51 protein-coding genes (2 of these 51 running past the window's edge) are annotated in these 57,671 nt (G+C 61.3%); 14 read left to right on the forward strand and 37 right to left on the reverse strand.

What is annotated here, in order from left to right:
* On the reverse strand, nt 1–655 hold the start of the coding sequence (locus J5289_RS02535; RefSeq protein WP_209206854.1) for an FUSC family protein. It extends 1,427 nt beyond the left edge of the window; 655 of the gene's 2,082 nt are visible here — the first part of the coding sequence; the start codon lies at nt 653–655; its stop codon lies off the left edge, out of view.
* Nucleotides 645–1,100 (reverse strand): MarR family winged helix-turn-helix transcriptional regulator, encoded by a 456-nt coding sequence (locus J5289_RS02540; RefSeq protein WP_202617167.1) that lies wholly within the window; start codon nt 1,098–1,100, stop codon nt 645–647. The genes J5289_RS02535 and J5289_RS02540 overlap by 11 nt, the downstream gene beginning before the upstream one ends.
* A 231-nt stretch (nt 1,101–1,331) precedes the next feature.
* Here J5289_RS02540 and J5289_RS02545 point away from each other — a divergent pair, with 231 nt between their 5' ends.
* The 3 genes from J5289_RS02545 (at nt 1,332) to J5289_RS02555 (ending at nt 5,120) form a co-directional block, all read left to right on the forward strand.
* Nucleotides 1,332–2,351, forward strand: coding sequence for an iron ABC transporter substrate-binding protein (locus tag J5289_RS02545; RefSeq protein ID WP_142830039.1), 1,020 nt, complete (start codon nt 1,332–1,334; stop codon nt 2,349–2,351).
* Nucleotides 2,352–2,469: 118 nt separating this feature from the next.
* Entirely contained in the window at nt 2,470–4,068 is a 1,599-nt protein-coding gene (locus J5289_RS02550; RefSeq protein ID WP_209182339.1) for an iron ABC transporter permease, read from the forward strand.
* Nucleotides 4,065–5,120 (forward strand): ABC transporter ATP-binding protein, encoded by a 1,056-nt coding sequence (locus tag J5289_RS02555; RefSeq protein WP_209182346.1) that lies wholly within the window; start codon nt 4,065–4,067, stop codon nt 5,118–5,120. The genes J5289_RS02550 and J5289_RS02555 overlap by 4 nt, the downstream gene beginning before the upstream one ends.
* Before the next feature lie 29 nt (nt 5,121–5,149).
* On the opposite strand, the gene J5289_RS02560 is transcribed toward J5289_RS02555, so the two are convergent.
* The 9 genes from J5289_RS02560 to J5289_RS02600 form a co-directional block, all read right to left on the reverse strand.
* Nucleotides 5,150–6,928: an adenine deaminase gene (locus J5289_RS02560; protein WP_209206853.1), complete on the reverse strand. Its 1,779-nt coding sequence runs from the start codon at nt 6,926–6,928 to the stop codon at nt 5,150–5,152.
* A complete protein-coding gene (locus tag J5289_RS02565) occupies nt 6,925–7,848 on the reverse strand; it encodes a nucleoside hydrolase (RefSeq protein ID WP_209182350.1) in 924 nt (307 codons plus the stop codon). Before J5289_RS02565 ends, J5289_RS02560 begins: the two co-directional genes overlap by 4 nt.
* 3 nt (nt 7,849–7,851) lie before the next feature.
* Nucleotides 7,852–8,880 carry an ABC transporter ATP-binding protein gene (locus J5289_RS02570; RefSeq protein WP_209182352.1) on the reverse strand — a complete coding sequence of 343 codons (1,029 nt, stop codon included), beginning with the start codon at nt 8,878–8,880 and terminating at the stop codon, nt 7,852–7,854.
* Nucleotides 8,873–9,652 (reverse strand): ABC transporter permease, encoded by a 780-nt coding sequence (locus tag J5289_RS02575; protein WP_209182355.1) that lies wholly within the window; start codon nt 9,650–9,652, stop codon nt 8,873–8,875. The genes J5289_RS02570 and J5289_RS02575 overlap by 8 nt, the downstream gene beginning before the upstream one ends.
* Nucleotides 9,649–10,479: an ABC transporter permease gene (locus tag J5289_RS02580; protein WP_209182357.1), complete on the reverse strand. Its 831-nt coding sequence runs from the start codon at nt 10,477–10,479 to the stop codon at nt 9,649–9,651. Before J5289_RS02580 ends, J5289_RS02575 begins: the two co-directional genes overlap by 4 nt.
* Before the next feature lie 74 nt (nt 10,480–10,553).
* On the reverse strand, nt 10,554–11,576 hold the full coding sequence (locus J5289_RS02585; protein ID WP_142830054.1) for an ABC transporter substrate-binding protein: 1,023 nt from the start codon (nt 11,574–11,576) through the stop codon (nt 10,554–10,556).
* A complete protein-coding gene (locus tag J5289_RS02590) occupies nt 11,573–12,640 on the reverse strand; it encodes a LacI family DNA-binding transcriptional regulator (protein WP_202617172.1) in 1,068 nt (355 codons plus the stop codon). The genes J5289_RS02585 and J5289_RS02590 overlap by 4 nt, the downstream gene beginning before the upstream one ends.
* Nucleotides 12,641–12,799: 159 nt before the next feature.
* Nucleotides 12,800–14,188: a M20/M25/M40 family metallo-hydrolase gene (locus J5289_RS02595; protein WP_209182360.1), complete on the reverse strand. Its 1,389-nt coding sequence runs from the start codon at nt 14,186–14,188 to the stop codon at nt 12,800–12,802.
* A 119-nt stretch (nt 14,189–14,307) separates the two neighbouring features.
* Nucleotides 14,308–14,739: a MarR family winged helix-turn-helix transcriptional regulator gene (locus J5289_RS02600; RefSeq protein WP_209182362.1), complete on the reverse strand. Its 432-nt coding sequence runs from the start codon at nt 14,737–14,739 to the stop codon at nt 14,308–14,310.
* Between the two features lie 400 nt (nt 14,740–15,139).
* Between J5289_RS02600 and polA the strand changes: the two genes are divergently transcribed.
* On the forward strand, nt 15,140–18,133 hold the full coding sequence (gene polA, locus J5289_RS02605; RefSeq protein ID WP_209182448.1) for a DNA polymerase I: 2,994 nt from the start codon (nt 15,140–15,142) through the stop codon (nt 18,131–18,133).
* Between the two features lie 17 nt (nt 18,134–18,150).
* Here the strand turns inward: polA and phnN are convergent, their stop codons facing one another.
* The 14 genes from phnN to phnG form a co-directional block, all read right to left on the reverse strand.
* A complete protein-coding gene (gene phnN / locus J5289_RS02610) occupies nt 18,151–18,753 on the reverse strand; it encodes a phosphonate metabolism protein/1,5-bisphosphokinase (PRPP-forming) PhnN (protein ID WP_247748939.1) in 603 nt (200 codons plus the stop codon).
* Nucleotides 18,753–19,892 carry an alpha-D-ribose 1-methylphosphonate 5-triphosphate diphosphatase gene (locus J5289_RS02615; protein WP_142830062.1) on the reverse strand — a complete coding sequence of 380 codons (1,140 nt, stop codon included), beginning with the start codon at nt 19,890–19,892 and terminating at the stop codon, nt 18,753–18,755. Before J5289_RS02615 ends, phnN begins: the two co-directional genes overlap by 1 nt.
* Nucleotides 19,893–19,905: 13 nt before the next feature.
* Nucleotides 19,906–20,601: a DUF1045 domain-containing protein gene (locus tag J5289_RS02620; RefSeq protein WP_209182364.1), complete on the reverse strand. Its 696-nt coding sequence runs from the start codon at nt 20,599–20,601 to the stop codon at nt 19,906–19,908.
* A gap of 122 nt (nt 20,602–20,723) precedes the next feature.
* Nucleotides 20,724–22,067 carry a phosphonate ABC transporter, permease protein PhnE gene (phnE, locus tag J5289_RS02625; protein WP_209182366.1) on the reverse strand — a complete coding sequence of 448 codons (1,344 nt, stop codon included), beginning with the start codon at nt 22,065–22,067 and terminating at the stop codon, nt 20,724–20,726.
* A 7-nt stretch (nt 22,068–22,074) separates the two neighbouring features.
* A complete protein-coding gene (gene phnE / locus J5289_RS02630) occupies nt 22,075–23,040 on the reverse strand; it encodes a phosphonate ABC transporter, permease protein PhnE (protein WP_209182369.1) in 966 nt (321 codons plus the stop codon).
* Nucleotides 23,041–23,118: 78 nt separating this feature from the next.
* Entirely contained in the window at nt 23,119–24,027 is a 909-nt protein-coding gene (gene phnD / locus J5289_RS02635; protein ID WP_111215945.1) for a phosphonate ABC transporter substrate-binding protein, read from the reverse strand.
* 89 nt (nt 24,028–24,116) lie between these two features.
* Nucleotides 24,117–24,971 carry a phosphonate ABC transporter ATP-binding protein gene (gene phnC / locus J5289_RS02640; RefSeq protein WP_111215946.1) on the reverse strand — a complete coding sequence of 285 codons (855 nt, stop codon included), beginning with the start codon at nt 24,969–24,971 and terminating at the stop codon, nt 24,117–24,119.
* A 156-nt stretch (nt 24,972–25,127) separates the two neighbouring features.
* Nucleotides 25,128–25,745: a DapH/DapD/GlmU-related protein gene (locus J5289_RS02645; RefSeq protein ID WP_142830074.1), complete on the reverse strand. Its 618-nt coding sequence runs from the start codon at nt 25,743–25,745 to the stop codon at nt 25,128–25,130.
* Between the two features lie 78 nt (nt 25,746–25,823).
* A complete protein-coding gene (gene phnL / locus J5289_RS02650; RefSeq protein WP_209182371.1) occupies nt 25,824–26,543 on the reverse strand; it encodes a phosphonate C-P lyase system protein PhnL in 720 nt (239 codons plus the stop codon).
* Nucleotides 26,544–26,555: 12 nt separating this feature from the next.
* Complete coding sequence (gene phnK, locus J5289_RS02655; RefSeq protein ID WP_111215949.1) at nt 26,556–27,332, reverse strand: phosphonate C-P lyase system protein PhnK; 777 nt, start codon at nt 27,330–27,332, stop codon at nt 26,556–26,558.
* Between the two features lie 49 nt (nt 27,333–27,381).
* A complete protein-coding gene (locus J5289_RS02660; RefSeq protein WP_142830078.1) occupies nt 27,382–28,263 on the reverse strand; it encodes an alpha-D-ribose 1-methylphosphonate 5-phosphate C-P-lyase PhnJ in 882 nt (293 codons plus the stop codon).
* Nucleotides 28,260–29,369, reverse strand: coding sequence for a carbon-phosphorus lyase complex subunit PhnI (locus J5289_RS02665; RefSeq protein WP_209182373.1), 1,110 nt, complete (start codon nt 29,367–29,369; stop codon nt 28,260–28,262). Before J5289_RS02665 ends, J5289_RS02660 begins: the two co-directional genes overlap by 4 nt.
* Nucleotides 29,370–29,372: 3 nt before the next feature.
* A complete protein-coding gene (phnH, locus tag J5289_RS02670; RefSeq protein WP_209182375.1) occupies nt 29,373–29,978 on the reverse strand; it encodes a phosphonate C-P lyase system protein PhnH in 606 nt (201 codons plus the stop codon).
* Complete coding sequence (gene phnG, locus J5289_RS02675) at nt 29,975–30,454, reverse strand: phosphonate C-P lyase system protein PhnG (protein WP_209182377.1); 480 nt, start codon at nt 30,452–30,454, stop codon at nt 29,975–29,977. The genes phnH and phnG overlap by 4 nt, the downstream gene beginning before the upstream one ends.
* Nucleotides 30,455–30,550: 96 nt before the next feature.
* On the opposite strand from phnG, the gene phnF reads away from it, so the two are divergent.
* Nucleotides 30,551–31,288, forward strand: a complete 738-nt coding sequence (gene phnF / locus J5289_RS02680; RefSeq protein WP_209182378.1) for a phosphonate metabolism transcriptional regulator PhnF — start codon at nt 30,551–30,553, stop codon at nt 31,286–31,288.
* Nucleotides 31,289–31,354: 66 nt separating this feature from the next.
* Here the strand turns inward: phnF and J5289_RS02685 are convergent, their stop codons facing one another.
* The 6 genes from J5289_RS02685 to mepA all read right to left on the reverse strand — a co-directional run bounded on the left by J5289_RS02685 (nt 31,355) and on the right by mepA (nt 37,300).
* Nucleotides 31,355–31,990, reverse strand: coding sequence for a 2,3-bisphosphoglycerate-dependent phosphoglycerate mutase (locus tag J5289_RS02685; protein WP_111215955.1), 636 nt, complete (start codon nt 31,988–31,990; stop codon nt 31,355–31,357).
* Between the two features lie 22 nt (nt 31,991–32,012).
* Entirely contained in the window at nt 32,013–32,837 is an 825-nt protein-coding gene (gene dapB, locus J5289_RS02690; RefSeq protein ID WP_209182379.1) for a 4-hydroxy-tetrahydrodipicolinate reductase, read from the reverse strand.
* On the reverse strand, nt 32,834–34,660 hold the full coding sequence (locus J5289_RS02695) for an ABC transporter ATP-binding protein (protein ID WP_209182380.1): 1,827 nt from the start codon (nt 34,658–34,660) through the stop codon (nt 32,834–32,836). The genes dapB and J5289_RS02695 overlap by 4 nt, the downstream gene beginning before the upstream one ends.
* 90 nt (nt 34,661–34,750) lie before the next feature.
* Nucleotides 34,751–35,776, reverse strand: coding sequence for a glucokinase (locus tag J5289_RS02700; protein WP_209182381.1), 1,026 nt, complete (start codon nt 35,774–35,776; stop codon nt 34,751–34,753).
* A 38-nt stretch (nt 35,777–35,814) separates the two neighbouring features.
* Nucleotides 35,815–36,189, reverse strand: a complete 375-nt coding sequence (locus tag J5289_RS02705; protein WP_209182382.1) for a methylglyoxal synthase — start codon at nt 36,187–36,189, stop codon at nt 35,815–35,817.
* A gap of 106 nt (nt 36,190–36,295) precedes the next feature.
* The gene (gene mepA, locus J5289_RS02710; RefSeq protein ID WP_209182383.1) at nt 36,296–37,300 is read right to left on the reverse strand and encodes a penicillin-insensitive murein endopeptidase; all 1,005 of its coding nucleotides are present in this window, start codon (nt 37,298–37,300) and stop codon (nt 36,296–36,298) included.
* 232 nt (nt 37,301–37,532) lie between these two features.
* Between mepA and J5289_RS02715 the strand changes: the two genes are divergently transcribed.
* The 8 genes from J5289_RS02715 to pncB all read left to right on the forward strand — a co-directional run bounded on the left by J5289_RS02715 (nt 37,533) and on the right by pncB (nt 46,138).
* Nucleotides 37,533–39,371 (forward strand): extracellular solute-binding protein, encoded by a 1,839-nt coding sequence (locus J5289_RS02715; protein WP_209182384.1) that lies wholly within the window; start codon nt 37,533–37,535, stop codon nt 39,369–39,371.
* Between the two features lie 181 nt (nt 39,372–39,552).
* Nucleotides 39,553–40,644, forward strand: a complete 1,092-nt coding sequence (locus tag J5289_RS02720; protein WP_209182385.1) for a microcin C ABC transporter permease YejB — start codon at nt 39,553–39,555, stop codon at nt 40,642–40,644.
* Between the two features lies 1 nt (nt 40,645).
* Complete coding sequence (locus J5289_RS02725) at nt 40,646–41,794, forward strand: ABC transporter permease (RefSeq protein ID WP_209182386.1); 1,149 nt, start codon at nt 40,646–40,648, stop codon at nt 41,792–41,794.
* Between the two features lie 70 nt (nt 41,795–41,864).
* Entirely contained in the window at nt 41,865–42,125 is a 261-nt protein-coding gene (locus tag J5289_RS02730) for a hypothetical protein (RefSeq protein ID WP_209182387.1), read from the forward strand.
* Nucleotides 42,125–42,625: a type II toxin-antitoxin system VapC family toxin gene (locus J5289_RS02735; RefSeq protein ID WP_247750682.1), complete on the forward strand. Its 501-nt coding sequence runs from the start codon at nt 42,125–42,127 to the stop codon at nt 42,623–42,625. The genes J5289_RS02730 and J5289_RS02735 overlap by 1 nt, the downstream gene beginning before the upstream one ends.
* Nucleotides 42,622–44,250, forward strand: coding sequence for an ABC transporter ATP-binding protein (locus J5289_RS02740; RefSeq protein ID WP_209182389.1), 1,629 nt, complete (start codon nt 42,622–42,624; stop codon nt 44,248–44,250). Before J5289_RS02735 ends, J5289_RS02740 begins: the two co-directional genes overlap by 4 nt.
* A gap of 105 nt (nt 44,251–44,355) precedes the next feature.
* Nucleotides 44,356–44,613 carry a hypothetical protein gene (locus J5289_RS02745; protein WP_142830110.1) on the forward strand — a complete coding sequence of 86 codons (258 nt, stop codon included), beginning with the start codon at nt 44,356–44,358 and terminating at the stop codon, nt 44,611–44,613.
* Nucleotides 44,614–44,833: 220 nt separating this feature from the next.
* Nucleotides 44,834–46,138, forward strand: coding sequence for a nicotinate phosphoribosyltransferase (pncB, locus tag J5289_RS02750; RefSeq protein WP_111215975.1), 1,305 nt, complete (start codon nt 44,834–44,836; stop codon nt 46,136–46,138).
* A 2-nt stretch (nt 46,139–46,140) separates the two neighbouring features.
* Here pncB and J5289_RS02755 read toward each other — a convergent pair whose 3' ends face one another.
* Nucleotides 46,141–46,908, reverse strand: coding sequence for an SDR family NAD(P)-dependent oxidoreductase (locus J5289_RS02755; protein ID WP_209182390.1), 768 nt, complete (start codon nt 46,906–46,908; stop codon nt 46,141–46,143).
* Between the two features lie 393 nt (nt 46,909–47,301).
* The gene (locus tag J5289_RS02760; RefSeq protein WP_209182391.1) at nt 47,302–47,478 is read right to left on the reverse strand and encodes a hypothetical protein; all 177 of its coding nucleotides are present in this window, start codon (nt 47,476–47,478) and stop codon (nt 47,302–47,304) included.
* A gap of 231 nt (nt 47,479–47,709) precedes the next feature.
* On the opposite strand from J5289_RS02760, the gene treZ reads away from it, so the two are divergent.
* A complete protein-coding gene (gene treZ / locus J5289_RS02765; protein WP_209182392.1) occupies nt 47,710–49,518 on the forward strand; it encodes a malto-oligosyltrehalose trehalohydrolase in 1,809 nt (602 codons plus the stop codon).
* Here treZ and J5289_RS02770 read toward each other — a convergent pair.
* The 4 genes from J5289_RS02770 to J5289_RS02785 all read right to left on the reverse strand — a co-directional run.
* Nucleotides 49,515–52,634 (reverse strand): efflux RND transporter permease subunit, encoded by a 3,120-nt coding sequence (locus tag J5289_RS02770; protein WP_209206851.1) that lies wholly within the window; start codon nt 52,632–52,634, stop codon nt 49,515–49,517. The genes treZ and J5289_RS02770 overlap by 4 nt on opposite strands.
* Nucleotides 52,631–55,747, reverse strand: coding sequence for an efflux RND transporter permease subunit (locus J5289_RS02775; RefSeq protein ID WP_209206849.1), 3,117 nt, complete (start codon nt 55,745–55,747; stop codon nt 52,631–52,633). The genes J5289_RS02770 and J5289_RS02775 overlap by 4 nt, the downstream gene beginning before the upstream one ends.
* On the reverse strand, nt 55,744–57,075 hold the full coding sequence (locus J5289_RS02780; protein WP_209182395.1) for an efflux RND transporter periplasmic adaptor subunit: 1,332 nt from the start codon (nt 57,073–57,075) through the stop codon (nt 55,744–55,746). Before J5289_RS02780 ends, J5289_RS02775 begins: the two co-directional genes overlap by 4 nt.
* A 134-nt stretch (nt 57,076–57,209) precedes the next feature.
* Nucleotides 57,210–57,671 carry the 3' portion of a transporter substrate-binding domain-containing protein gene (locus J5289_RS02785; protein ID WP_209182396.1) on the reverse strand. Its footprint extends 309 nt past the window's final position, so the window shows 462 of its 771 coding nt (coding positions 310–771); its start codon lies off the right edge, out of view; its stop codon occupies nt 57,210–57,212.

A 57,671-nucleotide genomic window follows, 5' to 3' on the forward strand; every position in this document is an offset into this window, starting at 1 on the left:
CATGGGTCGTGAACGCATGCAGATCGACGGCATCGGCTGAAAGGCGTCCGACCAGCGCTGTGTTGGCGGGATCGCTGTAGCGGCCACGGAGTGTTCCGAGGGCAAGGGCCGCGCCGTCCTTCAGCCAGGCATCGATGCGCGTGGCAAGGACAGGGCCGGCGTGGCGGGGCAAAAGCACGCGGCTGACAACCGCCGCGCAGACGATAGCCACTGCAATCTCGATGACCCGGGCCGCCGCGTAGGTGAAGGCAATCTCCGGCGTTGCAACGATCGGAAATGCCGTCAGCGCCGTCGTATAGCCGGCAAGCATGAAGACATAGCTGCGCGGTGTCCGGTCGAGCAGCGCTAAGGCGAGACAGAGCCCCATCCACAAGGAGATGGCGAGCGTCAGGACTTCGGGTGAATTGACCAGATTGGGAAGCAGGATGACGGTCATTGTGCCGCCGATCGCCGTCCCGAGCAGGCGATAGACGGCCTTCGACGTGCTTGCACCCGACAGGGGATGCGAAACGATATAGACAGTGCCCACAGCCCAGTAGGGATTCTGAAGGTCGAAACAGAGGGCAATCGCCAACGCCAGCATCGCCGCGATAAAGGTCTTCAGCGAAAAGACGACGTCGCCCAGCTCCGGAAAACGGCTTGCATTACTGGTCATCGTCGGATGCCCCGGTAAAGGAAGAAGCCTTTGTGGAAATGATCCTGAGGACGTCGAGCGCCGCCAGCATCTGCTCTGGTGGAATGTCGCCGAGCATCGTTTCACGCAGCTTCGCGGCACATTTCTCACAGCGTTCGGCGACGATTTTTCCGGCTGGGGTCAGTTCCACCAGCTTGATGCGACGATCCGTATCGTCGGGTACGCGGCAGATCAGGCCGTCGCTTTCCAGTCCATCGAGCACGCGCACCAGCGTCGGGCCTTCTATTCCAACCCTGTCGGCCAGTACGCCCTGAGGAATGCGGTCGCCCAGCCGAAGAAGGGTGATCAGCGGTGCGGCAGTCGCGTCCGACAGATTGTGTTCCACCAGCATGATGTTGAGAGCCCGCCGCCAGCCGCGCCCGGAGACGAGCAGAAGCGGGGCGAACTCGGCCCATAAACTCTTCAAATTAGTTTTCATGCTTATCGGTAGCATTCAACTGATTTGAGTGCAATCGGATTTTAGGCAGGGAAGAAGGCTGCAAGTCCGGAAGATCTCAAGATCGGGGCCCAAAGCAGCATTCGGATGCCATTTTCAATATTTTGTGACCCTGCCCGCATCGTCTAAACTTGAAATGGCTACTCATGTTAAATATAGGGCTGGGGGAGAAATCTGTCCGCCCACCCAATCGAGGATGCCATGAAGTTTTCCCGCTCATTTTTTGCCGGCCTGACACTTGCCTGCGCTACCGCAGCAGGCCCGTTGGCTGTTTCCCTGGCGCACGCGCAGGATGATGGCATCGTCGTCTACAATGCCCAGCATGAGACACTGACCCAGGCATGGGCCGAAGGGTTCACCAAAGACACCGGCATCAAGGTTACGGTTCGCAATGGCAGCGACATGCAGTTCGCCAATCAGATCATCGAGGAAGGCGCAGCATCGCCAGCCGACGTGTTCCTGACCGAAAATTCCCCGGCGATGGTCCTGGTCGATGCCGCCGGCCTTTTCGCCCCGATCGACGCGGATACGCTGGCCCAGCTTCCTGAGACCTTCAAGGCGGCAGACGGCAAATGGACGGGCGTTGCCGCCCGGACCACCGTCTTTGCCTATGACAAGACGAAGCTGAAGGAAGCCGATCTGCCGAAATCCATGATGGATCTTGCCGATCCGAAGTGGAAGGGACGCTGGGGCGCCTCGCCGGGCGGCGCGGATTTCCAGGCAATCGTCAGCGCCTTTCTGGAATTGAAGGGCGAGGCGGAGACCGCCAAATGGCTGAAGGCGCTGAAAGAGAATGCAACGAGCTACAAGGGTAACAGCGTTGCGATGAAAGCCGTCAATGCCGGCGAGATCGAAGGCGCGCTGATCTATCACTATTACTGGTTCGGCGATCAGGCGAAGACCGGCGAAAACAGCAAGAATGTCGCCCTGCATTACTTCAAGAACCAGGATCCGGGCGCGTTCGTCAGCATTTCCGGCGGCGCTGTGCTTGCCTCCAGCCAGCATCAGAAAGAAGCCCAGGCCTTCATCAAGTGGATCACCGGCAAGGGTGGCCAGACGGTGCTGCGCGATGGCAATTCATTCGAGTATGCGGTTGGCAACGGTGCGCAGTCCAATCCCAAGCTGGTGCCGCTTGCCGAGTTGCAGGCCCCCAAGATCGAGCCGTCCAAGCTGAACAGCAAGAAGGTGACCGATCTGATGACGGCCGCCGGCCTCATCTGATACCTCTTGCGCAAGGCTCGCCTGCCCTGCTAGGGCCTTGGCAACAGCGTCACGCATTATCATCGGCAATCGCCCACTGGCGGTTGCCGTGCTGTATTCAGAAATGAGGGCAGCCGTCATGCTGCAAAAGAACAGCCAAGCCGCACCCGGCTATCCGGCCGATGCCCTGCGCCTGACACGGCCGGCGGCATCTCGCGGCCGCGTGCCGAACGTGCCGGTTTTCGTTGTTGCTGCCCTCGTGTCGTTGCTCAGCCTCCTGCCGCTAGGCTTCATAGTCTGGATTACTATCCAGACCGGCTGGCAGCAGGTGATCGCGCTGGTCTTTCGAAATCGCGTCGGCGAGCTGCTGATCAACACTGTGCTGCTCGAAGTCTGCACGCTGCCGCTCTGCATCATCCTTGCGGTCACGCTCGCCTGGCTTACCGAACGCACCGACATTTTCGGCGCGCGGATATGGTCGTGGCTCTCGGCAGCACCGCTCGCAGTTCCTGCCTTCGTACACAGCTACGCCTGGGTCAGCCTGGTTCCCGGTATGCGTGGCCTGTCGAGCGGCGTGCTTGTTTCGGTTCTCGCCTACTATCCATTTCTCTACCTCCCGGTCGCAGCCGCCTTGCGCCGTCTCGATCCGGCCATCGAAGATGCGGCCGCCTCTCTCGGGCTGGGCCCCTGGCGTGTCTTTTTCCGCGCCGTACTGCCGCAGCTGCGACTGGCGATTTGCGGCGGCTCTCTGTTGATCGGCCTCCATCTCCTGGCCGAATACGGCCTGTTCATCATGATCCGCTTCGATACGTTCGCGACCGCCATCGTCGACCAGTTCCAGTCTGCCTACAACAGCCCGGCCGCCAATATGCTCGGCGGCGTGCTGGTGCTGTGCTGCCTGCTGATGCTTGGCCTCGATGCGCTGATCCGCGGCAATGAACGCTACGCCCGTGTCGGCTCCGGTGCCGCCCGTCCGGCAGATTGCCGCCGTCTCGGCCGCCTCGCGCTCCCCTGCATCCTGTTGCCGGTCATCACCGCAGCGCTGGCTCTGGGCGTGCCCTTCGTGACGCTGGCGCGCTGGCTGGTGATCGGCGGCGCTGACATCTGGCGGATGGATATGCTCGGATCGGCTTTCGCGCAGACAATGGTGCTGGCAATCGCCGGCGGCATCCTGGCAACGGTCGCTGCAGCGCCGATGGCCTGGCTCTCCGTGCGTGCGCCGGGCAGGCTGCAACGGCTGCTCGAAGCCTGCCACTATTATGTGGGCTCGCTGCCGGGCGTTGTCGTGGCGCTGGCGCTCGTCTCGATCACCGTGCGAATGATCCTGCCGCTCTATCAGACATTTGCGACGCTGCTGGTTGCCTACATGCTACTGTTTCTGCCGCGTGCCATGGTCGGCCTCAGGGCCAGCATCGCCCAGGCGCCGGTCGAATTGGAGCGGGCAGCCATGGCCCTTGGCCGCACGCCAGGTCAGGCGGTCCGCCAGATTACCATGCGGCTTGCGGCCCCCGGCGCCGCGGCAAGCGTTGCACTTGTCGCGCTCGGCATCACCAACGAGCTGACTGCAACGCTGATGCTCTCGCCAAACGGCACCGTAACGCTGGCGACAAAATTCTGGTCGCTGACCAGCGAGATCGACTATGTCTCGGCTGCCCCTTATGCCCTGATGATGGTCGTCCTGTCGTTGCCGCTCACCCTTCTTCTTCACATGCAATCCAAGCGAACGGCCGGGCAATGACCTTCCTGACGATCCAAGATATCAGCAAGCGCTACGGCCCCGTCCTGGCGCTCGACAGCATCGACCTGCAGGTGGAAGTTGGCAGCCGCACCGCTATCGTCGGCCCGTCGGGCTCCGGCAAGACAACCCTGCTGCGTATCATCGCGGGGTTCGAACAGCCGGATCATGGCCGCGTCGTCTTGCAGGGCGAGACACTGGCCGATGGACCTTCCATCGTGCCGGCGCATCGTCGTGGCATTGGCATAGTCTCCCAGGACGGCGCTCTATTTCCACATCTGAGCGTTGCCGAAAACATCGGCTTCGGCATCGAGCGCAGCGTCGCTGATCGCAGCAAGATCATTCGCGACCTCGTGGATATGGTCGAGCTCGATCATGCTATGCTCGACAGACGCCCGCATCAGCTGTCCGGCGGCCAACAGCAGCGTGTCGCACTGGCCCGCGCACTTGCCCGCAAGCCGAAGCTGATGCTGCTCGACGAGCCCTTTTCGGCACTCGACACCGGGCTTCGCGAAAACATGCGCAAGGCCGTAGCGAGAGTTTTACAGACGGCCGGTATCACCGCAATTCTCGTTACCCACGATCAGGCCGAGGCCTTGTCTTTCGCAGATCAGGTTGCCGTGTTGCGCGGTGGACAACTGGTCCAGGCCGGCCCGCCCCAGTCGCTTTACCTCCGCCCTGTCGATCGTGAAACGGCAACGTTTCTCGGAGATGCATTGCTTTTGCCTGCCGATCTCGAAGGGGGCTTTGCCGATTGCGTGCTGGGCCGGATCGTAACGGACGCGCCAGCGCAAAGTGGCCGATCCGAAATCATGTTGCGCCCCGAGCAGCTTCATCTCTCCCTTGCCGAAGGCGCGCCGGACGGAACGGGATGCCGGGGAACCGTGGACGACATCGAGTTCGGCGGCGCGCTTTGCACCGTCACCCTGCGTCTCGCCGAACAGAACGGCGGCTCCACACTGATGGTCAAATGCTCCGGGATAGGCCTTCCCGCCATTGGCAGCGCGGTCGAGGTGACCGTGCGCGGTAGCGCCCATGTCTTTGCCACGCTTTAGGCATGGCAAAGGTTAGGCCGACAACTCTCTCAGAGAACCGGACTTTCCAGCAGCTGGCCGGTTGTCACGTCGGCAATGCCACGGTCGGTCTGGTGCGGCCCGATGTTGCAAGCGAGCGCCGCGCCGAAACACGCCTTGAACACCAGATAGGGCGGCTTCCAGTCGACAACCCGCGTCATGGCCTTGCGTATGGCGCCAAACCCCGCCGCGATTTCCTCCAGCCCAGCCTCGCTGACAAGGCCGGAGAGCGGTAGCGGCAAGATGGCATCGAGCCTGCCGTTCGAGGCCACCGCCATACCGCCGCCCGCAGCGATCACGGCATTTGCAGCCAGCGTCATGTCGCGCACATTGCCACCGAACACAGTCAGGTTGTGGCTGTCATGCGATACAGTCGTACAGAAAGCACCTCGCCATTCACCCCAACCGGTGAGAAAGCCGATTCGCGGCCGGTCATCGACGCGGCCATGTCGGTGCGCGATCGCGAGCAGGGTCGTCCCCGGCGGCGGAACGACGAAGCCACCTGCAACATCGGCAGTCATCTCGCCCCAGGCCGTAAATCGTGGCTGGTCTATGGTGGCGATGCGTACCCTGTCTCCGTCCGCCAATACGCGAAAATCGCCTTCGGAAAGCGGTTCCAGCTTGACGGAATGCCGCAATGGCTCCGGATCGAGCCTCGCCGCTGTAAACAGCGCTTTGCCGTTACGGGCAACGGGCTTGCCATCGGCGAGGACAAGCCTTGCCCGGAAATCCTCGAGATCGTCGAATAGCACGATGTCGGCTCGACGACCGGCGGCAATCAGGCCTAGGTCAGGCCGGTTCAAGCGCATTGCGGCGTTCAGGGTTGCTGCGCGCAAAGCCCACTCTGGACGTAGGCCATCGCGCACCAGCCGCCGCACGAAATCGTCAAGACCGCCATCCCGGTGGAGTTCGTCGGGAAAAACATCGTCGGTGCATAGCGTGATGGTCTGCGGCATATGGCCGAGATTTTTGATTTCGTTCACGAATTGCGTCAGGAGGTAATCATGTGAACCGCGCAGTTCGATCGTCATTCCGGCCGAGAGTTTTGCTAGGAAGTCGGCGCCGGAGGTGAGCTCATGGTCCGATGTCACGCCGGCTGCCATAAAGGCGTTGAGATCGGCTCCCTCAAGCCCCCGCGCGTGGCCTGCAACGATCTTGCCTGAAGCGAGACCGGCGTTGACGATGCCGGTCATGCGCGGATCGCCGTCGATGACGCCGCGCATGTTCATCACCTCGGCGACGCCACCGATCTCAGGCCAGGACAGGATCTCGGCAATCACGGCCGCGTCGAAGTCCGCGCCGGCGCATTCCAGTCCCGGTGCCGAGGGAACGCTGGAAGGCGCAAGGGTGATCACTCGCAAAGGCAGGGGCCGCGTGGCCTCCACAGCCCAGCGCACGGCTGCCAGCCCGTGGACATTGCCGAATTCATGGGGATCCCAGACAATTGTCGTAACGCCGCGCGGCATGACGCATTCCGCATAGGCCGCAGGCGTGATCATCGAGCTTTCGATGTGCATATGCGTGTCGATGAGCCCCGGCGACAGGAATGCGCCGGCCGCATCGATGATTTCGCTCGCGTCGGTTCTGCTGCCAGCCGGATGCACGCTGGCAATCAGGGCTCCCGTCAGTCCGATATCGCAGTTGTCGATTTGCCCTGTGACCATGTTGACGAGTCGACCGCCGGTAATCAGCACATCAAACGATGTATCGCCCCGCGCTGCGGAGGAGGCACGGGCCCTGAGAGCCGGATGGTTGAGGTCTGCGGGATCGCGCGCGCGAGTTTCGGTCATCGGCTTGCCTCGTCGGCAAGGGCACGCATGACGATGACGCGAGCCCTGGCTGCATCGATCCCGGCCACATAATGTGCGTTGAAAATGCCACGCGAGGCGCGCGTTTCCACGACCGTCCGTCCCCGCGTGTGGGATCCCTGCAACTCCACATCGATGCGGGCAGGTCGAAAGTCGGCGATATCTGGCGCAACGAAGATGGCAGCAGCGGTCGGATCGTAGAGCGCCATGCCGGCACGGCCGCGGCTGGTTCCAATCGTCACGTAGCCGCCAAGAAGATCGGCCAGCAACGTGGCTTTTTCGCTGGCTACCAGACGAAGAGCATCGACGTCCTCCGGGGTTGCGATCACCTTGCGACAGATATCGAGATCGACCATGCGCAGCGGCAGGCCGTGGGCAAGGACGATAGCGAGCGCCTCAGGATCGGCAAAGGCATTGAATTCGGCCGATGCCGTATGATTGCCCGATGTAACGCCACCGCCCATCCAGACCAGTTCCGTCACGCGGATTGCAAGATCGGGCCGCGCCAGCGCCAGCGCCGCGATATTGGTGAGAGGCCCGAGCGCTAGGATCCGGCAGGGACCCTGGTTGGTCTCAAGCCATTGGCAAAGCGCGGCAAAGGCATTGCCCGGAGGCAGCCGCTCTGCTGCCGGCAGCGTCCTTCCCAGCGTGGGAATTCCGCTTGAGCCAAGGATCGCCTCGGCTGTTTCCAGCTGGCATAGTACCGGCATCGCCCGCCCGCTGTGGATTTGAAAGCGCCAACCGAAAAATGCCGCCGCACTGGCTGCGTTGGCTCTCACCTGGTCGAGCGGGGTATTCCCCATGATCAGCGAGACGCCGTCGATCTCAAGCCCCGAATGCGCCACCACCAGAATGGCGGCGATGTCGTCGAAGCCCATGTCGGTATCGATCCAGACCCCCATGTTTCACCCGAACCTTTCCAGCACCGCTGCCGCATCGACCGGCAGATCGAATGCAAGCTCGCTGCCCATCGGCTGCGCAGCCAGGGCTGCTCCGACTTCGGCCTTGATGGGACCGAGCGGCGTGTCGAGCAGGTACTCGCGTGTGTTTCCGGCAAAGGACGTGCCCCGGACGATGCCTTGAAACGGACCGACGCCGAGCGTGACCGCACGCGGACGCCAGGCGAGCCCCGCAGCACCTCGTGGCACGGGTTGAGACAGCGGCACGGCGCCACCGGCCGCTTTCATCCCGGTGCTCTCGGTGGGAAAGATGTTCTCGAATCCGACGAAGTCGGCAACGAAGGCGGAGACTGGTCGGTTATAGATCTCCTCCGGCGTACCGATCTGCTCGATTGCGCCATTCCGCATGACCACGATCCTGTCGGCTAGCGCCAGCGCCTCCACTTGGTCATGGGTGACGAAAATCATCGTCACGCCGGTCTCCTTCTGGACCCGCTGCAGTTCGGTGCGCATTTCCAACCTGAGACGTGCATCGAGGTTGGAGAGCGGCTCGTCGAGCAGCAGCACTTTAGGCTCCATCACCATCGAGCGTGCCAACGCTACGCGCTGTTGCTGGCCGCCCGACAGTTCCCCTGGTTTCCGGCGCGAGAAATCGCCAAGGCCCACAGACGTCAGGCCAGCGCCTACGCGCGCATCTAGGTCGCCGCCGCGCAGGCCCTTGAGGCGCAATCCGAAGGCGATGTTCTCGTAGACGGAAAGATGCGGAAAGAGGGCATAGGACTGGAAGACCAGGCCGACTGCCCGTTTATTGGCGGAAACACGGGTGATGTCGACACCGTCTAGGCTGATCTTGCCTGAGGAGGGCGTCAGCAGTCCGGCGATTGCGCGCATCGTCGTCGTCTTGCCGCAGCCGGACGGGCCGAGCAGCGCCACCAGTTCCCCCCGACCGATCGTCAGGTCCAGATCCCTGACGGCAACGGTGCTGCCGTAGGCAAGCGTCAGCTTCTGGAGCGTGAGATAGGAGGCGTCAGACATAGCGGGAAAATCCTAGAAAGCGCTCGGCCAGAAAGACGATGCCGATCGACAGGAAGGCGAGCAGCGCCGAAAGAGCGGCCACGGAGGGATCGTAGGTCGTCTCCATGTAGCCGAGCATGTTGATCGGCAGGGTCTGGATTCCGGGGCCCGACAGAAACAGCGACACCGGCACCTGATTGAAGCTGGTAACAAACCCGAGGATAAACGCCGCCAGCACGCCACCGCGTATATTCGGCAGCACAACGCGGAAGAAGGCGCCCGGCCGCGAAGAACCGAGCAGCACTGCGGCTTCCTCGATGTCGGACCGCAGGTTGTCGAGGCTGGCCGAGACGACGCGCACGGCATAGGGCAGCACCAGCGCCGTATGGGCGCAGAACAGCGCGGCGGTAATGCTGAAGCCGAAGGGCACGACGAGATACCGTAGGATGGAGAGCCCGACGATGATGCCTGGTACGATGATGGGCGCTGACACGACCGTGCGGATGGTCTCGGCAAACGGCAGCCTGTAGCGGGAGAGCGCATAGGCGGCCGGCACGCCCAGGACCAGCGCACACAGGGTGCCGCCGACCGCAAGCAGCATGGACATGGCAAAGCTGGCGCGAAAGCTGTCAACGGTGAAGACTTTTTCCACCCAACGCAGCGAGAGGCCCTGCGGCGGAAAAGCCAGCGTCTCGCCGGCTGAAAGCGAGGCGGCAACAATGATGACGAACGGCCCGATCAGGAAGACCAGCAGCAAAGACAGGGCAATCGGTGAAAACAGCCGGCGGCTCATATGCGGCTCCTCGCGGTTGCCACGCGCTTCAGCAGCAGATTGGCGCCGAAGCTCATGACGATGAGGATGAAGGCGATGACGCTCGCCGAGACGAAATCGCTGGAAACCGTGACCCGCTGGTAGAGCAGCGTTTCCAGCATCAGCACCTTGGAGCCACCAAGGATCGCAGGCGTGATATAGGCCGTCAGCGAACCGGTGAAAACCAGCGTGCCGCCGATCACCAGTCCCTCGCGGGTGAGCGGCAGGATAACTTTCCAGAACACCTGCAGCCAGTTTGCACCGAGCACTCGCGCCGCGGCGATCGCATCTTTCGGCATGTTTTCAAGCGCACTGATCAGCGACAGGATCATCAGGGGCAGGAACAATTGCAGCAGGCCGAGAAAAACTGCGGTCTCGCTGAAGAGAATGCGGAACGGGGTGTCTATCACATGCAGCCCGATCAGCGCCTCGTTGACGATGCCGGTGCGCCCGAGGATGACGATCCAGGCATAGGTGCGGGCAACCGGTGAAATCATCAATGGCAGCACGACAAGGCCGACCATGCGACCCTTGCTCTTCGGCGGTAGGTTGACGATGGCAAATGCGCCGGCATAGCCGATGACCGCAGAAACGGCCGTGACCTCGAGCCCGAGGCGTAGCGTGCGCAGGAAGACGGTACGATTGAGCGCCTCGGAGAAAAATGCCGTGTAGGCGCCGATCGACCACGCCCCATCGGGCGCGTGAAACCCCTCAGACAAAAGCAGGATGACCGGCACCAGGAAAACCACTGCCGCAAACAGTGCTGCCGGAAGCGCCAGCGCGAGGCCCTCGGTTCTATTCTGGAACATGCAGATCTTTCCCGCAGGCAGTGTCGTCTGAACGATATCCGCGGTGCTGGATTCGGATATTCCGCACCGGCAGCTTACTGGCCAACCGTCTCGTTCCATTCCTTCACCCAGGCCTCTCGCTCGTCGAGCGCCAGAGCGGAGGGGATGAGCTTGAGGCTCCTGGCGGTGTCTTCGCCAAAGGTCAGGTTGCTGGTGATGTCAGCCGGCAGCTTGACCTCCTTGTTGGCAGGGCTGTCGACCAGCTTCTGGCCAAGCGCGGTCTGCACATCCGTCGAAAGCCAGAAATCCATGAACTGCAACGCTAGATCCCGGTTCTTCGAACCTTTGGTCAGGATCATGACATTCATGCCACCTGTTTGGCCCTCCTTGGGGTCGGCCCAGGCAACGGGGACATCGAGCTTGGTAAAGCCGGCCCAGGAAAAGCGACCGATCGGCGCTGCCCAGATTTCCTCCTGCTGCATAAGTTGCACCAGTTGCGAGGACTTTTCGTAGAAGGTAACGATGTCGTCTTTATTTTCACCGATCGCAGCAATCGGCGCTTTGAGATCCGGCGTGTTCTTGCCCATTGCCTCGCCCAGCATGTAGAGCGCTGGCGGTCCCTGGTTGGTCGTCACATTCGGGAAGGCAATATGGCCCACATATTCGGGCTTCAGGAGATCGGCCCAGGACGTGATCTTCATTTTATCGGGGCGATAGGCGATGGACGTGGCGTAGAAGGTGTAGCCGACGCTCATACTGTCGCCGTTCGGGTCCTTGGCGATGTCGTAGAGCTTGTCGAAATTGGAAAGCCTTGACGTATCGATCTTGTCTGTGAGACCTGCGCGAGACGCCTGTAGCGCATCGGCCATCGAGACGACTGCCATGTCGATCACCGGATGGGCCTTGTTCGCCTCCATTTTTGCCAGCCGCTCGACGCTGTTGCCGGTCTCCACGACCAGCTTGCAGCCGCATTTCGCTTCGAATGGATCGTAGACCAGCTTCCTGTAGTCGTCCTGGGCAAACGCATAGACGGAGATCGTCAGCGTCTTGTCCGCAGCGCCTGCTGTCAGTGGAAAAAGGCAACAAACCGCGATGGACGTGCTCAGCAGCCAATTCATGGGACGGGATCTCCACCGGGTTCCTGCATCGCCGGTCCGGGAGGACCGGAGGACTGACGTGCTATAAGCCGCATCGGTACCCGTGAAACCGCCGCGGTGACGATGCGGCTGGCGTGCGGGGTCTCTTCTGCCAAAGATTGGTCGCGGGCGCCCATTTCGATGACGTCGACGAGCGCGCCGACGGCAATTTTTGCGATAGCCGGCATGTCCATACGCATCGTCGTTATGCCGGGCGTGACAACCGAGGACCAGATCAGGTCGTCGAAGCCGGTGACGCTGACGCTATCCGGCACGGATATGCCTGCCTGCTGCAATTCCGTCAGGGCCCGCAGCGCAGCGAGATCCGAGATGGCGGCAAAGGCGGTGAACCCTTGTCTGACTTTTTCCGCAAGCCCCAGCATGCAGCCTGCGCCATGCTCGGCTTCGATCTTTTCGATCCACATGACGCCCGTGGTGACGCTCGCGTCGAATGCCGATTTCAGGCCGCCGATGCGGTCGTTCTGGACGTTGGAGGCGGGGTTGTTACCCAGCAATATGATCTTGCGATGCCCGAGTTCATACAGATGTTGCGCCACCTGTACTCCGCCCTGCCAGTGATCAGCAGAGACGGTGTTGCCCGGCGTCGATGGCGTATCGATGACGGCTACCGGACAGCCGATGTCCGCAATCCGGGTGCCGCGCCGGGGGACAATGATCATGCCATCCACGCCGCGCTCCAGCAGACGATTGATAGCGTCGGTCTGGTGGCCGATATCGCCACGTGAATCGGCGATCAGCATGCCGTAGCCGGCAACCGAGGCAGCGTATTCCATAGCCTGGGCGATTTGCGGGAAGAGCGGATTGGCGATATCGGGCAGGACAAGGCCGAGCACCGCGCTTCTGCCGGTCCGCAACGCCCGCCCTGCCTGGCTCGGCACATAACCGAGGGCCGCTGCGGTCGCCCGTATACGGTCGCCGAGTTCGGCAGACACCCGGCCTTTGCCGGAAAGAGCATTGGAGACGCTGGCGACGGAAACACCGAGCGATGCCGCGATGCGGCTGAGATTAGGTCCGGAACGGTTGATAGCCAATGACATCACAATAAATGGTTAATCGTTTAATCAATCGATATACCACCTGATTTGATTTGTCGAATCGAATCTTGGCCCTGCAGTCATTTATGATGGTCGTGACGCCGGCAAGCAAGCCGCGAAGTGGTCGCATCCTGCTTGCCGGCTTTATTGTTATGCCGCCAGGGCGTCGAGGATCCGGATCCAGGAGCGTATGCCCTTGTGATAGGAGGCGAGCTCATACTTCTCGTTCGGCGAATGAATACGGTCGTCGTTCAGGCCGAACCCGACCAGCAACGACTCCATGCCGAGCATCTTCTGGAAATCGCCGACGATGGGAATGGAGCCGCCCATGCCGATGACGACAGCAGGCTTCGGCCACTCGTCAGAGAGGGCTGCCTTCGCCTTGTTGAGCAGCGCCGATTCATAAGATAGTTGAATGCCCGGAGACCCGCCGTGACCGTGAAATTCAACGGAGCAATCGGCCGGGATCTTCGACTTTACATAAGCGCGGAAACTGTCGCGGATGGCTGCCGGGTTCTGGTCGCCGACCAGCCGGAAGGATATCTTGGCGGATGCCTTCGAGGCGATGACGGTCTTGAAGCCGTCGCCCGTATAGCCACCGGTGATGCCGTTGACCTCTGCTGTCGGACGCGCCCAGGTCAGTTCCAGAGCGGAGCGCCCCTTTTCGCCTGATGGGATCGACAGTCCGATTTCACCGAGCAGCTTTTCCGCCGAGGCGTCGAGCTTTTCCCAGCTTGCCTTGATATCGGCAGGCGTCTCGTTGACGCCGTCGTAGAAGCCCGGAAGCGTGACCCTGCCGGTTGCGTCATGCAGGCCGGCGACGATGTCGGCGAGGATATGGATCGGATTTGCGGCAAGTCCGCCGAACATGCCGGAATGCAGATCGCGGTCTGCTGCCGTTACGACGATCTCATCGCCGACCAATCCGCGAAGGCCGGCGGCAATTGCCGGCGTTTCAGCATCCCACATGCCGGTATCACAGACGAGCGCGTAGTCTGCCGTCAGTTCTGCGGCATTGGCCTCGAGGAAAGGTTTCAGCGATGGCGAGCCTGATTCCTCTTCGCCTTCGAACAGGATGGTGATGCGGCATGGAAGCGCGCCGTTGATGTCCTTGTACGCCCGGCAGGCTTCAACGAAGGTCATCAGCTGGCCTTTGTCGTCCGACGTGCCACGACCGGTGATGACCTTGCGACCATTGCCGATCTCCTTGATGGCTGGCGAGAAAGGGTCGTTCTCCCAGAGCTCGATCGGATCGACTGGCTGCACGTCGTAGTGACCGTAGAACAGCAGGTGCGGCGCATCGGCACTGGCGCCTGCATGGTGCGCGACGACCATCGGATGGCCGGGAGTATCGCGAACCGAGGCTTCGAAGCCGATCGATACCAGATAGGCCGTCAGCCACTCTGCCGCCTTGCGGCATTCCGGCTTGAAGGCAGGATCGGTGGAAATCGACTTGATCCTGAGCAGTTCGAACAGCTTGTCGAGGCTGGTGGGCAGGTTCTGGTCGGCGCGGTCGAGAATGGGGGATATGGCAGTCATGGATGGTCCTTCTTCCGATTTGGAGAGACGATAGACCAAAGCGGGGGGTGTTTCGAGCCGAAATCGGCTGTGTGTTAGATCGTGGCGGTCGGTGAAATGTTAAAGAACTGCGATCGCCGCTAGAGGCGCTTGGCATTGTCGAGGACGCGCCGAATATATTCCAGCAGCAACTCACGCTCGAAGACCCTGAAACCTTTGAAGAGATCCTGGTCTGCAGCCATGGCTGCATCGACCGCGTCTTGCTGCATGGCAGATCCCTTTTCCGTCAGGTAGACGAGCTGAGCCCGCTTGTCGGAAGGATGAGGCTTGCGCTCGATCAGTTGATCGCGCTCCATCCGCGAAAGCGTGTTTGCCATCGTGGCCTGTTCGATGTCGACGCGCTCCAGCAGTTGCTTCTGCGTCAGGCCATCCTCGGCCCACAATTCGACCAGGATTGGAAACTGTCCGGGAGAGAAGCCGATTCCTGCCGCTCGCTGTTGCAAGGAGCGACTGAAACCCTTTGCAAGCCGGCTCGCAAGGTAGGCTGCGGAGTCTGTTCGACTATATCCCATGACGTGTGCTTATGCGCTATTTCAAGCCGAAACAACGCGTAATTCGCGTGCGACGGGCCATAGACGGGCGGGTTGCTGCACTACCTGCTTTGATGGAAAAAGCCGCCATGGCCTGGAGGGAAACCATGGCGGCTAAAAATAGGGACAAAGGCCCGGAGAGGGGGTAAGGCCTTTGTCCAAGTCTGATGCGGCAGGGGACATGCCAGCGACCAGACCCGCGACGTTTGTTAAGCGCCGGTGAGAGAGAAATGCTAATTCAAATGCGGCTTTTCAAGGGAATGGTCTCGCCGGGGCCGTTACAAATCGGTAACGTTTCGGTGACGCCGGGCACTGCATCCCTTAGCGAAAAGCAGGCAACGCGGTCTGGACCTCGGGCATGCCGCAGGCTATCCATTTCGGCATGAAAAATGGTGATCATCTCTTCCTCGTCGATGGCTCGGGCTTCATTTTCCGCGCCTTCCACGCCATTCCGCCGCTCAACCGCAAATCCGATGGTTTGCCGGTGAATGCCGTGTCGGGATTTTGCAACATGCTGTGGAAGTTGCTGCGTGACGCGCGCAACACCGATGTCGGGGTAACGCCCACCCATTTTGCCGTTATCTTTGACTATTCCTCAAAGACGTTCCGCAACGATCTATACCATCTCTACAAAGCCAACCGCTCGGCGCCGCCCGAGGACCTGGTGCCGCAGTTCGGTCTGATCCGCGAGGCGACCCGCGCCTTTAATCTTCCGTGCATCGAAACTGAAGGTTTCGAAGCCGACGACATTATCGCCACCTATGCGCGGCTGGCAGAAGCCACCGGCGCCGATGTCACCATCATCTCGTCCGACAAGGACCTGATGCAGTTGGTGACGCCCAACGTGCATATGTACGATGCCATGAAGGACAAGCAGATCGGCATTCCCGATGTCGTCGAGAAATGGGGCGTCGCGCCTGAAAAGATGATCGACCTGCAGGCGCTGACCGGTGATTCCACCGACAACGTGCCGGGCATTCCGGGGATCGGTCCGAAGACCGCAGCCCAGCTTCTGGAAGAATTCGGCGATCTCGAAACGCTGCTGTCGCGGGCCGGCGAGATCAAGCAGCAGAAACGCCGCGAAAGTATCATTGCCAATGCCGATCTCGCACGGCTGTCGCGCCAGCTGGTCGAACTGCGCACCGACGTACCGCTCGACGTACCCCTCGAGGATCTGACACTCGAGCCCCAGGATGGCCCGAAACTCATCGCCTTCCTGAAGGCCATGGAATTCACCTCGCTGACCCGCCGCGTCGCCGATGCGACCGGCGCGAATGCTGCTGGCATCGAGGCGGCGGTCGTCGCGGTCGAGCTCGTTGCCGAGGCTCACGGCCCCGACATGGACACGCTCGCCTCCGCCACCGAGGGGGAGCGCTCCGAGGAGACGATCAAGTCGTCGCCGACCGATCCGCTGGCAGTCGAGGCGCCGCATCGGGGTGCAACGCCTACCGATCTTGCCAGGAGCCGGGCAGAAAGTTTCGCCGCCGCCAAACTCGATGCCTCTGCCTATGTCACCATCCGAGACCTCCCAACGCTCTCGAACAGGATTGCCGCCTGTCGCGAAACCGGCCTGGTCGCCTTCGATACCGAGACCACCTCGATCGATGTCATGCAGGCGGATCTGGTCGGTTTCTCGCTTGCCTACGCCGATCCCGCCGATGCGTCGGGCCTCACCATCCACGCCGCGTATGTGCCGCTTGCCCACAAGACCGGCAGCGAGGATCTGTTCAGCGACGGCGTCAAGCTGGCGCCGGACCAGATACCCATGGACGATGCACTGGCCCTGCTGAAGGGACTGCTGGAGGACCCGTCCGTCCTCAAGGTAGCCCAGAACCTCAAATACGATTACCTGCTGATGAAGCGCTATGGCATCATCACCCGGGGGTTTGACGACACCATGCTGATGTCCTACGTGCTCGATGCCGGTGCCACGACCCATGGCATGGACACGCTGTCCGAGCGCTGGCTCGGGCACAAGCCCATCGCCTTCAAGGATGTCGCCGGCAGCGGCAAGTCGCTCGTCACCTTCGACCGTGTCGCCATCGACAAGGCCACGGCCTATGCCGCCGAGGATGCCGATGTGACGCTGCGGCTGTGGATGGTGCTGAAGCCGCGCCTCGCCGCGCAGAAACTGACCTCGGTCTATGAGCGCCTGGAGCGGCCGCTCGTGCCGGTGCTCGCCCGCATGGAAGAGCGCGGCATCACCGTCGATCGCCAGATCCTGTCACGGCTCTCCGGCGAACTTGCCCAGAAGGCGGCAGCCTTCGAGGACGAGATCTATGAACTGGCCGGCGAGCGCTTCAACATCGGCTCGCCCAAGCAGCTCGGCGATATCCTGTTCGGGAAGATGGGCCTTGCCGGTGGCGGCAAGACCAAGACCGGACAGTGGTCCACCTCGGCAAGCGTGCTCGAGGATCTGGCCGCCGAGGGCCTGCCGCTGCCGCGCAAGATTGTCGACTGGCGCCAGTTGACCAAGCTGAAGTCGACCTACACCGACGCGCTGCCAGGCTACATCCACCCCCTGACCAAACGCGTCCACACATCCTACTCGCTGGCCGCGACCACCACCGGCCGGCTATCCTCGTCCGAGCCGAACCTGCAAAATATTCCGGTGCGCACCGTCGAAGGCCGCAAGATCCGCACGGCTTTCGTTTCGACACCCGGCCACAAGCTGCTGTCGGCCGATTACAGCCAGATCGAGCTGCGTGTGTTGGCCCATGTCGCCAACATTCCGCAGCTGACCCAGGCGTTTTCCGACGGCGTGGACATCCATGCGATGACGGCCTCGGAGATGTTCGGTGTGCCGGTCGAGGGCATGCCGTCGGACGTGCGCCGTCGCGCCAAGGCGATCAACTTCGGCATCATTTACGGCATCTCGGCCTTCGGCCTTGCCAACCAGCTTTCAATCGAGCGCTCCGAGGCCGGTGAATACATCAAGCGCTACTTCGAGCGCTTCCCCGGCATCAAGGACTATATGGAGGCCACCAAGGCCTATGCCCGTGACAAGGGCTATGTCGAGACCATCTTCGGCCGCCGCATCCATTATCCGGAAATTCGCTCGTCCAATCCTTCGATGCGCGCTTTCAACGAACGCGCCGCCATCAACGCGCCAATCCAGGGCTCGGCCGCAGACGTTATCAGGCGTGCTATGATCCAGATTGAGCCGGCATTGGCTGAAGCCGGGCTCGGCGAGCGCGTCCGCATGCTGCTGCAGGTCCATGACGAATTGATTTTCGAAGTGGAGGATGGCGATGTCGAGCGGACCCAGCCGGTCATCGTCTCCGTCATGGAAAATGCTGCCATGCCGGCTGTCGAGATGAGCGTGCCGCTTAAGGTCGATGCGCGTGCTGCCGACAACTGGGACGAAGCCCACTAGTAGAACCGGACCCGCCGTCAGCCGCGGAGTATCGCCTCGAGCGCATCGATCATCGCATGCGTCGCTGAATCCAGCGTGCCGCTGTTGTCGATGGTGACGACATCGAAGTCGCCTTGTACGGTCAGCGATCCGCGTTCCAGGCGCTTCAGGATGTCCGCACGGGTTTCACGTCCCCGCGCTTCCAGACGCTCTGCCAGTACCTCCGGCCGGGCTGTGACGTTGATGATCGTCAGTCTCGGGAAGGCCGCCTTGAAGCGATCGAGTACCGACCGCGAGCCGTTGGCGATGACGATGTTGCCCTGTGCCAGTTCCTGGCGAACGGCGGCCGGGATCCCGTATTTCAGGCCGTGTGCATCCCAGGATATGGCAAAGCTGCCGGCCCTTTCCATCGCGTCGAACCCGCCCTCGGAGACGCTGACATGGTCCTCGCCACCCGCGTCGGCGCCGCGTGTGATGACGCGTCTCGCAAAGTGCACATCCGTCCGTCCGTCAAAATATTCTGCGGCGCGGCCGATCAGCGTGTCCTTGCCGGCGCCGCTTGGGCCGACCACCACCACCATCATGCCTGTTGCGGTCGGCGCGGCATTTCCGGTCTGCGGATTGGCCTCAAGCTCGGCCATCAGGCGACCCTTCGTCCTTCGCGCCAAATCGCGCGTGTCACAGGCACGCCGGTATCGCGGCGCACTCGCACGAGGTCTGCGCGCAGTCCGACCGCGATGCGGCCCCGGTCGTCGAGGCTGACGGTGCGGGCAGGGGTTGCCGTCACCATCGCAATCGCCTTCGGCAGCGAGATCGACTCGACCTCGTCGGCCAGTATGAACGGTGCATGCAGCAGGCTGAACGGCACGTAATCCGACGACAGCACGTCGAGTACGCCGAGTTCTGCCAGGTCCCGTGCGGCGATATTGCCGGAATGCGACATGCCGCGGACGATATTCGGCGCTCCCATCAACACGCTCATGCCGGCAGCATGCGAGGCCTTGGCGGCCTCGACGCTGGTCGGAAACTCTGCCAGACGGACACCATAGGCAACGGCTTCATCGACATGCTCGAGCGTCGCATCATCATGGCTGGCAATGGTGATGCCGCGCTCGTGGCAGATCTTGGTGATGGCGTCGCGGTGCGGCGTCGAATACTTGGCCGACTCCTCGAGGCGCTTTGCAATGAACACCGCAAAGGCCTCATCGGTCAGGCCGCGCTTCTTCTGGTAGTAGAAGATGTACTTGTCCATCGTCTGGAACTGTCGCTGGCCGGGCGCATGATCCATCAGCGACACAAGGCGAACCGCGTTGTCTTGCTGGAAGTCGGCAAAATGCTCGAGTACGTTTTGCGAAGACACCTCGCAGCGCAGATGGATCAGATGGTCGGCGCGCAGCCGGCCGTCGTTCTGTGCCGCCTCGATGGCATCGGCCATGTCGCGCATCTCGCCGTGGTCGAAGCCGTCATCCTCGTCGGAGCCCATGCGCAGGCAGTCGAACACGGTGGTTATGCCCGAGGTGACGATCTGCGCATCGTGCGCCTGTATGGCCGCCGTCTTGTTCCAGCGCACGCCGGGCCGCGGCGAGTAATGGGACTCCAGATGGTCGGTATGCAGTTCCACAAGGCCTGGCATCAGATAATCGCCCTCGAAATCCTCTCCGACAGCGGACGCTCCCTCGGAGATCTCGGCGATCTTGCCGTCGCGGATGATCACTGTGCCCGACACGATCTGGTCTTCGAGAATGATGCGGGCATTGGAGAGGATGGTTTCCTGGGACATGTCAGACGGTCTTTCAGCTTGCAGCGTGGGCGAGGGGTAACCAGGCGCGGACGGTAAATGGTGCGCCGCGCGTCTCTTCGACGAAGATGGCGAGGCCGGAGATAGGAAGGGGGCGGCCGACATAATCGGCAAATTTATTCTGAAGCACGGTTCTGAACGCATCCTGGCGCTCGGGCGACACCTGGCCGGTCAGGGTCATGTGGAAACGAAACTGCTCCATGACATAGGGATAGCCCCAGCGAAGCAGATTGGCGCGGTGGGCGTCATCGAGCTGTTCAGGCGTGCGGCGGGCAATATCTGCCTCCGACAACGCGGCGCGGAAGGGCTCGAACGAGCGCACGACGTCGGCGGAGAAATCCTGCAGCGTCGGATACAGATCGCCCGGCACCAGCGCAAAGAAACGCCCAAGCTGGCCGAGAACAAGCTCCGGCAGAGTGAACGCCGGCGTTTTCGCAGCAAATTCGGCAGCCACTTCCAGAAGATCGCGCTCGGTGACAGAGCTGGCAAGCTCGAAAGGCGCCTTCAGCGTGGCATGAAAACCGTAGCGGCGCGGATCTTCCGTTATCGCCAGTCGCTCGTCCGCGTGGATATCACCGGCATCTGCTGCAGGAAACGTCTCGCCGGTAAACGCATCGCGGCCAAGCCAGCGGCTGGCAGCCGTCGTCAGCGGATCGTCATGCGGCGGCGTGAAGTAGAGGGCGTAGCGCAAGTGGCCATCCTTGGGTCATGCGGGGAGCGCACAGTGACGTGATTTCTCGACCGACGGCAAGATGGTTCTGCGCTAAAAGATTTCCGTGACAGAATGATGATCAAACGCGCGGTATGCCGTCTTTATCGCTCGTTCCGGGTTCCCATGAGCCGGCTCCGCAAGGCGTTGGAGGCGGCATCGAAGATCATGACTACGGCAAGCGTCAGAAGCACCATGTAAGCGACGTTTTCCCAGTTCTTGTTGGTGCGCATCGCCTCCCAGAGCTTGAGGCCGATACCGCCGGCACCGACCGCCCCGATGATCGTCGCACCGCGTACATTCGATTCCCACTGGTAGAGCGTCTGGCTGACGATGATCGGCACGATCTGCGGCATCACGCCGTAGCGCTGCACCAGCATTTCAGATGCGCCGGTCGACTGGATGCCTTCGCGTGGCTTGTCGTCGATGTTCTCCAGCGCTTCGGCGTAGATCTTGCCGAGCGTACCGGTCTCGGTAAAGAAGATCGCCGCGCTGCCTGCCAGCGGCCCCGGTCCGAAGGCCCGCGTGAAAAACAGCGCCCAGATCAGCATGTCCATAGACCGCAGGAAGTCGAAGAAACGCTTGAATATGTGGTTGACGATGCGGCTCGATGTGATGTTGCGCGCCGCCAGAAAAGCCAGCGGAAAGGAAACGATGGCGCCGAGCAGCGTGCCCAGGAATGCCATGACGATCGTCTGCAGCAGCTTCGTCAGCACATCGCCGTGCTGCCACTGGTTGTTGTTCCAGAAATCGTCGAATGCCAGCGACCAGTTGGACTGGCCTTTGACCAGCGGCGGACCGCTGAACAACAGGGTTGCGACTTCGGAAGGTGATTTCTCGAAAAACTTCGAGCTCGTGTCGAAGATGAAGTTCGGCCAGCCTAGAAAGCGCTTCCGGATCTTGACCCGGTCGTTGTCGATGCTGACGTCACCGGCAAAGCCGAGGTCGGCAAGCACGTTGTCGTCATAGACGGTCATCCAGGCAGGCACAGGGCCAATAACCTTCGGCTGGCCGCTTACAAGCGATACTGCGACCCGTTCGCCGTTGGCAACGACTGTCACCTCCGTCTTGGTAATCTCGATCATCTTGGCCTTGCCGGCAACCTCTACCGTCGTGCTGCCGTCGGCGTTGGCCTTTACCCAATCCGGATGCGGATCGTCGCCGAGCGGCGAAAAGCGCGGATAATGCGGCGCCACCTGATCTCCGGAGAGCCGAAACTCCGGCTGCACGTCGTAGCTGACCCACTGGCTGAGAAAGATGCCGACCCGGTCCCAGTGAGCGTCGCCGAGGATCTTCGGCAGCTGGAAGAACCAGACGGAATAGAGGGCGTAGAGCAGCAGCCCGATCACCACCAGGAGGCCGCCGAAGCGCTTGCGGAAGGGCGGGTTGAAGGCTTGCGGAAAGCGCTCTTCTATGGATGCCGCATGGCTTGCGTCGGTCAGCGTCATGGGAGCCTCAGTGATGCAGCAGGAAGGCGTGTTCGCCAACAAGCCGCTTGCGCAGCCAGGCGGAGAACTGGTCGACGGCGAGAATGGTGACGAAGAGCAGCAGGATCAGCGCCATCGTCTTGGCGCCGAAGCCGCGCGAGATGGAGAGCTTCAGCTCCTCGCCGATGCCGCCGCCGCCGACGGCGCCGATGATCGTCGAGGCCCGGACGTTAATCTCCACCCGCAGCAGGGTATAGGACATGAAGTTAGGCAGGACCTGCGGCAGGGTCGCAAACCGTACCCGCTCGCTCCAGCTGGCACCGACCGAGCGGATGCCTTCATCGGCCCGCATGTCGGCGTTTTCGATTGTCTCATAGAACAGCTTGCCCAGCGCGCCAATCGAGTGAAGGCCGACGGCGATGATGGCCGAGACCGGCCCTATCGAGATGATTGCGGCAAACAGCCCGGCAATGACAATTTCCGGAAAGGCCCTGAGCACCTCCATGACGCGCTTGACGACGATCCGCAAAGGCTTCGACGGCGTCAGGTTGCGTGATGCGATGAACGACAGTGGCAGGGCAAAGATGAAGCCGATGATCGTCGACACCAGCGCCACGTTGATGGTGATGAGCATCAGTTCGAAGTATTCGGGGATATAGAAATCGCCGAAGACATAGACGCGACCGCGCGGGAAATTGAACTCCTCGCCGCCCGTTCCCGGATCGTTGGGGCTGGCTATGTCGAAGAGGGCGCGCCAGACGTCGTTCCAGTCTTTCGGAACCAGCCAGCTGACGAAGTCGAAGAGATGCGGCAGGCGCTCGAAGAAGTGTCCGGCATTGCTGTCATTGGCAAATTGCATCGACGAGACGAAGGCCGCCAGCAGCACCAGAAGTCCGAAAATCGTGTAGACCCGCCGGCGCGCGACCTGCCTCGCCCAGCTGTCGCCGATCTGCTGCGCCGTTGGCATCTGCGAATGGGTGTCGGCTAGGGTCATGAAACGCTGCTCGTCGGACGGAGTTCAGGCACGTCAAAAAGGCGGCCGGTGGGACCGGCCGCCTTCAGTGATCTCGGATCAGCCGCCGATAGCTGCTTTGCGGACTTCAACGATTGCGTTGTAGAAGTCGGCCTTGACAGGAACGTAGCCCTTGAAGTCGCCGCCTTCGATGGCGTCGAAGCACTTCTTGTCCTTGGTCGGGAGCTGGGTGAAGAAGTCGGCCAGCTTGGTCTGCCATTCAGTGCCGAGCTTGTTGGAAACGACCAGCGGGCCGTTCGGGATCAGCGGCGAACGCCAGACTTCAACCAGCTTGTTCGGGTCGACAGCGCCCTTGTTGACTTCCTTGCGGAAGGTGCCGGAGGTGTAGCCGTCCTTGAAGTTGCCAATGCCGGAGGAATCGTCGACTGCAACATCGACCTTACCGTCATAGGCTGCGAGCAGGTTGTTCTCGTGGCCGCCGTTGAACTGCGTCGAACCGAAGAACTTGTCGTTCGGAACGCCCGTGGTCTTCGGGATCTGTGTCAGCGGAACGAGGTAGCCGGAGGTGGAGTCCGGGTCGGCGTAGCCGAGCTTCTTGCCCTTGGCGTCCATGATGGTCTTGATGCCGGAGGACTTCAGGGCCAGACCGATGGAGTAGTAGCCGGTCGCGCCGTCGGCCTGCTGAGTCGTCAGGATAGGGGTGACGGCCTTCGGATCCTTGATGAAGGTCGCGGCATAACCGGAGGCGCCGAGTTCTGCGAAATCGAGCGTGCCGCCCAGCAGGCCTTGGATAACGCCGTCATAATCGGCAGCCGGGAACAGCGAGACCTTTTCAAAACCGAAGGTTTCCTTGAGATGGTCGGCAAGGCAGGCGTAGTTGCGTAGACGGTCGGCTTCGTTCTCGCCGCCGAGAATGCCGACGCGGAATTCCTTGAGGTCGGCTGCGGATGCTGCCTGGCCGACGAGCGAAAGGATCGCCGTGGCTGCAAGAAGTGTCTTCTTCAACATGGGTTTCGTCTCCTGATTAACCGGTGTCCCCGGATGTTCGGTCTGAATGGATGCACCCGTGACGTGGGCCTTCGATCCCGGTCTCTCCCTCAGAGACCGGCCAGTGCCAGCGGCGAGGCGCCGGCAGATTGCTGAGCCACGCTTGCAGCAGGCAAGCTGGCAGTATTGATGCTCGTCGACGTCATCGTCTCGTCGATGCCCGCGCCATCCCGATCGGTGCCGTAGATGGCATTGACCGCGTCGGCGGTCAGCGCTGAAGGCGGACCGTCGAAGACGACGCGGCCGGACGCCATGCCGATGATGCGCTCACAATAATTGCGGGCTGTATCCAGCGTATGCAGGTTGGTGATGACCGTAATACCGTCGCGCTCGTTGATGTCGCGCAGCGCATCCATGACGATCTTCGCATTCAGAGGATCGAGGGAAGCGATCGGCTCGTCGGCAAGCAGCATCTTGGGCTTCTGCATCAGTGCCCGGGCAATTGCCACACGCTGCTGCTGGCCGCCGGAAAGGGTGCCTGCCATCTGCATTGCCGTCTGCTCGATACCGAGACGCTCTAGCGCCATGATGGCATCGATGCGCTCTTCGCGGGTGAAGATATTGAGCAGGCTGAGTGCCGTCGGCCGGTGGTTGAGCCGCCCGAGCATGACGTTGGTGAGTACATCGAGGCGGGGCACGAGATTGAACTGCTGGAAGATCATCGCGCAGTCGCGCTGCCAGTTGCGCAGGGCCTTGCCGCGAAATGCCGAAACCTCGGCGCCGGCGAAATGGATGGAGCCCGACGAGGGAAGTGCGAGATGGTTTATCATGCGCAGCAGCGTCGACTTGCCGGCGCCCGATCGACCGATGATGCCGACCATTTGGCCCTGCGGGATGTCCAGCGTCACGGAATCGACAGCGATCTTGTTTCCGAAAGTGCGGGTTACATCCCTGAGTTCGAACATCTGGTCTCTCTTTTCGCGACGACACACGTCATGTGTGAAGCTTTCAAAAAAGGCGCGTCTGAACGCGCCTATCGGTTGAAATGCTTACCGAAGGTTGATGAACCTCCGATGTCAGATTTGTGTAACTGCTGTCACAAATCCCGTCGGAGGCGTCCTTCAGCCACCGTAGCGGCTAAGAAAATCCTCGCCTGAAAGGGCACGGAAATCCTCCAGCGCAGTGCGCAGCCGGTTGTGGTCCCAATCCCACCAGGCCAAGGCATCCATCCGCTCGCCGACAGCCTTTGAAAATCGCTCGCGGATCAGTTTGGCGGGCACCCCACCGACGATTGTGTAGGGCGCGACGTCTTTCGAAACCACTGCTCCGGCGCCGATCACGGCACCGTTTCCGACCTTCACGCCGGGAAGCACAGTCGCGCCATGGCCGATCCAGACGTCGTTGCCGATGACGACGCGGTTCTCACGGCGCCAGGCGAAGAAGTCGGTTTCCAGGTCGGCATCCGGCCAGTAGTCCTTGGCACGGTAGGTGAAATGGTGAAGGGTGGCGCGCCATGTCGGATGGTTGGTCGCGTTGATGCGCACGGCGGCGGCGATATTGACGAATTTGCCAATGGTCGTGCACCAGACTGCACCATCCTGCATGATATAGGAATAGTCGCCCATATCGACCTCATCGAGCCGGCAGCGCTCGGACACCTCGGTATAGCGTCCGAGGGTCGACTGGCTGACGCGCGCCGTCGGATCGATAGAGGGCTGCTCGCCAATTTTCCTGGTCATCTCAATGTCTCCGGGCGCAGTTTCACCTTCACGCCGCAGGTCTGCGGCGCCATAGGTTTCTCGTTGGATTGGCAAAGTTCAGGCCTCGGCCGGAACGCGGGATATGCGTGGCGAGAACGCACTGACATCGAGGATGCGGTCGGCGACAGCAGCCCGAACCTCATCGTCATGGAAGATGCCGAGCAAGGCCACGCCGGCCTTCTTCTTGGCGGCGATCAACTCCACGACGACAGCGCGGTTGCGCGCGTCGAGCGATGCCGTCGGCTCATCGAGCAACAGGATCGCGTGATCGGTGATGAAGCCGCGGGCAACGTTGACGCGCTGTTGCTCGCCACCGGAAAATGTCGCCGGCGGCAGCTGCCATAGTTCCTCGGGCAGGTTGAGCCGCGATAGCAGTTCTGCGGCCCGTTCCCGGGCCACGATGTGGCTTTCGCCACGCGCCGTCAGCGGTTCCGCGACGACATCGATGGCGGCGACGCGTGGTACGGTGCGCAAGAACTGGCTGACATAACCCATCGTGTGGCGGCGCACGTCGATGACGGTGCGGGGATCCGCGGTCGCAAGGTCGACGATGCGGCCCTTGTGGACGACGAGGATCTGGCCACCATCGACGGCGTAGTTGCCGTAGGTCATTTTCAGCAGCGAGCTTTTGCCGATGCCCGATGGACCGCCGAGCACGACGCACTCCCCGGCGGCGACCGAGAACGAGACGTCGGCGACAACAGGCAGGCGAATGCCGTCGCGCAGATGCATGACGAAGCTTTTGAAAACTTCGGAGACGACGAGAGGGGTTGCCATGACGTTCTTTCCCTAGACTTGCAGGATCGAGGATACGAGCAGTTGCGTGTAGGGCTCCTGCGGATCGTCCAGCACGCGGTCGGTCAGGCCGTGCTCGATGACATTGCCGTCCTTCATCACCATCATCCGGTGCGAGAGCAGCCGCGCGACGGCGAGATCGTGGGTGACTACGATTGCAGAGAGGCCGAGATCCTGGACGAGGCCGCGCACGAGATCGAGCAGGCGGGCCTGCACGGAGACGTCCAGACCACCGGTCGGCTCGTCCATGAAGACCAGGCGGGGCGAGGTCACCAAGTTACGGGCAATCTGCAGGCGCTGGCGCATGCCGCCGGAAAAAGCGCGCGGCTGGTCGTCGATGCGGTCGGCATTGATCTCGACGCGTCCGAGCCAGTCAATGGCGGTCGCGCGGATATTGCCGTAGTGGCGATCGCCGACGGCCATCAGCCGCTCGCCGACATTAGCCCCGGCTGAAACCGTCATGCGAAGTCCATCGGCCGGGTTCTGGTGCACAAAACCCCAGTCGGTGCGCATCAGGAAGCGCCGCTCGGCCTCGTTCATATGGAAGAGCTCGCGGTATTGCCCGTCGCGCATGTGGTACTCGATGCTACCGGTGGTCGGCATCAGTCGGGTCGATAGGCAGTTCAGCAACGTCGTCTTGCCGGAACCGGATTCCCCGACGATGGCAAGCACTTCGCCCGGCCAGAGGTCGAACGAGACATTGCGGCAGCCGATGCGGCTCCCATAGAATTTCGAGATGTCCTTTACCCTGAGGAGTGGCGTCTCGGTCATGGCTTTACCTCCGCAGCGTCGCTTCTATGTGCAGGGAAAAGAGAGTGCCTCATTCCGCGGCCTCCTTGGCGGGTGCCAGCATCTCGCCGACATGCCCATGGGCCCGGCGATCCTCGCAATGGTCGGTGTCGGAGCAGACGAACATCCGCCCGCCCTTGTCGTCGAGGATGACCTCGTCAAGGTAAACGTCCTCCGCGCCGCACAGTGCGCAGGGCTTGTCGAAGCTCTGGATCTCGAAGGGATGATCCTCGAAGTCGAGGCTGACCACGTCGGTATAGGGCGGCACGGCATAGATCCGCTTCTCGCGACCGGCGCCGAATAGCTGCAAGGCTTCCGACTGGTGCATTTTCGGGTTGTCGAACTTCGGCGTCGGCGACGGGTCCATGACATAGCGGCCCTGAACCTTGACCGGATAGGCATAGGTCGTGGCAATCCGGCCGTTTCGGGCGATGTCCTCGTAGAGCTTGACGTGCATCAGGCCGTATTCTTCCAGCGCATGCATCTTGCGCGTCTCGGTCTCGCGCGGCTCCAGGAAGCGCAATGGCTCCGGCTGCGGCACCTGGTAGACCAGCACCTGATTGGGTCCGAGTTTCTCTTCAGGAATGCGGTGGCGGGTCTGGATGATCGTCGCTTCGCTGGTGCGGGTAGTGACGGCAACATTGGCGACCTTCTGGAAGAAGGCTCGGATCGACACGGCATTGGTCGTGTCGTCTGCGCCCTGGTCGATGACCTTGAGAACGTCGTCAGGGCCGATGATCGACGCCGTCACCTGCACGCCGCCGGTGCCCCAGCCATAGGGCATCGGCATTTCGCGCGAGGCGAACGGCACCTGGTAGCCGGGGATCGCAATCGCCTTGAGGATGGCGCGGCGGATCATCCGTTTGGTCTGTTCGTCGAGATAGGCAAAGTTGTACGTTGCAAGTGCGCTCATTCGGCAGCCTCCTGAAGGGGTTCCTGGCCGGCCTTGCGTGCCTTTTCAAAATCGCTGCGCATGCGGCGGACGAGATCGAGCTCAGCCTGGAAGTCGACATAGTGCGGCAGCTTGAGATGCTCGACGAAGCCGGTAGCCTGGACATTGTCGGAATGCGAGATGACGAATTCCTCGTCCTGCGCCGGTGCGGTCACGTCCTCGCCGAGTTCCTCGGCCCTCAGCGCCCGGTCGACCAGCGACATGGCCATCGCCTTGCGCTCGCTCTGGCCGAACACGAGGCCGTACCCGCGCGTAAACTGCGGCGGCGCCTTGGCCGATCCCTTGAACTGGTTGACCATCTGGCATTCCGTGACCTGGATGGTGCCGAGCGAGACCGCGAAGCCGAGTTCCGGCACGTCGAGTTCGACCTCGACCTCGCCGATGCGGATCTCGCCGGTGAACGGATGGTTGCGGCCATATCCACGCTGGGTGGAATAGCCGAGCGCCAGCAGAAAGCCCTCGTCGCCGCGTGCCAGGGCCTGCAGCCGAAGGTCGCGCGTCATCGGGAATTCCATGGGCTCGCGCGTCAGGTCGCCGGTCTCGTGGTCTTCCGGCATGTCGCCATCTGCTTCGATCAGGCCTTCTTCCGCAAGGATTTCCGATACCCGCATGACGCGGTCATCTTCGGCCTGGCGCTGCGCGCCTTGCTCGACTGCTTCGTCTCCCAGCAGCGAGGGATCGAGCAGGCGATGGGTGTAGTCGAAGGTAGGCCCGAGCAACTGGCCGCCCGGCAGATCCTTGTAGGTCGCCGAAATACGCCGCTCTATCTTCATCGCGGCGGTATCGATCGGCTGTGAATAGCCAAAACGCGGCAGCGTCGTGCGGTAGGCGCGCAGGATGAAGATCGCCTCGATCATGTCGCCGCGCGACTGGCGGACGGCCAGCGCTGCCAGGGTCCGGTCGTAGAGCGAGGCTTCGGCCATGACGCGATCGACGGCGAGCGAAAGCTGCGCGACGATCTGGTCTATGCCGATGGCCGGCAGCGTGCGGTCACCTCGACGGCGGTCGGCGAGCAGCCGGTGGGCATTGGCGATGGCGGCTTCGCCACCCTTGACGGCAACATACATCGGTCAGATCTCCGTTGCAGTGATTTTGGTCGTACGCGGCAGGCAGACGAAATGCTTGCCCGCTGTCAGGACGATATCGGCGCCGCGCGGGAAAATGGCGCGGTTGTCATTCCAGAGCCGCAGGAAGCTCTCGGGAAGACCGATAGGTGCAATCGTCGCGATTCCCCTGATGCCTGGCCCGGAAAGAGCGAGCGGTCGTCCGCCCTCCAGAGCCTTGACTTCCAGCACGATGGTTGCCGAGCGATCCGGATATTCCTGGCTGCCCGATGCGAACTGGCTGAAAGACGACAGCATCGTGCCGTCCTCCAGGAAGACAAAGCGCGCTTCCAGCTTGTCTCCGAGCGAAGCGCCCGTGTTGAAGGCCAGCCAGGCTGGCAGCGCAGACCGTGCGAGGGATGCCGACAGCCAGACGGGCGTCTCGTGATCGCAGAGCGTCAGCGCAATTGCGCCCGCAGCAATACCAAGCGGAGCGGGTGGGGCAATCTCCGGGCCGATCGTCTGGATCGTGCCGGGGCGCGCCATGCCGTCCATGATCGCCTTGAAGACGCTCTGGCTTTCGAAAACCGGGTTGGCAAAGCCGCCGCTGAATGTGTCGGGATTGACGCTCATTGATCTTCTCCGCGCACCATGGTGAAGAAATCGACGCGCGTTGCTGCAGTTTCCGCCGCCTTTTGGTGGTCGGCCGCTGCAATTCGCTCCGCAACAGGCGTCAGGATCGCCTGCTCGACGAAATCCCTCGTATCGGGCTCCTGCCACAAGGCGTCGAAGATCGCTGCCAGCCGCGCCCGCTCCATGTCGGTGCCGAGCGCCTGTGCATGACCGACGGTCCCGGAGGGGAGCCTGAACGTCGCCCGCGTGACGGTTACTTCGCCAAGGTTGAACATGGCGCCGCCGCCGCCGATGCGACCGCGGACCATCACAAGCCCGGTTTCGGGCCCGCGCACTGCAGTTGCCACCGGCTTTTGGGCCAGTGTTTCCCAGACGGCTTCCAGCTCTTCGCCTTCCGCCTTGGCCAGCAGGTCCGTGACGCGCTTGCGGGTGCGGAGTTCCCGGGCGGCCGCCTCGTGTCTTTGCGCCGAATTCATCTCTCGTCTCCAAATGTCTATTGATATAGACAACCATACAAGCTATTTGTAGCTTTAAGGGCGCGGGATGACAAGCGTGTGACGGGATGGGGAAGAATGGCAGTTCAGAAACAGGTGCAGCGGCAGACCGGAGTGGCCCTTTGGCGGCAGATTGCCGATCGCATCAGAGCGTCGATCAATCACGGAGATTTCGATGATTCCGGCATGGTGCCGGCGGAAACGGCGTTGGCCTTGCAGTTTGGTGTCAACCGCCACACGGTGAGAAGCGCGCTTGCGGCGCTGGCGCAGGAGGGTGTTGTGCGCGCCGTGCAGGGACGCGGTACGATGGTCGAGCGCAAGGAAAAGCTGAAATTCCCGATATCCCGCCGCACCCGATTCTCGCAAGGGGTTGGAAATCAGGCAAAGGAAGCGCGCGGCGTGCTGATCGACGTGGCCTGCGAGACCGCCGGCGCCGACATCGCGGGCTGGCTGAAAATTAAGCCGGGGACCCCCGTTGTTCGGCTGGAAACGCTGGGCACCGTGGACAAGCGGCCCGTATCGCGCTCCACAAGCTGGTTTCCTGCGGATCGTTTTGCCAATATCGGCGAAGCCTATCGCCGGACGGGCTCGGTTACGCGATCATTTGCGGAGATGGGCCTGGAGGACTACGTCCGTGCCATCACCGAAATCACCGCCATGCATGCAGAAACAGCCGATGTCGCCGATCTCGAATTGTCGCCGGGCGCAATCGTCATGATAACGCGAGCCCTCAATACAGAACTCGGCGGCGCGCCGGTCCAGTATTCCATCACCCGCTTCGCAGCAGATCGTGTCCAGTTCACCATAGAAAACTAGGGTTCTGCGGCGTTGAGTCGGGTTTTCAGGCATCCCCCGATGGGGACGCCTGGTTTTTAACTGACTTTAGTGAGCGGCAGACATATCGCCGAGAACTTCTTTCGACGCGACCGTCGAGTCGGCCTTCAGCTTGTAGACCATAGGGACCCCGGTCGCGAGGTTGAGCGCCAGGATCTGCTCCTTGCTGAGGCGATCGAGCACCATCACCAGCGAACGTAGCGAATTGCCGTGGGCAGCAACCAGCACCTTCTGGCCAGCCAGCACGCGCGGCAGGATTTCGGTGAGATAATAGGGCCAGACGCGTGCGCCGGTGTCACGAAGGCTTTCGCCACCGGGTGGCGGGATGTCATAGGAACGGCGCCAGATATGCACCTGCTCTTCGCCCCACTTGGCGCGCGCATCGTCCTTGTTGAGGCCGGAGAGATCGCCGTAGTCGCGCTCGTTCAGGGCCTGGTCGCGGATCGTTTCCAGGCTGGGCTGGCCGACCTTGTCGAGAATGAGCTTCAGTGTGTGCTGGGCGCGGGTGAGGGCCGAGGTGAAGGCGACGTCGAAGGTGATGCCATAATCGGCCAGCGCCTGTCCCCCAGCCGTGGCTTCCTCGATGCCGAGCGCCGTCAGATCGGGGTCTTTCCAGCCGGTGAAAAGGTTCTTCAGGTTCCAGTCGCTCTGGCCATGGCGAACGAGGACGAGGGTACCGCTCATATTTTATTCCTCCGTAACAGTATCAGCGTGAAGAAAGCCCGAGCACGTCGAGCATGGAATAGAGATCAGGTTTCTGGTCGCGCGCCCACAGCGCCGCCTTGACGGCGCCGCGCGCAAAGATGGAGCGATCCCCCGCGGAATGCGACAGGGTGACCATTTCGCCTTCCCCGGCGAGGATGACGGAGTGGTCGCCGATGACCGAGCCGCCGCGCAGCGTCGCAAAGCCGATGCTGCCACTCGCCCGCGCTCCGGTGTGCCCGTCGCGAACCCGGACGGAATTGTCGGCAAGATCAATCCCGCGCCCGTTGGCGGCCGCCTTGCCGAGCAGCATCGCTGTGCCTGAGGGAGCGTCGACCTTATGCTTGTGGTGCATCTCGAGGACCTCGATGTCCCACTCGTCGGCCGGCAAGGCATGCGCCGCCTGTTCGACGAGAACACTGAGAAGATTGACGCCGAGGCTCATATTGCCGGACTTGACGATCCGGGCGTGACGCGCAGCAGCTGAAATCTTTGCCTCGTCGTCCAGAGAACAACCGGTGGTGCCGATAACATGGACGACGCGCGCCTGCGCGGCGAGACCAGCGTAGACGATCGTCGTTTCCGGCCGTGTAAAGTCGATGACGCCGTCGGCGTGCAGGAAGGCGGTTAGCGGATCGTCGGTCAGCAACACGCCGACCGGACCGAGCCCGGCGATCTCGCCGGCGTCCTTGCCGAGAAATGGAGACCCCTCGCGCCCGACGGCCGCGTGCAGCGTTGCACCTTCGGTGGCATGGATGATGCGGATCAGCGCCTGGCCCATTCGGCCTGACGCCCCCACCACAACCAGTTTCATGGCCTGTTCGCTCATAGGATCGATTTGCTCTGCGTCTTGCGGGTCCGTGTCCGCACCGGTGCTTTCACAGGCGCCTGGAGATTGTTGAGGCGAGCGTAAAGGCCCTCCGGCGATTTTGCCAGTGTCTCGTGATTACCTTCCTCGACGACGCGGCCCTGCTGCATGACCACGATTTTTGCGGCCCGCACGACAGTCGAAAGCCGGTGAGCGATCACCACCACGGTGCGCCCGCTCATCGCTTCATCCAGCGCCCTTTGGACAGCCGCCTCGGACTCGGTATCGAGTGCGGAGGTAGCCTCGTCGAGCAGGAGGATCGGAGCATTGCGCACGAGCGCGCGGGCAATCGAGACGCGCTGGCGCTGGCCGCCGGACAATGTCACGCCGTTTTCACCGACCGGCGTATCGTAGCCCTGAGGCTGCGCCATGATGAAATCGTGCGCGTAGGCAAGCCGTGCCGCCTGTTCGACCTCGGCATCGGTCGATTCCGGCCGGCCGTAACGGATGTTGTCGCGGATTGTACCCTCGAAAAGGTAGGGCTGTTGGGAGACGTAGGCGAGGTGCTGGCGCAGCGACTGCTTGGTGATGTGGCTGATATCCTGCCCATCGATGAAGATTTGCCCGGCAGCGGGGTCGTAGAAGCGCGGAATGAGATTGATGACCGTCGATTTGCCAGCCCCGGAAGGACCGACCAGCGCCGTCGTCTTGCCACCCTCGGCCACGAAGTTAACCTTGTCGAGAACAGGCTTGCCATTCGCATAACCGAACGTCACATCGCGAAACTCGATCCGCGCCTCGGTGATCGTCAGTTGCTTGGCGTCGGGCAGGTCCCGCTGGCGGGTCTCCATGTCGAGCAGTTCGTAGATCATGCTCGCATTGACTACGGCACGCTCCATCTGCACCTGCAGCTTGGCCAACCGGCGCGCCGGATCATAGGCCATGAGCAAGGATACAACGAAGGAGAAAAATGCGCCTGGAGGGACGTTATAGTAGATCGCTCGATAGGCCGCATAGGCGAAGATGCTGCCGACTGCCACACCGGCAAAGGTCTCCGTCAGTGGTCCGTTGCGCTCCGAAAGCCGGGCAATGCGGTTCTGACGATGTTCGGCCGTAGTGATGAGCTTCTGGATCTTGCGTTCCAGTTGCTCCTCCATGGTGAATGCCTTGACGATGGCAATCCCCTGGATCGTCTCCTGCATGGCGCCGAGCACGTGGCTGTTGAGATTCACAGCCTCTCGCGTTGCCGACCGCAACCGCTTTGACACGTAACGAAGAGCGTAGAGAAGCGGCGGTGCCATGACAAACACGGCAAGACTGAGGATCGGGTCCTGGTAGACCATATTGGCGAGCAGGGCGACGAATGTCAGCAGGTCGCGCGCTGTCGACGTGATCGTCAGGTTCATGACGTCGCGGATGCCGGACACGTTCTGGCTGACCTGCGCCGCAACCTTGGCAGACCTCGCCTCGCTGAAATAGCCGACCGAGAGCGTCATCAGGTGCGCGTAGATCCGACGCTGGTATCGGGCAATGATGTTATTGCCGATCTTGCTCAGAATGACCGACTGGAAATAGCCGGCGAAACCGCGCACCAGGAACGCTGCAAAAATGCCGACGCAGACAAGCCAGACGATATCGGCGTTGCGATCGACAAATGCCTGGTCGATGATGATCTTCATGATGAAGGCGATAAAGCCCGTGGATACAGCGACCAGGATCAGGCAGATGATCGCGATCGTGTAGCCCTTGATATGATCCCGACCGTTTTCTGCGATCACCCGCTTGAGAACGCCGGTCACAGTCTCGCTGTTAACAACAACTTTTTTGGTCTCGGGCGATTTCAAAAATCGACTTCCTGTCTGAACCGAGCGAGCGGCTGATGCCCGCACTTCGGGCGGTTCTATAAAGCGTTCGGCTGGGTTTGGCTAGCGCACTCAGCGGCGCCAGCGACGCCCTTCCGTCGAGAGGCCGAACTTCTGGGGCATGCGGGCATAGGAGGAAAGGCCCTCGAGGGCGGCCAGCGGATGGGTTACGACATAGGTCGGTATGGAGCGAAGCATGGCGCTGTGCGGCGCCTTGTCCTCGAAGGCTGCACGGAATTCCGGCTTCTTCAGCGCCGGAATGATCTTCTGGGAAATGCCGCCCGACAGATAGACGCCACCGCGTGCCATGAACAGCAGCGCGATGTCGCCAGCCAGCCTGCCGAGGTAGGTGACGAACAACGTCAGCGTCTCCACAGCCAGCCGATCGCTGCCGGCAAGGCCGTGGTTGGTGATATCGGCCGGTTCCTTCAGCGTCGGCTCGACGCCCTCGACATGGCAGAGTGCCCTGTAGAGGTTCTGCAGGCCACGACCGCAGATGATCTGCTCTGCCGAAATGCGGCCTTCGATGGCCTCGAGATGCGGCCAGATCTGCAGGTCGCGCTTGCTGCGGGGCCCGATATCGATATGGCCGCCTTCGCCAGGCGCTGGGATCCAGGAGTTCTTGGCGTGGATAAGGCCCGCGACACCGAGGCCGGTGCCCGGTCCAAGCACGGCGCGTGACGCAATCAACCCGTCGCGGGCGGCGCCGATAGGCTCGCGGCCGTCGTCTGCGAGGTTGGAGATGGCCAGCGCCTGGGCTTCGAAGTCGTTGATGATCAGCACGTCTTCCATGCCGAGATCGGTGATCATTGTCCGAGGGCGAACGATCCAGTCGGAATTCGTGAGCGGAATTTCGTCGCCATTGATCGGGCCGGCAACGGCAAGGATCGCCGAGCGTGGAACGACGGTGCTCTTCGATAAAACACCCTCACGGATGGCATCGTCGATCGTTGCGTAATCGGCGGCATGCATGATCGGAAACGGCTTCGCCTCGCTGTAAGCATCCACCTGAATGGAGAAACGAGCATTGGTGCCGCCGATATCGCCCATCAGAACGGGAAAGGGCAGGGGAACATCACTATGGTTGAGCTTAGGCATGGGCCCTATCCGTGGTCAGCCGCCGGCAGGCGGATTGGTCAAAGGGTGGCTATCAGTCGTTCGGCGGTGGCTTCGTTGAGTGCCATCGGAATGTCGTAGACGATGGCAAGGCGCATCAGCGCTTTCACATCGACATCATGCGGCATCGGCGTCAACGGGTCGACGAAGAAAATCAGCGCGTCCACCTCAGCCGTTGCGATCATGGCGCCGATCTGCTGGTCGCCGCCGAGCGGACCGCTTTTCAGGCGGATGACATCGAGGTCAGGACAGGCCGCCAGCACGCGCGCTCCGGTCGTGCCGGTGGCAAAGATCTGCCATTTTGCCAGCATCGATTCGAACCGCCGGGCGAAGTCTGCCATGGCCGTTTTTTTCTCGTCATGCGCAATCAGCGCGATGCGTTTAACTTCTGCCATGACATGCCTCCCGCCACGCCTTAAATCGATTTGCAGCTTTCCTATACCATGCCAGTGCTCATTGAAAGTCTTGGCGAAAGACGTTGCCCGCAGATTTTCCCGGTAGTCATTGTGCAGCCGGCAAGGCGTCCGGCTCGGCCCCACTGGGCGCTGCACTGCCGGGGGCGGTGGTCCGTGCGGAAGACACCGGCGGCGCCGCCAACGTCGCTTTGCAGGCGGCCGGCAGGTCTGCCACCATGATTTCGCGCGGCTTCACCGGCACTGCATTGGGCTTCGGGACAGGCTTCGCCCACGGTGCCGGCGTGAACCACCAGGCAAGGCTCTTGTCGCAACCGTCCCCCGCCTTCACCGGTGCCTGCGCCGTGCAGCCGATATCCCCGGCGGGGCAGCGCAATCGTATATGAAAATGCGCATCGTGGCCGTATTCCGGCCGCAGCTTGCCGAGTGCGGTTCGGTCGCCGGTCCAGGTCTCGCACATCTTCTTCTTGATCGCCGGATTGACGAAGATCCGCTCGACCTCGGGGTAGCTTGCGGCGCGCATCAATAGTCGTACACGGGCCTGCGTCCAAAGGCCGGGATCGACCGTCAGGAACTTGTCCTTGGCCAGCATGCTGGTGAACGGCATGGTTTCGCGCTCGGCTGCTGTCAATGTCCGCTTCGGCATCGGCATCAGCCAGATATCGGCGTCAAGGCCGATCTGGTGCGAGGCGTGGCCGCTGAACATCGGTCCGCCGCGAGGCTGCGAGATATCGCCCACCAGAAGCCCGGGCCATCCGTCGAGCCTTGCTGCGTCCTGGGACAGCCGTTCGATCACGGAGATGGTCTCGGGCCTCCCCCAGCGTCTGTTGCGCGAAGGCCGCATTACCTGCCAGGTCGGACCATCCGTCGGCAGGGCGACTGCCCCGGCCAGGCAGCCCTTCGCATAAAACCCAATCGACTGCGGCGGGCCCAGTGTCGGCAGCGCGACGGCGCCGAAGAGAGCCTTGGCACTGCCGGGCGTCGGAACTGCTGGCTCTGCGGCAGCGCCGCCGAGTGTAGCGGCAATGGCGATCGTTGCGACCATGACGGCGCTGCAGAAGGTACGAAGTGTCCGGGCCGGGCGAAAAGTCATGCAGTTCCTTGGGTTGGGTCGGCCGATGCCGATGTGATTTGCGATTGAGCCTAGCGCGAAAAGCCCGCTTGGTGAATCGATCTTTGCGCAGAGGCATTCCCATATCGAAAGGTTCGTACAGCAACCACCAACGGGACTTGCGGATGGTACGACCACGACGAAATCTCTCAGCACCTATATTTCGCCTGTATTTCGCCTATCCTGCGGTCATCGCGAATCTTGGGGTATGTGAATGGCATTGTCGTTGTCGAAGACGGGTTCGGTTTTTCTATTGATTTCCCTGCTGGCCTTGCCGGTTGTCTCCCGCGCCGAAGACGCCCAGTTCCGGATCGGCACCGCCATTCTCGGCGACCTGAAATACGCCCCGGGCTTCAAGCATTTCGACTACGTCAATCCCGATGCGCCCAAAGGCGGCGATCTGAAGCTGTCGGCAGACGGCACCTTCGACACGTTCAACCCGCTGTTGAAGAAAGGCGAGACGGCCGCAGGGCTCTCGCTGGTCTTCGATACGCTGCTGAAACATTCGAGCGACGAAACTGGCTCGGCGTACGGCTTGCTGGCAGAAGGCGTCTCCTATCCGGACGATATGTCTAGCGCGACCTTCAGGCTGCGGGCCGAGGCTAAATGGGCCGACGGGACACCGGTAACACCGGATGACGTGATTTTTAGCTTCGACAAGGCCAAAGAGTTGGACCCACTAAACATGAGCTACTACGCCCATGTCACGAAGGCTGAAAAAACCGGCGATCGCGACGTGACGTTTTCGTTCGATGAAAAGAACAATCGCGAACTGCCGCAGATTCTTGGAGATTTTGCGATCGTCCCGAAGCTTTGGTGGCAGGCGAACGGCGCCGACGGAAAACCGCGCGATATCTCGCGCACGACCCTCGAACCGGTCATGGGGTCTGGACCCTACAAAATAGCGGCCTTTTCGCCGGGCTCGACGATCCGCTACGAACTGCGTGACGATTATTGGGGCAAGAATCTCCCAGTCAACGTCGGCCAGGACAACTTCCGGACCATCACCTACACCTATTACGGCGACCGAGATGTCGAGTTTGAGGGTTTCCGCGCCGGCAACGTCGATTACTGGCAGGACAACCAAGCCAGCCGCTGGGCGACCGGCTACAATTTTCCAGCCGCCAAGGATGGCCGCGTCAAGCGGGAGGATCTCCCGAACCCACTGCGCGCCGTCGGTATCATGCAGGCATTGGTGCCGAACATGAGGCGCGAGCAGTTCAAGAGCCCCTATGTCCGCGAGGCGCTGAATTACGCCTATGACTTCGAAGAACTGAACCGCACCGTATTCTTCAACCAATACAAGCGGATAAACAGCTATTTCTTCGGCACGGAACTGGCATCTTCGGGGTTGCCGGAGGGCCGGGAGCTGCAAATCCTGGATGGCGTCAGGGACAGGCTGTCGCCCACGGTCTTCACCACACCCTATACAAATCCGGTGAACGGCGACCCACAGAAGTTTCGCGATAACCTTCGCCATGCCATCGAACTCTTCAAGCAGGGCGGATACGTCCTGAAGGGCAACCAGATGGTCGACGCCAAGACCGGCCGGCCCTTTGCATTCGAAATCCTCCTGAGTAGTCCGATGCTGGAAAAGGCTGTACTGCCTTACGCGCAGAACCTGAAAAAGATCGGCATCGATGTCCGCGTCCGCACTGTCGACCCGTCGCAATACAGTAACCGCGTCCGAAGCTTCGACTACGACATGATCTGGAATGTCTGGGGCCAGACCCTCAACCCGGGCAACGAGCAGGGGAATTTCTGGGGATCCGCCTCGGCCGATCGACAGGGTTCGCAGAACTTTGCGGGAATAGCCGATCCCGCGATCGATACGCTGATCAAGCAAGTCGTCCTTGCCAAGGACCGGGAAGAAAAGAACGTCGCCACCAGAGCGCTCGACCGGACGCTGCTGGCGGGCCATTACGTGATCCCGCTCTACTACGCGTCCAGCGTTCACATAGCCTATTGGGACAAGTTCGACCGGCCCGCCAGCCTGCCGGAATATTCGGTCGGCTTTCCGGACGTCTGGTGGTCGAAGTCGGCCGCAAAATGAGCGGCTCTTGCATTGGCGGAGCGGCTGGGGTCCAAATGGCCCTGACCGAATCAGCAGGATTTATGCTTGGCGATGACGGGTTTCGACCGGCGGAGCGCCGGTCGCGAAGGGACGATGCCTTGATCGAGATAGCAGCGCAGGACAGTCAGAAAAACGCCGGCAGAACCGGGGTTGTGGCCTGATGGGCGCCTATATCCTGCGCCGGCTTCTGCTGATGATTCCGACCGTCATCGGCATCATGGCGATCTCCTTTACCGTCGTGCAATTTGCCCCCGGCGGACCCGTCGAGCAGGTCGTGGCTCAACTCACCGGACAGAGCGACAGCGCCTCCGACCGCCTCTCCGGCGGTGGCGACCAGATGGCTCAGCAATCCTTCGATGACGGCAATTCCCGCTATCGCGGCGCGCAGGGGCTCGATCCGGAACTGATCGCCAAATTGGAGAAACAGTTCGGTTTCGACAAGCCACCGCTTACCCGCTTCCTCGACATGATGTGGAACTACATCCGCTTCGATTTCGGCGAAAGTTTCTTCCGCAACACATCGGTGATCGACCTCATCATCGACAAGATGCCGGTGTCGATTTCTCTGGGCCTCTGGATCATGTTGTTTTCCTACACGATCTCTATCCCGCTCGGCATCCGCAAGGCGGTGAAAGACGGCTCCAGTTTCGACGTCTGGACCTCTGGCATCATCATCGTCGGCTACGCAGTCCCGAGCTTCCTGTTCGGCATCCTCTTGATCGTCGTTTTTGCCGGTGGTTCGTTCTTCGACTGGTTTCCCCTGCGCGGCCTCGTCTCCGACAATTTCGCCGATCTTCCCTGGTGGCAGAAGCCGCTCGACTATTTCTGGCACCTGCTGCTGCCATTGGTTTCCCTGTCGCTCGCTGCCTTTGCCACGACGACGCTGCTCACCAAGAATTCCTTCATCGAGGAAATCAAGAAGCAATATGTGACGACGGCGCGCGCAAAGGGTCTCACAGAACATCGCGTGCTCTATGGCCATGTGTTCCGCAACGCCATGCTGATCGTCATTGCCGGTTTTCCCGGTGCCTTTATCTCCGCCTTTTTCACCGGCTCGCTGCTCATCGAAAACATATTCTCGCTCGATGGCTTGGGCCGTCTCGGCTACCTTTCCGTCGTCAATCGCGACTATCCGATCGTCTTTGCGACGCTCTATATCTTTTCACTGATGGGCCTATTCGTCGGACTTATTTCCGATCTTCTCTACACCTGGATCGATCCTCGCATCGATTTCGATCGGAGGGATATCTGAGATGGATACACCGATCTCCACTGCCGCAGCCACTCCCGTCAGGCCGCCGCGCAAGGGCCTATTGTCGCCGCCGAACCTGCGCCGATGGGAAAATTTCAAGGCAAACCGGCGCGGCTACTGGTCGTTCTGGCTGTTCCTGCTGTTGTTCGTTCTGAGCATGGGCGCTGAATTCCTTGCGAACGATCGCCCGATCGTCGCTTCCTACAAAGGCGAGATTCTGTTTCCGATCTTCGTCAACTATCCGGAGGACAAGTTCGGCGGGTTCCTGGCCCAGACCGACTATCGCTCCTCCTTCATCACAGACGAAATCGAGGCACACGGCTGGATGCTCTGGCCGCCCATTCGCTATTCCTATCAGACGGTCAATTCCAATATACCGCGCTCGGCGCCGACGCCGCCTTTTTGGCTGATGAGCAAAGATGAGCGCTGCGCCGCCTATCCGCAGAAGGCTGCCGATCCCGATTGCCGGCTTGGCAACATGAACTGGCTCGGCACCGACGACCAGGCCCGCGACGTCATGGCGCGGATGATCTACGGCTTCCGTGTTTCCGTGCTGTTCGGCCTCGCATTGACCATCTGCTCGGCAATTGTTGGGGTCACGGCCGGCGCCGTCCAGGGCTATTTCGGCGGCTGGACCGATCTGCTGCTGCAGCGTTTCATCGAGATCTGGTCGTCGATGCCGGTGCTCTACATCCTGCTGATCATTGCCGCCATCCTGCCGCCCGGCTTCTTCGTGCTGCTTGGCATCATGCTGCTGTTTTCCTGGGTCGGCTTCGTCGGCATCGTCAGGGCTGAATTCCTGCGCGCCCGCAATTTCGAATATGTCCGGGCCGCCCGCGCGCTCGGCGTCAACAACCGCACGATCATGGTCCGCCACCTGTTACCGAACGCGATGGTGGCGACGCTGACCTTCCTGCCCTTTATTCTCTCCGGCTCGATCACGACGCTCACGTCACTCGATTTCCTCGGCTTCGGCATGCCGCCCGGTTCGCCGTCGCTCGGCGAAATGATCGCGCAGGGCAAATCCAACCTCCAGGCCCCGTGGCTCGGCCTGACGGCTTTCTTCACGATGTCGATCATGCTGTCATTGCTGATCTTCGTCGGCGAAGCCGTGCGCGATGCCTTCGATCCGAGGAAGACGTTCAGGTGAAGGCTTTGGGCTCGTCATCACGCTCCGATCGGGTTAGGATCTTGTGTCCACTGCATGGAAAGGTTGAACCATGAACAAGCTCGTGCGTGACCATTATCCTGTATCGAAACTGCCGGAAGATCTGCGAGAGGGCTTCAATCCGGTAGGGACTGTCCGCGTGGTCATAGAGGTTGAAGATCGCGTTCCCGCTCTGCACGTCGAAACAAAGCCGATGACCGGCAAAGACGTTGCCGAAGCCATCAGAAGTTATAAAGCGCTCGGTAGGCCATCCGTGACGACCGAGGAGGCCGTCGCACGTATCCGCGCATTGCGCGACGAGTGGGATGATTGATGGCGTTCGGGACGATCTATCTGGATACCAATATTTTCGTCATAGCTTTCGAAGCTGAAGATGAAATCAGTGAAAAGCTGTCAGAGATTTTTGGCAATATCGACAGCCGGCCGGGTGCGCGCTTTGCTACCAGCGAGCTCACATTGTCCGAACTTCTTGTTCGGCCCATGAGAGACAACGACCCTCAAGCAGTCTTGCGCTATGAAGCACTCATCAGACCAAGTGCTTGGATGGAGGTGATCCCCGTTCGAAGGACCGTTCTTACCTCCGCGGCTTTTCTTCGCGCCCATAGCACTTATCTGAAGCTGCCGGACGCGATCCATGTTGCGACGGCCATGGAAGCAAACTGTTCGCATATCCTCACCAATGATCATGGTATCCAGGGTCAGTACGCACTTCCTGGCAGCGAAAACGTACTGGGCCAAGCTGCACCGCTGCTCGACATTCTCCGCCCGGACGAACCCACCTTGACATCCCTCCTGCAAAGCCTGGCCTCATGACCGAACCGCTCCTGTCCGTCCGCAATCTCTCCGTCGCTTTCCATCAGGGTGGACGAACCACGACGGCTGTCGATGGCATATCCTTTGATATCCGGAAGGGCGAGGTGCTGGCGCTGGTCGGGGAATCGGGCTCCGGCAAGTCGGTCTCGGCCAATTCGATATTGCGCTTGCTGCCCTACCCGTCGGCAAGCCACCCCTCCGGAGAGATCCTGTTCAAGGGCATGGACCTTTTGAAAGCCACGGATAACCAGCTGCGCGCTGTGCGTGGCAACGACATCACCATGATCTTCCAGGAGCCGATGACGTCGCTCAATCCGCTGCATTCGATCGAGAAGCAGATCGGCGAGGTTCTGGCACTTCACCAGGGCCTGACGGGGCAGGCGGCCCGCGTCCGCATTCTCGAATTGCTCGATCAGGTCGGCATTCGCGATGCCGAAAAGCGGCTGAAAGCCTACCCTCATGAGTTATCCGGTGGTCAGCGCCAGCGCGTGATGATCGCCATGGCGCTCGCCAATCGGCCGGAACTGCTGATCGCCGACGAGCCGACGACGGCGCTCGACGTCACCGTCCAGGCGCAGATCCTAAAGCTGCTGCGCGATCTCAAGGGGCAGCACGGCATGTCGATGCTGTTCATCACCCATGACCTCGGCATTGTCCGAAAGTTTGCCGACCGGGTCTGTGTCATGACCAATGGGCAGATCGTCGAAACCGGGAGTGTCGAAGATGTCTTCAGCCGCCCGCAGCATGACTATACGCGCCATCTTCTGGCAGCCGAGCCACGCGGCGAGCCGCCCTTGGCGGATGCCAGCAAGCCGGTGGTCATGCAGGGGTCGGATATCCGGGTCTGGTTTCCGATCAAGTCAGGACTGATGCGCAAGGTCGTCGATCACGTCAAGGCGGTGGATGGCATCGACCTGACCTTGCGCGCCGGCCAGACGCTTGGCGTCGTCGGCGAGTCCGGTTCCGGCAAGACGACGCTCGGCCTCGCACTGGCGCGGCTGATTTCCTCGAAGGGTCGTATCAGCTTCGTCGGTCGTGATATCGAGGCCTATTCCTTCACGGAGATGCGACCGCTGCGCAACCAGTTGCAGGTCGTCTTCCAGGATCCCTATGGCTCGCTCAGTCCGCGAATGTCGGTCGGCGACATCATCGCCGAGGGATTGAAGGTGCATGAGCGCGGCCTCAGCTCAGATGAACGGGATCAGCGCGTCTGCTGGGCGTTGGAGGAGGTCGGTCTCGACCCGCTAACCCGCTGGCGTTTCCCGCACGAGTTTTCCGGCGGCCAGCGGCAACGTATCGCCATCGCCCGCGCTATGGTGCTGAAGCCCCGCTTCGTCATGCTGGACGAACCAACATCGGCACTCGACATGAGCGTCCAAGCCCAGGTGGTCGATCTCCTCCGCGATCTCCAGCGCAAGCACGACCTGGCTTACCTGTTCATCAGCCACGATCTGAAGGTGGTCAAGGCGCTGGCCAACGATCTTATCGTCATGCGCTCCGGCAAGGTGGTGGAGCAGGGCGCATCGGCAGATGTATTCCGCAATCCGCAGCACGAATATACACGTGCGCTGCTCGCCGCTGCATTCGATATCGAGGCTGTGCCGACGCCAGCTTTGCAGCACTAGGGCCGGCCGATCCTTGCACGGGTGGAACCTTCGGCAGGAACGTCCGTTCTGTGTTGTTTAGGGCAGCGCAGGGCGGCAGCGCTTCGTCAACTAAAGGAGGAGAGAATGGCAACCATCGATCCAAAGAACCGCTGGCAGGAGCCGGAAAGCTCAAGCGTACCCGAAGGCGGGCTTCCCGCCACAAAGGCGCGGCAGGGTCGCGTCGGGCGCCGAGTTCTGACTGTTCTCGTGGCAGCTCTCGTCCTCTCCTTCATCGTCTGGATCCCCGTCGAGATCTGGGGCAGCCACAAGGCCGAACAGGCATCTCCTACAACGACAACAGAGACCCAGTCACCCACCGCCCCGGCTAAACCGGCACCATAGCCGCGCTACGAGCAGGAGCTTGGCACGGTCGGTTGGTCAAAACTTCAGCAGCCCTGCACGCGAGAAAAGCGGCAGGGCACGAATTTGCATCAATCTTTGTTCTGCGACTGGACTCTTCCGCAGCATTTTTTGATAAGAATAGCCGCGACCCCGACCTGCTTTGCTTAACGCCTGCAGCGGGGACGTGCAGAGCAGCATGCAGTGATACGGGACGAGCAGCATGACCAAGACGGATATCGCCAACCGCGTCTACAATCACGCCTGGAAACTCGATCCGATCATCCGCAGCCTGATCGATACCGACTTCTACAAATTGCTGATGCTGCAGATGATCTGGAAGCTTTATCCGGATGTTGATGCCACGTTTTCGCTCATCAACCGTACCCGCACAGTGCGCCTCGCCGACGAGATCGATGAGAACGATCTGCGTGAGCAGCTCGATCATGCGCGCACCCTGCGCCTCTCCAAGAAAGAGATGATCTGGCTCGCCGGTAACTCGTTCTACGGTCGCGCGCAGATCTTCGAGCCCGAATTTCTGACCTGGCTGTCGCACTTTCAGCTTCCTGAGTACGAGCTGACGAAAAAGGACGGCCAATACGTCCTGAATTTCCACGGTTCGTGGAAAGAGACGACGATGTGGGAAATCCCGGCGCTCGCCATCATCAACGAACTGCGCTCGCGTGCAGCCATGAAGGCGCTTGGGCCCTTCACGCTCGATGTTCTCTACGCGCGCGCCAAGGCCAAGATGTGGGGCAAGGTCGAGCGCCTGCGCGAGTTGCCAAACCTGCGGATTTCCGACTTCGGGACGCGGCGGCGTCACAGCTTCCTGTGGCAGCGTTGGTGTGTAGAGGCCTTGAAGGAAGGTGTGGGGCAAGCTTTTACCGGCACTAGCAATGTGCTTTTGGCCATGGACTCGGACCTGGAAGCCGTTGGCACGAATGCCCACGAATTGCCGATGGTGGCGGCAGCACTTGCGCAAACCGACCAGGAGCTGGCGAATGCGCCCTACAAGGTACTGCGCGACTGGAACCGGCTCTATGGCGGAAATCTTCTGATTGTCCTTCCCGATGCCTTCGGCACGGCCGCGTTCCTTCGCGATGCCCCTGAATGGGTGGCGGACTGGACCGGCTTTCGTCCGGATAGCGCCCCTCCCATCGAAGGCGGCGAGAAGATCATTGCCTGGTGGGAAAAGATGGGCCGCGATCCGCGCCAGAAGCTGCTGATCTTTTCAGACGGCATGGATGTCGATGCGATCATCGACACCTATCGCCATTTCGATGGACGGGCACGCATGGGCTTCGGCTGGGGCACCAACCTCACAAACGACTTCGCCGGCTGCGCCCCGACAGAGATCCGCGGCCTTGCGCCCATTTCTGTCGTCTGCAAGGTGATCGAGGCCAATGGCCGCCCCGCCGTAAAACTCTCCGACAATCCGCAAAAGGCGACCGGCGAACCTTCCGAAGTCGAGAGATACCTGAAATTCTTCGGAACTGAGGAGAGGGTCGAGCAGCCGGTCCTCGTCTGAAGCTACATGGCTGTAAAGCCGTTGTCGACGAACAGATGGGCGCCATTGACGAAGTTGGAGTCGTCGCTCGCAAGGTATAGCGCTGCCCGAGCGACATCCTCGGGCTCGCCGATGCGGCCCTGCTGGGCAGCGATTGCCGCATCCGAGACATCGACGCCGAGGGCCTGCAATTCGGCAACTTCCTTCAAGCCATGGGGGGTGCGGATGAAACCGGGGCAAACAGCATTGCAGCGGATATTTCGGTCGCGAAACTCCACCGCAATCGCTCTTGCAAACATGTGCACAGCCCCCTTCGTCGTATCGTAAAGTACCTCCATAGGCGTCGCTGCCACGGCAGAAATCGAGGAGGTGCAGACGATGGAGCCGCCGCCGGCTGCGAGCATCTGCGGCAGCACGGCTTTCGTCATCAGAAACATCGAGCGGACGTTGACGGCATGCAGCCATTCCCAGTCCTCGAGCGTCGTTTCCAGAAACGGTTTGATGACGATGGTGCCGGCATGGTTGAAAAGGACCGTCGTCGGCCCGAAGGCTTTTTCCACGGCTGCGACGGCAGCGTTAACCTCTGCCTCCTGAGAGACGTCGGCAGTCCAGTGATCCGCGATGCCTCCCCGTCTCCGGATATCTGCGACGGTTTCCGCTGCGGCATCGCCATTGCGGTCGATGATCGCCACTTTGGCGCCCTCTGCAGCAAAGAGCCTCGAGGACGCTCCGCCCATGCCGGTCGCGCCTCCCGAAATGATCGCAACCTTGTCCTTCAGCCTGCCCGCCATTCTTGCTCTCCACCATTCGAGATGTCCTAGACGACTACGATAGTGATCCCACCTGGCTTGGCAACGCAATCGAACGCCGGAGAACGTTTATTGGTTCACATATCGGGGGGAGCGCGAGTTAGCTCAACGAGAGCCAACCGCTAAGCGCATAGCGCATAGCTGCCCTGCGAATTTCTGCCTAGGTTTTGAGCAAAATGTCGGTATAGTCATTTTTATCGAAGCAATGCACCTCCTCCCGCAAAGCTTCGATGGTACGGAAAGCCTACTCCTCCTCCCAGGGTTTTCCGTAGGATCGGCAACACTCCTCCTCCCAGTTGTCGATCGGTTCTTTTCGAAAGCCTGCCGCACCTCCTCCCGCGGCAGGCTTTTTCGTTTTGGGATGATCAATTTTCGCTAGGCAACTGCCTTCTCAGGCAAAAAGATCAAAGACGTATCGAGCGGCTTTACGTCTGTCTTGGGGTCTCCGGGATGACCCAGAAATACGTAGCCAGCCGCGACGATGCAGGCCACGGCAAAAATCACTGCAACAAAGACCTTGAACCGGCCACGAACCATATTGCCACGAACCATGATGTACTCCTTGTAAGGTTATGCCCGTCAAACCGTTTGAGCGGCTAATCGGTTCCCGTTTACGCGGCATTGTTTTCGTTCGCTTCTTTCCATTGCGCCTGCGTGGATCAACATTCGTGCCTGTCCTCCTTCTTGCGCAGGCGCTGCCGGCACCCCCGGCGAGCGGGCGGCCCGGCCTTGGGTCTCGGAACAAATTTCGCTCTCAGCCAGTTAGGCGACCACACCTTCCTGATGCGTTTGTATGTCTTGAGAGAAAGTACGCCTGTGAGCCTCGCCCATTTCGGCCCCGTCTTTACCGCCAGCGGCATGCTTTTCCGTCTATGGGCGCCCCGCCAACAGGCTGTATCCCTGCGAATAGGCGATGTGGCGCCGGTCCCCATGGCTGCCGGTGTCGATGGCTGGTTCAGCGTCAACATAGATGGCGCCGGGGACGGCACCGCTTACAAGTTCGTTCTCGAGGATGGCCTGGAAGTTCCTGACCCCGCGTCCCGGTTTCAGCCTGACGGCCCGCATGGCCCGAGTGAGGTGGTCGACCCCAAATCTTATGTGTGGAGATCAACGGGTTGGGCCGGGCTGGCGTGGGAAGAGGCGGTTGTCTATGAACTGCATGTCGGCACATTCACGCAGGAAGGCACGTTTCGAGCTGTCATTGATCGTCTGGACCACCTTCAGTCACTCGGCGTAACGGCGTTGCAGCTGATGCCGGTCAATGATTTTCCGGGCGAACGGGGCTGGGGCTATGACGGCGTCCTTCCCTATGCGCCGCATGGAAGCTATGGACGCCCGGAGGATCTGAAGGCGCTGATCGATGCCGCCCACGAGCGCGGCATCTGCGTTTTTCTCGACGTGATCTACAATCACTTCGGCCCGGACGGAAACTATCTCCCGTCCTACGCGCCGCTCTTCACCGACAAGCACAAATCGCCATGGGGGCAGGGCATCAATTATGATGGCGAGGGATCGCAGTTCATTCGCGAATTCGTCATCCAGAATGCGCTCTACTGGCTCCAGGAGTTTCGCGTCGATGGTCTCCGATTCGATGCCGTTCACGCGATTGTCGACGACAGCCGCGAGCATCTCCTGAAGGAAATGGCGCGTCGCATCCGCAGCGAAATCTCCGGCCGGCACATCCACCTCATTGTCGAGAACGAGGACAACAACAGCGCGCTGCTGTTTCGCAACAACTATGGCAAGCCGGAGCTCTATACCGCTCAGTGGAATGATGACATGCACCACGTGATGCACGTCGCGGCGTCGGGCGAGGATTTTGGCTACTACGCAGACTACGCCGACGATCCCGCCAAGATCGGACGCGGACTGGCCGAGGGCTTCGTATTTCAAGGCGAGCACATGCCCTACCGTGGGGCGGCGCGAGGCCAGCCCAGTGCAGCACTGCCGCCGACAGCCTTCATATCCTTCATCCAGAACCATGATCAGATCGGCAATCGTGCCTTCGGGGATCGTCTCAACGAGACAGCGTCGCCAGAGGCTATCGAAGCCATGGCCTCGATCTACCTCTTGGCACCGCAGATCCCGATGCTGTTCATGGGTGAGGAATGGGACGCAAGGCAGCCCTTCCCGTATTTCTGCGACTTCAACGACGAACTGAACGAGATCGTCCGGAAGGGTCGAAGGGAGGAGCTCTCGCGGCTGCCCGGCTTCGACGATGACGTTGCGGATGTGCCGGACCCGACGCGGCGTGAAACGTTCCTGTCTGCGAAACTCGACTGGCAGGATGTGGAAAAAGAAGCGGGCGCCGCGCGGCTGGCTCTCTACCGCGACCTCCTTGAGGTAAGGCGTCAGGAAATCATTCCCCGCCTTTCGAGCATTGTCAGTGCTGGCGGCGCGCACAGTGTCGAAGGCAAGCTGGTGGCGGTCAGTTGGTCGCTCGTCGATGGCACCTCGCTACGGCTGCTTGCAAACGTCGGTGCCGAGGAGCTGCGCCATGGAGAGGCGTTGCAAGGCCGGGTCATCTGGAACCAGGGCAGGTTTGCCGATGGTATCTTGGCGCCTTGGTCGGTCATCTGGTCGATAGGTTAGGCCTCGGAAGGCTCGCCATCCCTCACATCCACAGTCTTAGGCCGGCGCCGGAACGACCAGCGGCGGTGCAGCTTGGCGAGCATGATGTAGATGATCGGCGTTGTATAGAGCGTCAGGACCTGCGAGATCACCAGGCCGCCGACGATGGTAATGCCCAGCGGCCGGCGCAGTTCGGAGCCCGGCCCGGTGGCGATGATCAACGGCACGGCACCCATGATGGCGGCCAGTGTCGTCATCAGAATGGGCCGGAATCGCTGCAGACAGGCCTGGAATATGGCTTCTTCCGATGAGAGACCGCGCGTTCGCTCTGCTTCCAGGGCAAAATCCACCAGCATGATGCCGTTCTTCTTGACGATGCCGATCAGGAGCACAATGCCGATAAAGGCAATGATGCTCAGCTCCGTTCCGCTGATTTCCAGCGCCAACAAGGCGCCAAGCCCTGCCGATGGCAGCGTCGAGATGATGGTCAGCGGATGCGCTAGGCTCTCGTACAAAACCCCCAGCACGATATAGACGGCGACCAACGCGGCCAAAAGCAGGAGTGGCTGGCCACCGGACGATTGCGCGGCGCTTGCAGCATCCCCGGCGAAGTCGGCATGCAGCGAATCCGGAAGGTGCAGATCGGCGACGGCGCGTATCACGCTGTCATTGGCGGCTTGCAGCGTGCCCCCGGGCGCAAGGTTGTATGAAATGGTGACGGCTGGAAATTGCCCCTGGTGGTTGACAACCAATGGCGCCAGTGTGCGCTGCACCTTGGCAACGCTGCTGAGGGGTACCTGGGTGCCATCCGCAGCCGGTACGTAGAGATTGGTGATCGCTTCCGGATCAAGCGCATAGGTCGGATCGGCTTCGAGAACGACGCGATACTGGTTGCGCTGGGTGTAGATCGTCGAGATCTGCCGCTGGGCAAAAGCATTGTTGAGAGCGCTGTCTATCGACTGGATGCTGACGCCAAGCCGTGCCGCCTCGCTGCGGTCGATGTTGACGGTCGCCTGAAGCCCGTTCGGCTGGCGGTCGGTGGCGACATCCGCAAGCGCCGGTTCTGCCTGCAGCGCCGTCAGCACCTTTGGTGCCCAGGCAACGAGTTCGTCGTAATTGGAGTCCCAAAGGGTAAACTGGTACTGCGATTGTGACGACCGCGCGCCGACGCGAATGTCACTGGGGGAGAAAAGGAAGGTGCTGAGCCCCGGCACCTTGGCCAGTTGCGTCCGCAGCCGGGCGATGACCTCGTCGGTCGAAACGCGTTCCGCCGCAGGCTTCAGCGACATCAGCAATTGCCCCCTGTTGATCGAGCTCGAAAAACCGCCGCCACCAACGGATGATCCAACGCCGGAAACGGCTGGATCGGCGCTGGCAATCGCTGCCGCCTTCTGCTGCAACAGCACCATGGCGGGATATGAGATGTCCGTGGAGGCTTCGGTGCCGCCCTGAATGAAGCCGGTATCGTCCTGCGGAATGAAGCCCTTCGGCACTTTCACATACAGAAGCGCCGTGACGGCGATGCAGCCGAAAATAACGACAATAGCCATCGCGCGGTGGTGGAGAACAGCCTTCAATGTGCGCCCGTAGAAGCAGACAACGGCGTCCAGCGTCCTTTCGACTGTGCGGGCGAAGAAATTCGGCGGCGCTTCGTTGTCGTGAGCCCGCAGCCAGTGGCCACAGATCATCGGTGTTACAGTTAGGGAGACGACGGTCGAGACGACGATCGCAAACCCGAGCGTCAGCGAAAATGCCTGGAAGAACCGGCCGATGATCCCGCCGAGGAAGAACAGCGGTATGAAGGCTGCCAGCAGCGACAGGCTGATCGAGATGACTGTGAAGCCGATCTGTCGCGCGCCTTCTTTTGCCGCCTCCATCGGTCGCATGCCTTTTTCGAGGTTTGCGTAGATGTTCTCGATCATGACGATGGCGTCGTCGACCACGAAGCCGACGGAAACGACCAGCGCCATCAGCGACAGGTTGTCGATCGACAGCCCCCAGGCCCACATCAGCGCGAAGGTGCCTGCCAGCGACAGCGGCACGGTCACCCCGGCGGCCAGGGTCGGCGTCGTCCGTTGCAGGAAAACGAAGACCACCGCCATGACGAGGAAGACGGTTGCGAGCAACGTCCACTGCATGTCATCGACGCTGGCGTTGATGGTGGTTGTCCGGTCGGAAAGAATTGCGATGTTGATGCCGGCGGGAATGGTTTTCTGCAGTTCGGGGATCAACGCCTTTACCGCGTCGACGGTTGAAATGACGTTGGCGTCCGCTTGCCTTGTGATATTCAGCAGCACCGAAGGCTTGCCGTTGTACCAGGCATCGGAGCGGCTGTTGCGGACGCCGGGCTCGACGGTGGCTATATCGGACAGGCGAACCGACGTGCCATCGCCGCTTCGGATGATGATGCGGCCGAAAGCCTCCGGCGTCTTCAACTGTGCATTCATGCTGATGGCGAAGGCTGCATCCTTGCCATCGATGGAGCCGATGGGTCCAAGCGTATTGGCATTGACGATGGCGGTGCGTACTGCATCGAGTGAAAGCCCGATGGCCGATAGCCGGTCGGGGTTAAGCCGAACGCGTGCCGCTGGTTGGTCGGCGCCGCTGGCGGTCACTTCGCCGACACCATCGACCTGTGAAATCTGCTGCACCACCACCGTGTCGGCAGCATCGTAAACGGCACTCGGTGCCAGATTGTCGGAGGTCATTGCCAGGATGAGCACAGGTGCTGCGGCCGGATTGACCTTGCGGAACGACGGCAGTGTCGGCAAGTCAGCCGGGAGGTCGATGGCAGCAGCGTTGAGTGCCGCCTGCACGTCCTGCCCGGCGCCATCGATACTGCGGGAAAGGTCGAACTGTATAGCAATGCTGGTCGAGCCGAGCGAACTCACAGACGTCAGTTCGGTGACGCCGGCAATCGTGCCGAGATGCCGCTCGAGCGGTGCTGCGACGCTGGCCGCCATGCTGGCAGGATCGGCGCCCGGCCGGCTGGCCGACACGATGATGGTGGGCAGATCGACGGCCGGAAGACTGGCGACCGGCAGGAAGAAATAGGAGACGAAGCCGAGGATCATCAGCCCGATCGACAGGAGCACCGTGCCGACAGGCCGCTTGATGAACGGCTCGGAGATGTTCATGCCCGGCCTCCCGCTCCGCTCGCCTCTGGTGCCGGGGTGCCTGTCGGCCGGCCGACGATGCGGCTGCGCAGCCGCTCGAAGGCGAGGTAGATCACTGGCGTGGTGTAGAGTGTCAGCAACTGGCTGAGCACAAGTCCGCCGACGATACTGATACCGAGTGGTGTGCGCAATTCCGAACCCGTGCCGGTTGCCAGCGCCAGTGGCAGCGCGCCGAAGAGAGCTGCCAGCGTCGTCATCATGATCGGCCGGAAACGCAGGATCGACGCTTGTAGGATCGCCTCGCGCGGTGGCAGCCCGCCGCTGCGCTCTGCCTCCAGCGCGAAGTCGATCATCATGATGGCGTTCTTCTTGACGATCCCCATCAAAAGCACGATGCCGATCAATGCGATCAGCGACAGGTCCTGGCCGAACAGCATCAGCGCCAGAAGCGCTCCGACACCGGCCGACGGCAGGGTGGACAGGATGGTGATCGGGTGGATGGCACTTTCATAGAGCAGTCCAAGAACGATGTAGATGGTCACGACCGCCGCCAGGATGAGCCAGGGCTCGCCGGCAAGCGATGACGAAAACTCCTCAGCATCCCCCGAATAAGCCCTCTGGATGCTGTTAGGCACGCCGATTTCGTTTTCGGCTGCCGTTACCGCGCTGACGGCATCGCTGAGCGACGCGCCGGGTGCGAGATCGAAGCTGAGCGTCACCGATGGAAACTGCGCGTCGTGACTGATGACCAGCGGCGCAGTGGTGAAGGTCGCGGTTGAGAAGGCATTAAGTGGTACCTGGACATCGCCGGTGCCGGCTACATAGAGCTTGTCGAGCGATTTCGGGTCCGCCTGAAACTGCGGTGCCGCCTCGACGATGACGCGATACTGGTTCGACTGCCCGTAGATCGTGGCAATCTGGCGCTGTCCGAAGGCATCGTTCAGCGTGTCGCTGACCGCTTGCATCGAGACACCGAGGCGCGACGCCGTTTCCCGGTCGACATCGACAAAGATGCGTCCGCCGCCCGTCTGAACTTCCGAGGAGACATCCACCAGGGTCGGCGCCTTCTGCAATTGGGTCGCCAGTTTCTGCGCCCAGTCGACGACGACAGCGGTATCGGTGCCGGTCAAAGTGTACTGGTAGGGCGCACGGCTCGACCGGGTGCTGATGCTGATGTCCCGCACGCTCTGGAAGGTCACATGAACCCCCGGCATTCCGGCGACCTCGTTGCGCAACCGGTCGATGATCTCTGTCGAGGACGCGGCGCGATCGCTGCGCTGGCGGAGCACAAGGCTGAGAGTACCGGTGTTGAGCGTCAGGTTGTTGGCGCTGGCCCCGACCACCGAGACGATGCCGGTGACGTCCTTATCGCCACGAAGCCGCTCCGTCACCAGCGCCTGCGTCCGCTTCATGGATTCGAAGGACGTCGTCGGCTCCGTTTCAATGACTGCGGTAATGAGGCCAGTATCCTGCGGCGGCAGGAAACCCTTTGGAATGAAGATGTAGAGGCCGATGGTCGCAACCAGCGTCACTACGGTCAGAAGCAGCATCAACGGGCTGCGATCGATGGCCCAGACGAGGCTGCGGCGATAGCCGCCAATCAGGCGGTCCATCATCCGGTCGGCGCCGGCGAGCATGCCGCGGCGACCCTCTGCCGGCTTGCGCAGGATACGGGCGCACATCATCGGCGTCAGCGTCAGCGAGATGATTGCCGACACGACGACGGCAATTGTCAGCGTCAGCGCGAACTTGCGAAACATCCGCCCGACGATCCCGGTCATGAACAGCAGTGGAATGAAAACCGCGACCAGCGAGAAGGTCAGAGAGATGATCGTAAAGCTGATTTCGCCTGCGCCCTTCAGCGCCGCGTGCATCGGGTCGTCACCTTCCTCGATGTGGCGGGCGATGTTTTCGATCATGACGATGGCGTCGTCGACAACGAAGCCGGTGCCGATCGTGAGTGCCATCAGCGAAAGGTTATCGAGACTGAATCCGGCAAACCACATGACGCCGAAAGTGGCGATCAGCGAAAGCGGCAACGCCACAGCAGCGATGATGGTGGCTGTGATAGTGCGCAGGAAGACGAAGACAACGAGAATGACCAGCCCGACGCTCAGCGCCAGCGTCCATTGCACGTCGTGGATCGAAGCGCGGATGGTTTCCGTCCGGTCATTGACGATATCGAGGGCAATGCCGGCCGGCAGAGCTTCCTTCAGTTGTGGCAGCTGTTTGAGGACATCGCCGACTGTCTTGATGACGTTTGCGCCGGGTTGGCGCATGACATCGATGATGACCGCCGGCTTGCCCTGGTAACAGGCGCCAACGCGCGTATTCTCAAGTCCCTGCACCACATCCGCAACATCCTTCAGCAGGATGGGCGCGTTGTTGCGGTAGGCGACGATCACTGATTTGTAGGCCTCAGGATCGACGATCTGGTCGTTCGCGGCAAGCGTGAAGGACTGGTGCGTGCCGTCGAGCGCACCCTTCGCACCGGCAACGCTGGCAGCGACGATGGCGCTGCGGATGTCCTCGAGCGCAAGCCCGTAGGAGGCGAGGCGAGGCAGGTTTGCCTGGATACGGATCGCCGGCTTGACGCCGCCCTGGATCGTGACATTGCCGACGCCACTGACCTGGCTCAGTTTCTGGGCCATCATCGTATCGGCGAAATCGCTGAGATCGCGGATCGAATAGCTAGAGGAACGCAGCGCCAGCGTGATGATGGGCGTGTCCGCTGGGTTCACCTTGGAATAGGTCGGCGGATACGGAAGGGTTTTCGGCAATGTCGACCCGGCGGCATTGATAGCAGCCTGCACGTCCTGCGCAGCACCGTCGATATCGCGGCCGAGGTCGAACTGCAGGGTGATCTGGCTGATGCCGAAGGCGCTCGACGAGGTCATCGAGGCAAGCGAGGGGATCTGGCCGAGCGGTCGCTCGAGCGGTGCCGTCACCAGCGACGCCATTGTATCCGGATCGGCGCCGGGAAGCTGCGTCGTCACCCGGATCGTCGGGAAATCGACTTGCGGCAGCGGCGCCACCGGCAGCTGCGCATAGCCGAGCAACCCTCCCAGCAGTACGGCTACTGCCAGCAGGGATGTCGCAATCGGGCGGTTGATGAAGAGCGAGGAGACGCTCATTGCGCCGCTGCCGGCGGGTTGGCCGGCGCCGCTCCATCGTTTGCGGGCTTGTCGCCGCCGTCGCTGTTGTGATGCCGGCGCGGCTTTCCATCGGCTCCGGTTGTTGTCGCCGGTTTATCGACAGCCGGCTTCGAAGGATCGGAGACCTCGACCTTGGAGCCCGTCTGCAGCCTTGCAAATCCTGTCGTCACGACGATGTCGCCGGCGGCGATACCGTCGGTGATCACGGCCTGGACATCGTCCTGCTGTCCGACCTTGATCGGTTTCATAAGCACGGTCTGGTCGGGCTGGAGGAGATAGGCGAAGGTTCCGTTCGGGCCGCGCTGGACGGCTGCGGTCGGCACGACGATTACGCCCTTCATCGTCTCGATCAGCAGGCGTGCGTTGACGAAAGCGCCGGGCCAGAGCGCCAGTTTTTCGTTCGGGAAATTGGCTTTGAGCTTAACCGTGCCGGTGGTCACGTCGACCTGGTTGTCGACGACTGCCAGCGTGCCGGTATCGACAACCGCCTGGTCGCCACCCGCAAGGGCCTGGACGCTGAGCGTGCCTGCTGCACTGGCCGCATTGACCTTGGCCAGCTGCTGCTGCGGCACGGAAAAGACGACGGAGATTGGCCGGATCTGGGAAAGCGTGACGATGCCAGTCGTATCGGTCGAGCTGACGATGTTGCCGATGTCGACATTGCGGATACCGGTGCGCCCGTCGATCGGTGCCTTTATGGTCGTATAGTCGAGCGTCGCCTGCGCACTCTCGATGGCCGCCTGGTCGGATTGCACCTGCGCCTGGTACTGGGCAACCTGAAATTTTGCCGTATCGACCTGCTGCTGCGTGCCGGAATTCGATTGCAGCAGCCGCTGGTAGCGCTCGAAGTCGTTCTGGGCACTCTGCAGCAGTGCCTGGTCCTGGGCTTTCTTGCCGACAGCCTGGTCAAGCGTGGCCTTGTAGACGGCATCGTCGATACGGGCGATCACGTCGCCCTTCTTGATGTCCTGGCCTTCCTCGAAATGGATTTCTACCAGCTCGCCGCTGACCTGAGGCCGCACGGTGACGGTGTTCAACGGCTTCACCGAGCCGACACCGTCGATATAGACAGGCACATCCGCCGCCTTCGCCACGGCTGTCAGCACTGCCGTCGGGCCCGTCGATTGCGCCGCCCCGCGTCGTCGGCCGCCGCCGCGCGTTCCGCTTGCCTGCTGGGTGTTTGCAGCTTGACCTACGCCAAGCATGCGCTCGGCCGGTTCCAGCCAGCTGTCGCGAAGGACGTAGGCTCCGACGCCGATGGCGGCGACCATTACGACCGATATCAAGACCCGAGAAGTCCGAGCCATTTATTCACCTTCTTTCGCGATTCCAGACAAGAGCCGTCGGTCACGACCTTATCGTGCAGCGGGCGCAGAAGGAATTTGTAGCGGAATTAAATTTTGTCCACGTGGACGGGCAAAACAGCAGTGCTCGCAGCAGTTTAAGGCGTGACAACCGCCGGTGCGACCGGCTCATTGGCAAACCCGGCTGAATCGAGTGCGCGGCGGACCAGTCCCGATCGCTTGGCTTTCTCCATGAACTCGCTGACAATCGAGAGAGCCATGGGTTTCTCGCGGCCGACAGCAATGGCGATGCCCGTTGACTGGAAGCCGCCATCGAGAATGCGCGCGCCGGGGAGCAGCGGCAGCAGCGTTTGGAAGGCATCCCGCGACAACGCCAAAGCATCGGCATTTCCCGATCGCAGGCGTTCGACGGCCTCCGCAATCGTCGAAACGGCAACGGGCGCCGTATGACAAAGGGTCCGCGCCGCACTGCGAATGGTCGTCGTATTGGCAATGCCGACGACCCGCACTCGGTCGTGGTCGACGCCGGTCAAATCGACGATGCCTGAGGCATGGCTGACGAGATAGGTGCTTTCCAGGATGTAATAGGCCGGCCCGAA

The sequence above is a fragment of the Rhizobium sp. B230/85 genome (assembly GCF_019355735.1).
Taxonomy (GTDB): Bacteria; Pseudomonadota; Alphaproteobacteria; order Rhizobiales; family Rhizobiaceae; genus Rhizobium; species Rhizobium rhododendri.

Bases quoted from the DNA above. Each gene is read 5' to 3' on its own strand.
- J5289_RS02545 (WP_142830039.1), top strand. From the start codon at position 1,332: ATGAAGTTTTCCCGCTCATTTTTTGCCGGCCTGACACTTGCCTGCGCT.
- J5289_RS02550 (WP_209182339.1), top strand. From the start codon at position 2,470: ATGCTGCAAAAGAACAGCCAAGCCGCACCCGGCTATCCGGCCGATGCC.
- J5289_RS02555 (WP_209182346.1), top strand. From the start codon at position 4,065: ATGACCTTCCTGACGATCCAAGATATCAGCAAGCGCTACGGCCCCGTC.
- J5289_RS02560 (WP_209206853.1), bottom strand. From the start codon at position 6,928: ATGACCGAAACTCGCGCGCGCGATCCCGCAGACCTCAACCATCCGGCT.
- J5289_RS02565 (WP_209182350.1), bottom strand. From the start codon at position 7,848: ATGGGGGTCTGGATCGATACCGACATGGGCTTCGACGACATCGCCGCC.
- J5289_RS02570 (WP_209182352.1), bottom strand. From the start codon at position 8,880: ATGTCTGACGCCTCCTATCTCACGCTCCAGAAGCTGACGCTTGCCTAC.
- J5289_RS02575 (WP_209182355.1), bottom strand. From the start codon at position 9,652: ATGAGCCGCCGGCTGTTTTCACCGATTGCCCTGTCTTTGCTGCTGGTC.
- J5289_RS02580 (WP_209182357.1), bottom strand. From the start codon at position 10,479: ATGTTCCAGAATAGAACCGAGGGCCTCGCGCTGGCGCTTCCGGCAGCA.
- J5289_RS02585 (WP_142830054.1), bottom strand. From the start codon at position 11,576: ATGAATTGGCTGCTGAGCACGTCCATCGCGGTTTGTTGCCTTTTTCCA.
- J5289_RS02595 (WP_209182360.1), bottom strand. From the start codon at position 14,188: ATGACTGCCATATCCCCCATTCTCGACCGCGCCGACCAGAACCTGCCC.
- J5289_RS02600 (WP_209182362.1), bottom strand. From the start codon at position 14,739: ATGGGATATAGTCGAACAGACTCCGCAGCCTACCTTGCGAGCCGGCTT.
- polA (WP_209182448.1), top strand. From the start codon at position 15,140: ATGAAAAATGGTGATCATCTCTTCCTCGTCGATGGCTCGGGCTTCATT.
- phnN (WP_247748939.1), bottom strand. From the start codon at position 18,753: ATGGCCGAGCTTGAGGCCAATCCGCAGACCGGAAATGCCGCGCCGACC.
- J5289_RS02615 (WP_142830062.1), bottom strand. From the start codon at position 19,892: ATGTCCCAGGAAACCATCCTCTCCAATGCCCGCATCATTCTCGAAGAC.
- phnE (WP_209182366.1), bottom strand. From the start codon at position 22,067: ATGACGCTGACCGACGCAAGCCATGCGGCATCCATAGAAGAGCGCTTT.
- phnE (WP_209182369.1), bottom strand. From the start codon at position 23,040: ATGACCCTAGCCGACACCCATTCGCAGATGCCAACGGCGCAGCAGATC.
- phnD (WP_111215945.1), bottom strand. From the start codon at position 24,027: ATGTTGAAGAAGACACTTCTTGCAGCCACGGCGATCCTTTCGCTCGTC.
- phnC (WP_111215946.1), bottom strand. From the start codon at position 24,971: ATGTTCGAACTCAGGGATGTAACCCGCACTTTCGGAAACAAGATCGCT.
- J5289_RS02645 (WP_142830074.1), bottom strand. From the start codon at position 25,745: ATGACCAGGAAAATTGGCGAGCAGCCCTCTATCGATCCGACGGCGCGC.
- phnL (WP_209182371.1), bottom strand. From the start codon at position 26,543: ATGGCAACCCCTCTCGTCGTCTCCGAAGTTTTCAAAAGCTTCGTCATG.
- phnK (WP_111215949.1), bottom strand. From the start codon at position 27,332: ATGACCGAGACGCCACTCCTCAGGGTAAAGGACATCTCGAAATTCTAT.
- J5289_RS02660 (WP_142830078.1), bottom strand. From the start codon at position 28,263: ATGAGCGCACTTGCAACGTACAACTTTGCCTATCTCGACGAACAGACC.
- J5289_RS02665 (WP_209182373.1), bottom strand. From the start codon at position 29,369: ATGTATGTTGCCGTCAAGGGTGGCGAAGCCGCCATCGCCAATGCCCAC.
- phnH (WP_209182375.1), bottom strand. From the start codon at position 29,978: ATGAGCGTCAATCCCGACACATTCAGCGGCGGCTTTGCCAACCCGGTT.
- phnG (WP_209182377.1), bottom strand. From the start codon at position 30,454: ATGAATTCGGCGCAAAGACACGAGGCGGCCGCCCGGGAACTCCGCACC.
- phnF (WP_209182378.1), top strand. From the start codon at position 30,551: ATGGCAGTTCAGAAACAGGTGCAGCGGCAGACCGGAGTGGCCCTTTGG.
- J5289_RS02685 (WP_111215955.1), bottom strand. From the start codon at position 31,990: ATGAGCGGTACCCTCGTCCTCGTTCGCCATGGCCAGAGCGACTGGAAC.
- dapB (WP_209182379.1), bottom strand. From the start codon at position 32,837: ATGAGCGAACAGGCCATGAAACTGGTTGTGGTGGGGGCGTCAGGCCGA.
- J5289_RS02700 (WP_209182381.1), bottom strand. From the start codon at position 35,776: ATGCCTAAGCTCAACCATAGTGATGTTCCCCTGCCCTTTCCCGTTCTG.
- J5289_RS02705 (WP_209182382.1), bottom strand. From the start codon at position 36,189: ATGGCAGAAGTTAAACGCATCGCGCTGATTGCGCATGACGAGAAAAAA.
- mepA (WP_209182383.1), bottom strand. From the start codon at position 37,300: ATGACTTTTCGCCCGGCCCGGACACTTCGTACCTTCTGCAGCGCCGTC.
- J5289_RS02715 (WP_209182384.1), top strand. From the start codon at position 37,533: ATGGCATTGTCGTTGTCGAAGACGGGTTCGGTTTTTCTATTGATTTCC.
- J5289_RS02720 (WP_209182385.1), top strand. From the start codon at position 39,553: ATGGGCGCCTATATCCTGCGCCGGCTTCTGCTGATGATTCCGACCGTC.
- J5289_RS02725 (WP_209182386.1), top strand. From the start codon at position 40,646: ATGGATACACCGATCTCCACTGCCGCAGCCACTCCCGTCAGGCCGCCG.
- J5289_RS02730 (WP_209182387.1), top strand. From the start codon at position 41,865: ATGAACAAGCTCGTGCGTGACCATTATCCTGTATCGAAACTGCCGGAA.
- J5289_RS02735 (WP_247750682.1), top strand. From the start codon at position 42,125: ATGGCGTTCGGGACGATCTATCTGGATACCAATATTTTCGTCATAGCT.
- J5289_RS02740 (WP_209182389.1), top strand. From the start codon at position 42,622: ATGACCGAACCGCTCCTGTCCGTCCGCAATCTCTCCGTCGCTTTCCAT.
- J5289_RS02745 (WP_142830110.1), top strand. From the start codon at position 44,356: ATGGCAACCATCGATCCAAAGAACCGCTGGCAGGAGCCGGAAAGCTCA.
- pncB (WP_111215975.1), top strand. From the start codon at position 44,834: ATGACCAAGACGGATATCGCCAACCGCGTCTACAATCACGCCTGGAAA.
- J5289_RS02755 (WP_209182390.1), bottom strand. From the start codon at position 46,908: ATGGCGGGCAGGCTGAAGGACAAGGTTGCGATCATTTCGGGAGGCGCG.
- J5289_RS02760 (WP_209182391.1), bottom strand. From the start codon at position 47,478: ATGGTTCGTGGCAATATGGTTCGTGGCCGGTTCAAGGTCTTTGTTGCA.
- treZ (WP_209182392.1), top strand. From the start codon at position 47,710: ATGCGTTTGTATGTCTTGAGAGAAAGTACGCCTGTGAGCCTCGCCCAT.
- J5289_RS02770 (WP_209206851.1), bottom strand. From the start codon at position 52,634: ATGAACATCTCCGAGCCGTTCATCAAGCGGCCTGTCGGCACGGTGCTC.
- J5289_RS02775 (WP_209206849.1), bottom strand. From the start codon at position 55,747: ATGAGCGTCTCCTCGCTCTTCATCAACCGCCCGATTGCGACATCCCTG.
- J5289_RS02780 (WP_209182395.1), bottom strand. From the start codon at position 57,075: ATGGCTCGGACTTCTCGGGTCTTGATATCGGTCGTAATGGTCGCCGCC.